Origin of the sequence: Hanstruepera flava, assembly GCF_023634025.1 — a bacterium.
Taxonomy (GTDB): domain Bacteria; phylum Bacteroidota; class Bacteroidia; order Flavobacteriales; family Flavobacteriaceae; genus Hanstruepera; species Hanstruepera flava.
Window position 1 is genome coordinate 1 of sequence record NZ_JALJCW010000007.1, and the last position, 57,671, is coordinate 57,671.

At 35.6% G+C, this 57,671-nt stretch carries 40 protein-coding genes and 1 other RNA gene (1 of these 41 running past the window's edge); 28 read left to right on the plus strand and 13 right to left on the minus strand.

The genetic code is table 11. The features are described from left to right. Both MTX13_RS14015 and hutH read right to left on the minus strand, forming a co-directional pair. A partial coding sequence (locus MTX13_RS14015; RefSeq protein ID WP_250437116.1) for a hypothetical protein occupies window positions 1–1,183 on the minus strand: 1,183 nt, incomplete at its 3' end. A 264-nt stretch (window positions 1,184–1,447) separates the two neighbouring features. Then, entirely contained in the window at window positions 1,448–2,956 is a 1,509-nt protein-coding gene (hutH, locus tag MTX13_RS14020) for a histidine ammonia-lyase (protein WP_250437118.1), read from the minus strand. A 120-nt stretch (window positions 2,957–3,076) separates the two neighbouring features. Between hutH and MTX13_RS14025 the strand changes: the two genes are divergently transcribed. Further along, the gene (locus MTX13_RS14025; RefSeq protein WP_250437120.1) at window positions 3,077–4,129 is read left to right on the plus strand and encodes a redoxin family protein; all 1,053 of its coding nucleotides are present in this window, start codon (window positions 3,077–3,079) and stop codon (window positions 4,127–4,129) included. 48 nt (window positions 4,130–4,177) lie between these two features. Here MTX13_RS14025 and MTX13_RS14030 read toward each other — a convergent pair whose 3' ends face one another. Further along, window positions 4,178–5,746, minus strand: coding sequence for an NAD(P)H-hydrate dehydratase (locus MTX13_RS14030; protein WP_250437130.1), 1,569 nt, complete (start codon window positions 5,744–5,746; stop codon window positions 4,178–4,180). A 288-nt stretch (window positions 5,747–6,034) separates the two neighbouring features. Here MTX13_RS14030 and thrA point away from each other — a divergent pair, with 288 nt between their 5' ends. The 7 genes from thrA (at window position 6,035) to MTX13_RS14065 (ending at window position 13,142) form a co-directional block, all read left to right on the plus strand. Continuing rightward, entirely contained in the window at window positions 6,035–8,482 is a 2,448-nt protein-coding gene (gene thrA, locus MTX13_RS14035) for a bifunctional aspartate kinase/homoserine dehydrogenase I (protein ID WP_250437148.1), read from the plus strand. 2 nt (window positions 8,483–8,484) lie between these two features. After that, window positions 8,485–9,408: a homoserine kinase gene (locus MTX13_RS14040; RefSeq protein WP_250437161.1), complete on the plus strand. Its 924-nt coding sequence runs from the start codon at window positions 8,485–8,487 to the stop codon at window positions 9,406–9,408. Next, a complete protein-coding gene (thrC, locus tag MTX13_RS14045) occupies window positions 9,409–10,704 on the plus strand; it encodes a threonine synthase (RefSeq protein ID WP_250437181.1) in 1,296 nt (431 codons plus the stop codon). It abuts the gene before it with no gap. Between the two features lie 34 nt (window positions 10,705–10,738). Then, window positions 10,739–11,254, plus strand: a complete 516-nt coding sequence (locus MTX13_RS14050; RefSeq protein WP_250437183.1) for a GNAT family N-acetyltransferase — start codon at window positions 10,739–10,741, stop codon at window positions 11,252–11,254. 39 nt (window positions 11,255–11,293) lie between these two features. Beyond that, entirely contained in the window at window positions 11,294–11,497 is a 204-nt protein-coding gene (locus MTX13_RS14055; RefSeq protein ID WP_103052852.1) for a YgaP family membrane protein, read from the plus strand. A 145-nt stretch (window positions 11,498–11,642) separates the two neighbouring features. Next, entirely contained in the window at window positions 11,643–12,335 is a 693-nt protein-coding gene (locus MTX13_RS14060) for a hypothetical protein (RefSeq protein ID WP_250437185.1), read from the plus strand. A 189-nt stretch (window positions 12,336–12,524) separates the two neighbouring features. Further along, complete coding sequence (locus MTX13_RS14065; protein ID WP_250437187.1) at window positions 12,525–13,142, plus strand: hypothetical protein; 618 nt, start codon at window positions 12,525–12,527, stop codon at window positions 13,140–13,142. Between the two features lie 66 nt (window positions 13,143–13,208). Here MTX13_RS14065 and MTX13_RS14070 read toward each other — a convergent pair whose 3' ends face one another. After that, complete coding sequence (locus MTX13_RS14070) at window positions 13,209–14,846, minus strand: aminopeptidase P N-terminal domain-containing protein (RefSeq protein ID WP_250437189.1); 1,638 nt, start codon at window positions 14,844–14,846, stop codon at window positions 13,209–13,211. Window positions 14,847–15,033: 187 nt separating this feature from the next. Here MTX13_RS14070 and gcvT point away from each other — a divergent pair, with 187 nt between their 5' ends. From gcvT to MTX13_RS14095, 5 genes are all read left to right on the plus strand, one after another. Then, window positions 15,034–16,116 (plus strand): glycine cleavage system aminomethyltransferase GcvT, encoded by a 1,083-nt coding sequence (gene gcvT, locus MTX13_RS14075; protein WP_250437198.1) that lies wholly within the window; start codon window positions 15,034–15,036, stop codon window positions 16,114–16,116. A gap of 23 nt (window positions 16,117–16,139) precedes the next feature. After that, the gene (locus tag MTX13_RS14080; protein WP_250437208.1) at window positions 16,140–16,970 is read left to right on the plus strand and encodes a sugar nucleotide-binding protein; all 831 of its coding nucleotides are present in this window, start codon (window positions 16,140–16,142) and stop codon (window positions 16,968–16,970) included. Between the two features lie 53 nt (window positions 16,971–17,023). After that, complete coding sequence (locus tag MTX13_RS14085) at window positions 17,024–17,314, plus strand: 4a-hydroxytetrahydrobiopterin dehydratase (RefSeq protein ID WP_250437210.1); 291 nt, start codon at window positions 17,024–17,026, stop codon at window positions 17,312–17,314. 70 nt (window positions 17,315–17,384) lie between these two features. Next, window positions 17,385–18,131, plus strand: coding sequence for a YebC/PmpR family DNA-binding transcriptional regulator (locus tag MTX13_RS14090; RefSeq protein WP_250437212.1), 747 nt, complete (start codon window positions 17,385–17,387; stop codon window positions 18,129–18,131). A 105-nt stretch (window positions 18,132–18,236) separates the two neighbouring features. Continuing rightward, complete coding sequence (locus MTX13_RS14095) at window positions 18,237–19,721, plus strand: carboxypeptidase-like regulatory domain-containing protein (RefSeq protein WP_250437214.1); 1,485 nt, start codon at window positions 18,237–18,239, stop codon at window positions 19,719–19,721. A gap of 123 nt (window positions 19,722–19,844) precedes the next feature. On the opposite strand, the gene MTX13_RS14100 is transcribed toward MTX13_RS14095, so the two are convergent. The 5 genes from MTX13_RS14100 to MTX13_RS14120 form a co-directional block, all read right to left on the minus strand. Further along, on the minus strand, window positions 19,845–20,393 hold the full coding sequence (locus MTX13_RS14100; protein ID WP_250437222.1) for a 1-acyl-sn-glycerol-3-phosphate acyltransferase: 549 nt from the start codon (window positions 20,391–20,393) through the stop codon (window positions 19,845–19,847). Between the two features lies 1 nt (window position 20,394). Further along, on the minus strand, window positions 20,395–21,477 hold the full coding sequence (locus MTX13_RS14105) for an iron-containing alcohol dehydrogenase family protein (RefSeq protein ID WP_250437224.1): 1,083 nt from the start codon (window positions 21,475–21,477) through the stop codon (window positions 20,395–20,397). 94 nt (window positions 21,478–21,571) lie between these two features. Then, window positions 21,572–22,273 (minus strand): HAD family hydrolase, encoded by a 702-nt coding sequence (locus MTX13_RS14110; RefSeq protein WP_250437226.1) that lies wholly within the window; start codon window positions 22,271–22,273, stop codon window positions 21,572–21,574. Then, complete coding sequence (gene kdsB, locus MTX13_RS14115) at window positions 22,264–22,995, minus strand: 3-deoxy-manno-octulosonate cytidylyltransferase (protein ID WP_250437228.1); 732 nt, start codon at window positions 22,993–22,995, stop codon at window positions 22,264–22,266. The genes MTX13_RS14110 and kdsB overlap by 10 nt, the downstream gene beginning before the upstream one ends. 68 nt (window positions 22,996–23,063) lie before the next feature. Next, entirely contained in the window at window positions 23,064–24,488 is a 1,425-nt protein-coding gene (locus MTX13_RS14120) for an ATP-dependent DNA helicase (RefSeq protein WP_250437230.1), read from the minus strand. 121 nt (window positions 24,489–24,609) lie between these two features. On the opposite strand from MTX13_RS14120, the gene MTX13_RS14125 reads away from it, so the two are divergent. The 5 genes from MTX13_RS14125 (at window position 24,610) to MTX13_RS14145 (ending at window position 28,531) form a co-directional block, all read left to right on the plus strand. Beyond that, on the plus strand, window positions 24,610–25,350 hold the full coding sequence (locus MTX13_RS14125; RefSeq protein ID WP_250437232.1) for a hypothetical protein: 741 nt from the start codon (window positions 24,610–24,612) through the stop codon (window positions 25,348–25,350). Then, window positions 25,334–26,155, plus strand: coding sequence for a DUF3822 family protein (locus MTX13_RS14130; protein WP_250437252.1), 822 nt, complete (start codon window positions 25,334–25,336; stop codon window positions 26,153–26,155). Before MTX13_RS14125 ends, MTX13_RS14130 begins: the two co-directional genes overlap by 17 nt. Continuing rightward, a complete protein-coding gene (locus tag MTX13_RS14135) occupies window positions 26,155–26,688 on the plus strand; it encodes an RsmD family RNA methyltransferase (protein ID WP_250437254.1) in 534 nt (177 codons plus the stop codon). Before MTX13_RS14130 ends, MTX13_RS14135 begins: the two co-directional genes overlap by 1 nt. A 178-nt stretch (window positions 26,689–26,866) precedes the next feature. Further along, a complete protein-coding gene (locus MTX13_RS14140; protein WP_250437256.1) occupies window positions 26,867–27,631 on the plus strand; it encodes a hypothetical protein in 765 nt (254 codons plus the stop codon). A 6-nt stretch (window positions 27,632–27,637) separates the two neighbouring features. Further along, window positions 27,638–28,531 (plus strand): ester cyclase, encoded by an 894-nt coding sequence (locus tag MTX13_RS14145; protein WP_250437257.1) that lies wholly within the window; start codon window positions 27,638–27,640, stop codon window positions 28,529–28,531. Between the two features lie 59 nt (window positions 28,532–28,590). Here the strand turns inward: MTX13_RS14145 and rnpB are convergent. Continuing rightward, window positions 28,591–28,918, minus strand: an RNA gene (gene rnpB / locus MTX13_RS14150) — RNase P RNA component class A. A 109-nt stretch (window positions 28,919–29,027) separates the two neighbouring features. Between rnpB and MTX13_RS14155 the strand changes: the two genes are divergently transcribed. The 3 genes from MTX13_RS14155 to miaE are packed head-to-tail and all read left to right on the plus strand — an operon-like array spanning window position 29,028 to window position 31,931. Continuing rightward, window positions 29,028–30,776 (plus strand): DNA polymerase III subunit gamma/tau, encoded by a 1,749-nt coding sequence (locus tag MTX13_RS14155; protein WP_250437265.1) that lies wholly within the window; start codon window positions 29,028–29,030, stop codon window positions 30,774–30,776. Window positions 30,777–30,785: 9 nt separating this feature from the next. Next, the gene (locus MTX13_RS14160; protein ID WP_250437267.1) at window positions 30,786–31,343 is read left to right on the plus strand and encodes a hypothetical protein; all 558 of its coding nucleotides are present in this window, start codon (window positions 30,786–30,788) and stop codon (window positions 31,341–31,343) included. Window positions 31,344–31,349: 6 nt separating this feature from the next. Then, the gene (miaE, locus tag MTX13_RS14165; RefSeq protein ID WP_250437276.1) at window positions 31,350–31,931 is read left to right on the plus strand and encodes a tRNA-(ms[2]io[6]A)-hydroxylase; all 582 of its coding nucleotides are present in this window, start codon (window positions 31,350–31,352) and stop codon (window positions 31,929–31,931) included. Between the two features lie 57 nt (window positions 31,932–31,988). Here miaE and MTX13_RS14170 read toward each other — a convergent pair whose 3' ends face one another. The 3 genes from MTX13_RS14170 to ppk1 all read right to left on the minus strand — a co-directional run bounded on the left by MTX13_RS14170 (window position 31,989) and on the right by ppk1 (window position 35,583). Next, window positions 31,989–32,522 (minus strand): porin family protein, encoded by a 534-nt coding sequence (locus tag MTX13_RS14170; RefSeq protein ID WP_250437278.1) that lies wholly within the window; start codon window positions 32,520–32,522, stop codon window positions 31,989–31,991. 95 nt (window positions 32,523–32,617) lie between these two features. Next, a complete protein-coding gene (locus MTX13_RS14175; RefSeq protein ID WP_250437289.1) occupies window positions 32,618–33,523 on the minus strand; it encodes a Ppx/GppA phosphatase family protein in 906 nt (301 codons plus the stop codon). Further along, window positions 33,523–35,583, minus strand: a complete 2,061-nt coding sequence (ppk1, locus tag MTX13_RS14180; RefSeq protein ID WP_250437303.1) for a polyphosphate kinase 1 — start codon at window positions 35,581–35,583, stop codon at window positions 33,523–33,525. Before ppk1 ends, MTX13_RS14175 begins: the two co-directional genes overlap by 1 nt. A 221-nt stretch (window positions 35,584–35,804) precedes the next feature. Here ppk1 and MTX13_RS14185 point away from each other — a divergent pair, with 221 nt between their 5' ends. From MTX13_RS14185 to MTX13_RS14215, 7 genes are all read left to right on the plus strand, one after another. Continuing rightward, the gene (locus MTX13_RS14185) at window positions 35,805–36,257 is read left to right on the plus strand and encodes a hypothetical protein (protein WP_250437305.1); all 453 of its coding nucleotides are present in this window, start codon (window positions 35,805–35,807) and stop codon (window positions 36,255–36,257) included. Window positions 36,258–36,532: 275 nt separating this feature from the next. Then, window positions 36,533–37,828 carry a hypothetical protein gene (locus MTX13_RS14190; protein WP_250437307.1) on the plus strand — a complete coding sequence of 432 codons (1,296 nt, stop codon included), beginning with the start codon at window positions 36,533–36,535 and terminating at the stop codon, window positions 37,826–37,828. 145 nt (window positions 37,829–37,973) lie between these two features. Then, window positions 37,974–39,434, plus strand: a complete 1,461-nt coding sequence (locus MTX13_RS14195) for a T9SS type B sorting domain-containing protein (RefSeq protein WP_250437309.1) — start codon at window positions 37,974–37,976, stop codon at window positions 39,432–39,434. A 1-nt stretch (window position 39,435) separates the two neighbouring features. Continuing rightward, window positions 39,436–41,988 (plus strand): PorP/SprF family type IX secretion system membrane protein, encoded by a 2,553-nt coding sequence (locus MTX13_RS14200; protein WP_250437311.1) that lies wholly within the window; start codon window positions 39,436–39,438, stop codon window positions 41,986–41,988. A 51-nt stretch (window positions 41,989–42,039) separates the two neighbouring features. Further along, a complete protein-coding gene (locus MTX13_RS14205; protein ID WP_250437313.1) occupies window positions 42,040–50,265 on the plus strand; it encodes a T9SS type B sorting domain-containing protein in 8,226 nt (2,741 codons plus the stop codon). Window positions 50,266–50,299: 34 nt separating this feature from the next. Next, entirely contained in the window at window positions 50,300–51,271 is a 972-nt protein-coding gene (locus tag MTX13_RS14210) for a PorP/SprF family type IX secretion system membrane protein (RefSeq protein ID WP_250437315.1), read from the plus strand. Window positions 51,272–51,397: 126 nt separating this feature from the next. After that, a protein-coding gene (locus MTX13_RS14215) for a T9SS type B sorting domain-containing protein (RefSeq protein ID WP_250437317.1) crosses the window boundary here: on the plus strand, window positions 51,398–57,671 show its 5' portion. Its footprint extends 1,925 nt past the window's final position; the window shows 6,274 of its 8,199 coding nt (coding positions 1–6,274); its start codon is at window positions 51,398–51,400; the stop codon falls past the right edge of the window.

Genomic DNA, 57,671 nt, shown 5'->3' on the forward strand with positions numbered 1-57,671 from the left:
TTGCACTCCCAGTAATTGGCTCTGCACAATCGCTTGTGGCTGTCCAGGTTACTGTTGTCTCACCTCCACAGGCATTCGGTGCGCCTGGATTATCAATCTGAACATCCAAGTTACAGCCTCCCGTTATGGTTCCTGTGGCTACCCATGCATCAAACGCTGCATCTACTTCATCCTGTGATAAGCATGAACCTACTCCTGAATCCTGTGGTACATTGGCTATAATATCTTCAGACTCTATCCAAGTATATGTTACACTCAAGGCTTCAGCAACATTACCACAGGCATCTGTGTAGTTTGCTGTCCATGTTTGGGTATAATTACAGCCATCTGCTACTGGACCTTCAGTCTCGCTTTCTAAATCCATGTCTCCGTCCATGCAATTATCGTCCACCTTGAACATTGGTGGTACAATCTCTGGATTACAGCCTAAATCACCGCTCTGTGAGTCTGATGTGATTACTGGCGCTTCGGTATCTACTGTCCAAGTGTATGTTACACTACATCTTTCAAAATCATATGTTTCATTACCGCATGAATCAATTGCAGCAAAAGTATATGTTACACTTCTATCACAACCTTCATCATCTAAAACAGTATCATAAACAAACACCTCTGATGAGCCGAAACAGTTATCATCGGTATCAACAAAATCAATTAAACTTTCTCCTGTTGGTATTTCTTTTGGATTACAACCCAAATCGCCTCCCTGTAAAGCTGTACATATAACTTTAGGCGGCAATGTGTCTTGTGTCCAAGTATATGTTATACTAACTGGCTCATACTTAAGTCCACATTTATCAGAAAAGGTGGCTGTCCATGTTTGACTATAACTACAGTCAAAACCTCCTGCATTTTGGGGTCCTTCAGTAGAAACAATAATTAAACAATCTGCCTTTGAATAAAATTCTGGTGGAACGACATCAGGGTTGCACCCTAGATCTCCACTCTCGGCATCTGTTTCAATAATTGCAATTTGAGTATCTCCAATATTGTTTTGGCTGATTGTTAGTCTTTGACCAAAACTTTGGAAAGAACCAAATGCAAAAAATAAAATAACCATAAATGAAAGAAAGGATTTAAAAACACCTTTACCATTTATGGTTGCACAAAATCCATTACGGATTGAATTTTTAACTGAATTCCTACAACAAGAACTCAATTGATTGCTGGTAACTTTGTACATTAACATAACATTTTAGTTTGATTAATAATGTGTTACACAACACAGGAAGGCTCTAAATGAAATCAGTCCTTGACTGTGCAAACAATCAAAAACTTGAAGTTTTATGAAGTAAATTGAGGCATTTAATTGCTATTAATCAAATGCTAAAAATCGAAAGTTGAACAAATATTTCATTCATTCAAAAACGAATATAAATAATTAAGGGTCTGCTTTCAAAGGAAATTAGATAATCTACAATTAAATTAGATAAGCTGTAAATTACAATTAAAACATTTCATTTGGCTCAATATTTAAATTCTTAAGAAATAATATTGAGGCTTCAATATCTTTATAGAGCTCTCTATCATTATGAACCAAATTAACTTCGCCTCTAAAAACATTGACTAAAGATTGAAGAAATTCTGATGACTTTAGCGGCTTTCTAAACTCCAATGCTTGAGAGGCATTAAACAATTCGATTGCTAAAATTCTTTCAATGTTAATTAACAAGGAATAGGCTTGAGTAGCGGCATTTGCTCCCATACTAACATGATCTTCCTGTCCGTTACTAGACACAATGCTATCCACACTTGCTGGACTTGCAAGTTGTTTATTGGCACTTACAATACTTGCTGCTGTATATTGAGGGATCATAAACCCTGAATTTAAACCTGGATTCTCTACTAAAAATGTTGGTAACCCACGTAATCCAGAAACCAATTGAAATGTCCGTCTTTCTGAAATGTTTCCTAATTCTGCCATAGCTATTTTTAAATAGTCTAATGCCAATGCCAAAGGCTGTCCATGAAAATTTCCTCCAGAAATAATTTCATCTTCTTTACTGAATATATTGGGATTATCAGTTACAGAATTAATTTCAGTAATAAACGTCTTTCTTACAAAGTCTAAAGTGTCTTTTGTTGCTCCATGAACTTGTGGAATACATCGAAACGAATATGGGTCTTGTACATGCTTCTTCTCTTGCGATATTAATTCGCTTCCTTCCAAAAATTCTCTTATTCGTTCAGCTGTTTTTAACTGGCCATTATGCGGACGTACTAAATGGACCAATTCATTAAAAGGTTCTATTCTACCATCAAAAGCTTCAAGCGAAACACTTCCTATTAAATCAGATAAATAAGATAATTTATAAGACTTTAACAAAAGGTGAATACCATACGCACTCATAAATTGCGTTCCATTTAATAACGCTAAACCTTCTTTAGATTGCAACTGAATAGGTTTCCATGAAAACTTATTTAAGGCTTCTTCTGCATTACAAATTTCACTTTTCGAATACACTTCCCCTTTACCAATTAAAGGTAAAGCCATGTGAGCCAGAGGTGCCAAATCGCCTGAAGCACCTAATGAACCCTGGGTGTAAACAACAGGCAAAACATCTTGATTATAGAAATCCAATAAGCGTTGAGCTGTTTCTAATTGCACCGCACTATGACCATAACTTAACGATTGAACTTTTAAAAGCAGCATTAATCGCACTATACTTTTCGGAACCTTTTCACCAGTGCCACAAGCATGAGACATTACTAAATTTTCTTGTAATTTAGTTAAGTTGACTTTTGAAATTTCTACATTATATAATGAACCAAAACCTGTATTAATACCATAAATCGGTCTATGCTCTGTCTCTAATTTGTTATCTAAATACGCTCTACTAGCCTTAATTTTCAGAATAGATTCTTCTGAAAGCGCCAATTGTTTATTATTTACAACAATATCAAAAATTGTATTTAAGTCTAAAGGCTTACTAGATATATAATGTATGTTCTCCATGATTCGTGAAAATTGTTTCAAAAGTCTATATTCAATGGTAATTATGCAAACAATTGTTAATAATTAATGAGTTTATATTTATAAATTATATTTTTGAAAAAAACCAATACATTAAAACGCATGAAAAAAAGCCTATTAGCATTATCTGCATTAGCAATATTAGCATGTCAAGAAGATGCTCCTAAAGATTACGTAACCCTTACAGGAACCATAACAAATCAAAATAGTGATTCGTTGGTAGTAAGAAACAGATCTTACAGTAAAACAATTACTGTTAACCAAGATGGAACATTTAGTGATACTTTAAAAGTAGAAACTGGTATTTACTCTATTTTCGATGGTGCCGAAAGCACCAATGTCTTTCTTAAAAATGGTTATGAGCTTAATATGAGCCTAGACACTAAAATGTTTGATGAAACAGTTAAATATGAAGGTCTTGGTTCGGAACAAAGTAATTTCTTGGCACAAAAATCTTTAAAGGAAGAACAGCTTTTAGATTTTGATGCATTAAGTGCTATTGAGGATATGGAAACCTTAAACAAAACTTTAGATGGTATAAAATCTGAATTAAATGCGTTTTACACATCTAACACGGAAATAGATTCAACCATAACCAATAGTTCTATTGAAACTTTAGAACCCATGTTAAACTCGTACAAAAGGTATCTTGGCCAATCTATAGCTTTAAAGCAAGAATTACCTAAAGGGTCTGAATCTCCTGCATTTACAGATTATGAAAATGTTGATGGTTCAAAAACCTCTTTAGCAGATTTAAAAGGCAAGTATGTTTATGTTGATGTTTGGGCAACCTGGTGTGGCCCTTGTAAGGCAGAAATACCACATTTAAAAGCTATTGAAAAAGAATATCATGACAAAAATATTGAATTTGTTAGTCTTTCTGTAGATGACGGTCGTGGTTATAAAGCTGATTCAAAAGAGGAAGCTGCAGCTCTTGCCAAAGAAGGTTGGAAAAAAATGATTGCTGAAAAAGAATTGGGTGGTATTCAAATTATTGCTCCTGAAGGATGGCAATCTTCTTTTGTTAAAGATTATAAAATTAGTGGTATTCCTCGTTTTATCTTAATAGATCCAGATGGTAATGTAGTTAACCCAGACGCACCAAGGCCATCTAGTGACAAGCTTAAAGAATTATTTACCGAATTAAATATTTAATTCATTTAAAGAAATCCAATAAAAAAAGCCACTAGTTAGTGGCTTTTTTTATTGTTGATTATTAGATTTTTCTTCGGGTTGTTCTTCAACTTCCGGTTGTTCAGGCTGTTCAAACAAACTGATATAGGCTTCTCCCAATGCTTCAATAATATGTGACGCAATTAAACTTTGATAACCTAAATCATCAACAGCAATATCGGCAGATTTTCCATGTAAATACACTCCAAATACAGAAGCTGCCAGTGGGTCATATCCTTGGGCAATTAATCCAGTTATCATTCCTGTAAGCACATCTCCTGTTCCAGCTGTTGCCAATCCTGGATTTCCGCTTGAATTTATATATAATTTATCTCCCGATACTATAATTGTATTGGCTCCTTTTATAACGATAATAACCTTATAGTCGTTAGAGAGCTTTTTAACTTTTTCTAATTTATCAAAATCATCATCCCACTTTCCTATCAACCTTTCCAACTCTTTTGGATGGGGTGTCAAAACTGTATTTTCGGGTAAATGTTTCAATAGCTTCTTATCTCCAGACAATAGGTTAATACCATCTGCATCTATAACTAAAGAAACTGTATTGGTTTTAATAAAATTCTGAAATGCTATTTTAGTTTTGTCATGTACACCAAGACCTACACCAATTCCAATAGCATTTGTATTAATATTATTAAAATCTATATCAGAAATATATTCATCAGCTACATCAGTTATAACCATGGCTTCAGGAAAGGACGCTTGCAAGGGAACATAACCACACTTTGGCACATAAGCAGTTACTAAACCTGCTCCTGAAGTTAGTGCTGCTCGACTGGCCAAATTTACAGCTCCAATTTTCCCATAACTACCTCCAACTATTAATGCATGCCCAAACATACCTTTGTGAGAAAACTTATCACGTGGCTGGTAAATGGGCAATACTTCGTGCTTTCCTATTAAATCGACCTCTGTTGCTGTTGACATTAAGTACTCTCTATCTATACCTATATCCAAAACTTCCCATTGAACTGTATATTTAGCAGTATCTGGTAAAAAGAACACCAATTTAGGAGATTGAAAACTTAAGGTATAACCAGCCCAAACTACGTTATTCTCATCATCAGGAATCTTATCTGTCTTTAACCCAGAAGGAATATCTATAGATAATGTAAATGCCTTCGATTGCCTAAAATATTGAAATAACTTTATCACCCAATCTGCTGGTGGACGATTGAGTCCAATGCCAAATACCGCATCAATAATAATATCAGGTGTTTCAATAGGTGGTAAATCATCATTAGGACCTAATAGGGTTGGCCAATCTTTTGTGGTTTCCTTTATACGTTCGTAGTTGATTAAGAAATCTTTTGAACGTTTATCACTATAATTTACTATATACGTTTTAACATTATACCCATGGGTTATTAAATGCCTCGCAACAACCAAACCATCACCACCATTATTTCCAATACCACAAAATACGTGAATGGGTACTTGAGCACCTTGCATGCGCATATGCAACCAATTGAATATTTGGGTTCCAGCACGCTCCATGAGTTCAGTAGATGTAATGTTTTGTCGTTCAGCTGTTAGCCTATCTCCTTCATATATTTGTTCTTTAGAAAAAATCTTCATTTATAAATCTTGTTTTTAATCGATTTTAATGGTATTCAATCCAAAAAAAATCAATTTATTTTTTTATTACTGTAAAAATAATACTTTTGATAGTACAGACAGTTATATGACTACTTCTAATAACATAGAAAATAAAATTAACGCAAATAGCTTTGCTGTTTGTATTTCTACTGTTACCACTACTACCCCTTGGGGTTAGTTTCTATTTCACTTCCGTACTTATTTTGTAAACTTTTTACAATCTCTATTCAACAAAAATAAAATTTATTAGTCCTTAAACGATTAATTATGAATGTATTAAAATTTGGCGGCACATCTGTAGGCTCCTCAAAAAATATCAACCAAGTCATCTGTATTTTAGAAAATTATGCCAAAAACGAACCCGTAATCTGTGTGGTTTCAGCCATTGGTGGCATAACCAATAAGTTGCTTCAGGCTGGCGAATTAGCACAAAGTAAAAACGAAAGTTATTTATCTGTTTTTAAGGATATTAAATCAATTAATTTAAATATATTGTTTGAGTTACTCACAAATCAAGACACAACTTCAAAAGAGTATTTGGAAAGCAAGCTGCAAGCCTTAAAAAGCCTTTTGGATGGCATTTATTTAATCAATGAATTGTCACCTAAAACTACTGACAAATTAGTGAGCTTTGGTGAACTGTTATCTTCGTATATCATTACTGAAGCATTAAAAGAACGTGGCAATAATGCTGTTAGAAAAAATAGTCAAGAACTGATTATTACCGATTCCAATTTTACCAAAGCTGAAGTTAATTTTGATATTACAAATACGAATATCCAATCTTACTTTACAAACTCCAAGCAATCCATTACGATTATTCCCGGATTTATTTCCCAATCTGAAGATGGTGAACAAACGACTTTAGGTCGTGGAGGATCTGATTTTACAGCGGCTATTATTGCAGCTGCATTAAAAGTAAATAGATTGGAAATCTGGACCGATGTTAGTGGTATGTATACGGCTAATCCTAAATTAGTTAAGCAGGCCTACCCTATTAAAAACCTGTCATATCAGGAAGCTATGGAACTATCCCATTTTGGAGCCAAAGTACTATATCCACCAACTGTACAACCAGTATTAAATTACAACATACCAATTCATATAAAAAATACTATGGAACCAGATGCTCCTGGAACTGTAATCTCAAATGAATATACCAACGGCAAAACAACCGTAGCTAGAGGCATCAGCCATATAGATAAAATTTCGCTGTTAACCCTTCAAGGCAATGGTATGGTAGGTATACCAGGATTTTCAAAGCGATTATTTGAGACTTTAGCACTAGAAAAAATTAATGTGATTTTAATTACTCAAGCATCTTCCGAACACTCTATTTGTTTTGGAATTTCTGAAGATGATATCCTGAAAGCCGAAAAAGCTATCAACTTGGCATTTGCCAATGAAATAGCCTTGCATAAAATTGATCCTATTCTAGTTGAGAACAATCTTGCCATAATCGCACTCGTAGGTGATAATATGAAAAACCATCAAGGTGTTAGCGGCAAACTGTTTAGTGCATTAGGAAAAAACAACATCAATATTCGTGCTATTGCCCAAGGTGCATCTGAAAAGAATATCTCAACAGTAATCTCCCAAAAAGATGTAAAAAAAGCTCTAAATACCATTCATGAACGCTTTTTTGAAGACCAAAACAAACAACTCAACGTCTTTATTACAGGTGTTGGTAATGTTGGAGAGCGTTTGGTAAAGCAAATAAAACAACAAAGAAAATTCTTAAAAGAACAGCTTAAAATAAACCTTCGCGTGATTGGTCTATCAAACTCCCGTAAAATGGTTTTCGATGATTCTGGTCTATCACTTAAAAACTGGAAAGAAAGCCTTGAAAATGGTGAAGATGCTACTTTACAGGACTTTTTAGAACGTGTAAAAACCTTTAACCTGCGTAATAGTATTTTTGTTGATGTGACGGCCAATGAAACCGTTGCCAACATGTATGACGCCTATTTAAAGGAAAGTATTGCTGTAGTTGCCTGTAATAAAATTGCTTGTTCCAGTGAATTAGCTAATTACCAAAACCTAAAATATCTATCTCGGAAATACAACGCACCCTTTCTCTTTGAAACCAATGTTGGTGCAGGATTACCCATAATTGACACCCTAAACAATTTAGTTGCTTCAGGAGATCGAGTAACCTCAATTCAGGCGGTACTTTCTGGAAGTTTGAACTTTGTGTTTAATAACTTTAACGATGAAACCAAATTTCACGATGTTGTGAAACAAGCTCAAGCGGAAGGCTACACAGAACCTGATCCTAGAATTGATTTAAGTGGTGTTGATGTCGCACGAAAAATTCTTATTTTGGCTAGGGAAAGTGGCACAGATATGAATTTGGAAGATATCAAGAACAACTCATTCCTGACTAAAGCTAATTTAGAAAGCAATTCTGTTGATGATTTTTATCAGACCTTGATTGGTGATGAAGCGCATTTTCAACAACTTTACGCTTCAGCTAAATCCAAAAATTGTCAGTTAAAATATGTTGCCCAATTCAATGATGGCAAAGCCGAAGTTGGATTGCGAGAAATCCCTGAAGGGCATCCTTTTTACAATTTAGAAGGAAAAGATAACATCGTCATGTTTTACACGAAACGTTACCCAGAACAACCGATGATTATTAAGGGTGCTGGTGCTGGAGCCGATGTGACAGCTTCTGGTTTGTTTTCAGATATTATTAGAATTGGTAATAACTAACTATGGATAAAATTACAATTTTTTCACCTGCAACTGTTGCCAATGTCTCCTGTGGTTTTGATGCTTTGGGACTCGCTTTAAATGGAAAAGGTGACAAAATGATTTTCACCAAACGTCAAGACAATCAATTAATCATTACCAAAATTGAAGGTGCCAATCTCCCCTACGACATTGACGATAATTTAGTTGGAACCGTTATAAAAGCCATGCTTCAAAAACTTGATTTGCAGTTAGGTTTAGACATAGAAATCTATAAAGGATTTAAGCCAGGAAGTGGATTGGGTTCCAGTGCGGCCAGTGCTGCTGGTACGGCTTACGCCATCAACGAATTATTGGGAAAACCTTTTTCAAAAATTGAATTGATTCAGTTCGCCATGTTTGGTGAAGAAGCTGCGTGTGGCTCACAAATTGCCGATAATGTTTCAGCAGCCTTGTTTGGTGGTTTTGTGTTGATAAGAAGTTATAATCCTCTGGAAATTGTGAGTTTACCCGTTCCTGATGATTTATATATTACCGCCTTACATCCACAAATAGAAATTAAAACGGAAGATGCACGCGATGTTTTGCCAAAGGATATTCCATTAAAAAGTGCTATTACACAATGGTCCAATGTAGGTGGTTTGATAAGCGGTCTCTACACAAATGATTACGACCTCATCAGTAGGTCTTTACAAGATGTTATTGTAGAGCCTGTTAGAAAAAAACTGATTCCTCATTTTGATTTAGTAAAAAATGCTGCTTTGCAATCTGGCGCTTTAGGCGCTGGCATTTCGGGAGCTGGACCAACTATATTTGCCTTATCAAAAGGCATGGAAACAGCCAAAACCGTTGAAGAATCCATGAGCAAAATATATTCGAATACAGACATTGAATTTTATACTTTTACATCTGAAATTAGTGTTGATGGCGTTAAAACAATTACTTAAATGAACTTTTACTCATTAAACAATAAAGCCAACAAAGCTTCCTTCAAAGAAGCTGTTATCAAAGGCATTGCACCTGATAAAGGCTTATATTTCCCAAAAAGTATCACACCTTTACCAAAATCATTTTTTGAAAATATTGATACGCTTTCCCATACTGAAATTGCTTTTGAAGCCATCAAGCAGTTTGTTGAGCCAGATATTCCAGAAACGGTATTAAAGGAAATCATAGAAGAAACAATATCGTTTGATTTCCCAATAGTCAATATCAACAATCAAATTTCTACACTAGAATTGTTTCATGGTCCTACCATGGCATTCAAAGATGTTGGCGCTCGATTCATGGCGCGTTGTTTGGGCTATTTCAACAAAGACAATACCAACGAAGTTACCGTTCTGGTTGCCACTTCTGGTGATACTGGTGGTGCTGTCGCCAATGGTTTTTTAGGTGTTAAAGGTGTTAATGTCGTTATTCTATATCCTAGCAGAAAAGTCAGCGATATTCAAGAAAAGCAATTAACTACTTTAGGTCAAAACATTACCGCTTTAGAAGTAGATGGTGTTTTTGACGATTGTCAGGATATGGTCAAGCAAGCCTTTTTAGATACTGACATTACCAACCATAAACAATTGACGTCTGCCAACTCCATTAACGTGGCCAGATGGTTACCGCAGCTATTCTATTTTATGTTTGCGTATAAGGCATTGCATAATAAACACCAAGAAATCGTTTTTTCAGTGCCAAGTGGTAATTTTGGTAATATTTGCGCTGGCATGATGGCGCAACAATTGGGTTTACCTATCAAACATTTTATTGCCTCAAACAATGAAAACAACGTCGTGACCAACTATTTAAATTCCCAAAGCTATAACCCCAAACCTTCCGTGCAAACCATTAGTAACGCAATGGATGTTGGCAATCCCAGCAATTTTGTACGTATTCTGGAGATTTACAACAACAATTTTCAAACATTAAAAAAGAATCTTTCCGGATTTAGTTTTTCGGATGCTCAAACACGAGCAGCCATGAAAGAACTGTATACCAATTACAATTACATAGCCGACCCACACGGAGCCGTAGGCTATTTGGGCTGCAAAGCCTTTTTAGAAAACAACCCCCAAAGTCATGGTGTGTTTTTGGAAACCGCACATTCAACCAAGTTTTTGGATGTGGTTGAAGAAACCGTAAACACCCAAGTTCCTTTACCAAAACAGATTCAAGATGTTATGGGCAAAGACAAACACAGTATTAAAATATCCTCTTATAACGACTTAAAGAAATTCCTGCTTATGAATTAAAAACAAATAAAACTTAAGTAAACGCTATTATCTTATGACAACCATACTAACCGCTACTGGCATTGATGCCAAAATGCTCTCTGAATTAGGCAAGCAGACTTTTTTGGAATCCCACGGACACAGTGCTTCCAAAAAGGACATTACCAATTATGTGAAAACCAAATTCGCTATTGCTGAATTTGAACGCGAGCTCAAGCAAACCAAAAACCATTACCATATTCTATATCACAACGAAACACCCATTGGCTATTCCAAATTGGTATTAAATGTTACGGGTAAAAACATTCCCAATAAGACCACTACCAAACTAGAACGCCTGTATGTCCTGCAAGAATATCACCATCTTAAATTAGGATTGGAACTGTTTAATTATTGTGTGACTTTTTCTAAAAACCATCAGCAGTCTGGCATGTGGCTGTACACCTGGGTAGAAAACCAAAAAGCTATTTCGTTTTATAACAAGGCAGGCTTTAAAATTGTAGGCAGTTACGATTTTAAAATTTCAGACACCCATTATAATCCCAATCATCAAATGCTGTTGACATATTAATAGCTTTTTTTTGTATCTTGACTAATAAAAACCTCTATTATGAAAAAAAACATGGGAACAGCAGACAAAACCATTAGATTATTGGTTGCTGCGGTCATTGCCGTACTGTATTTTACAGGAAACATTTCAGGAACATTAGGAATCGTGTTACTAGTTGTGGCCATAGTTTTTGCCCTAACAAGCTTTATGAGCTTTTGCCCGTTGTATAAACCATTAGGTATTAACACGTGTTCGAAGAAGTAGAAATTTTATAGTCTTTAAATTCTAAAAAATAAAGCACAACACCGGCTATAGTTCCTTTAGACTTTTCTTTAGGACACGAGCATGAAGTGCAAACTGGAAAAGTCAAACCATAGCCAAACAAGTTGTAATACATTTTGGCAAACCAATGAAATTTATCAATCTAATCATAATTTTACTTCTAACTTTTAGTTGCTCTAACGACAAAGAAATAGAAGCGTTTGAAAATATTTTGGGTAAAGAAAATAGTGAAACACTAACATATCTTGTAAACGACTTTGAAACCGACTTTTTAAAAAGACAATATCCTAACTTGACCACCAAACAAGCCTACAAACAATTTTTGACCGAGCTATCAAACGGAAAAACTGAAAATTGGGAACAGATATCAAAAAAAAGCATAGCATATTTAGAAGAAAGTACTTTAAGGTTAGAAATTTTCAGTGTTCCCGATTCAATCTGGATTGAACGTGACCCCAATAAACTGACTATTAGCAATAGCCGTATTCCATTGTTAAAAATTAAAAGTAAATATTTAACGCCCGATGGCACATTGGGTTATACTACTTCTGAATCTACTTTTGAATTTGTGAAGCCAATAAATGAGGATTCAATCATTGAATCTCGAAAATATTATTACAACATTAATGTTATTGGAAGCTATTCAAGGGCATTAAACGCAATCTCTAAAAAATCGTATTTTCTAATAAATTATCTTGACAAACGAGAAGCGGCCGGTAGGTATGACCCTAGAATTGTTGCCAAGCAAATGTTGAAATCAAAAGTTGATTTAGACAACTATTTTATAAAAAGATTGATAATCACCGAAATAGTCTATTAAAAAAATACGTTTACCAACACCATGTATAGCTCATTACGGCTAAAATCCCTATCGGACACGAGCGCGAAATGCAAACTACCGTTAGCAAAGTCCTGTCGGATTTGCTATCTTTCGGCTATTGTGGGAAATCCGCGAGGATTTTCACGTAACTAGCTATACACAAAAACTACTTTAAAACAATTGAAAAAATTGAATTCTAAAACTGCTGGAAAATGGATTAATGTTAGCGAAATGAGACAATTTCGTGATTTAGATATAATTACTTTCGAGAATGGTAAGATTAATTATTCAGTCCTGGAAAGCACTGAAAATGAAATAAACCTTAAAGTGAAAAAAGTCGAAAATCGATCTGAAAACTTATCTGATTCAAACTTTAAATTCATTAATCCCAACCGAATTCGATTTTATCGAAAAGGAAAAAAACATACAGTAATTAACGAAATCGAATCTAAAACTGAAGATGAAATTTTTGAATATGATTATGTCAGATTATTACCTACCGAATCAAAACTATCGGAAAGTAGAATTCAACTCTTAAAATACAATTTTGAATGGAATAACGAAAAAGGCATAATTGAATTCAATAAAATTTTAGATAAGCCAGAAACCTTTGAAATACTAAAGAAAACTGGATACAAAGGTCGAAAAATACTATTAGAAAAAATAGATAGTACATTATTGATATCTTTTTTTCGTAATAATCACAAAGGATTGGTCCTTCCAATAAAAGAAATTGATGAAAATAAAGCTGTTTTATGTGGACTTCCTTTGGAACCTTATGAAATGATAGCGACTCGAATTAATTAAAAAACATAAAACCCAAACAACTCTCACAAGCTATTTGGGTTTTTATAAATAGTATATAGTTTGTATCTAATCCAAGGTTGGCAATACAAAATCATCCAAAGCACTTTTTTCTTTCATTAAGGCTTCAATCTCATCTGACTTACGAGGTGCTTCTCCAGATAAATTCACAGGACCATTATCGGTAATTAAAATATCGTCTTCAATACGTACGGCGATTCCCCACCATTTTTTATCACAAGGGCTACCATCTGGAATATAAATACCAGGTTCAACCGTAATCACCATATTAGCTTGTAAAGCACCATAATCTCCTGGATCATGAACATCCAATCCTAAATAATGTGACGTTCCATGAGGAAAGTATTGACGCGCTTGGTCCTCGCTTTCAACAATACCCAATTTTACCAATCCAGCATTAATTACTTCACGCGAGGCAGCATCAACCGAACCAAATTTAGCCCCAACAACTGTAGCTGCAATACCTGCTTCCTGCGCTTCGTAAACCAAATCGTAAATGGCTTTTTGCTCTTTGGTAAACTTACCATTAGCAGGAATAGTTCTGGTAACATCAGCTGTATAACCATGATATTCAGCGCCTAAATCCATAAGCACTAAATCGTTTTCCACTTTCATTTTTGAATTTTCTATGTAGTGCAAGACACAACCATTATGTCCAGCACCAACTATACTTGGATACCCCTCATACTCGCTACCATATTTCTTGTATACGTACTCGTGTATACCTTGAATTTCCAATTCAGACATGCCAGAATGCATGGCTTTCATTATTTCTCGCTGGCCCATAGCAGAAATTCGAATAGCTTTGGTAAGCAATACCATTTCCTCTTCTGTTTTAATTTGGCGCAAGCTTGCCATAATGGTTGATAACGATTTGGAATCCAAATTACTTTTAGGAGCTTCCGATTCTATTTTAATGACCTGTTGCTTTAACTCAATACGGGTTTTATCATCAGTGGCATTAACATAACCGGCAATAACCTCATCATCTTTCAATTCTGGAAAACGTTCAAAAGCATTACCTATGGTTTGGGCCACGTTAGCACTGTTCTCAACATCTGTGGCTTTAATCATTTCATAAACACGGTTTTTTATTGGGTCTTCTTCAACAAACAGTTTGTCGTAATTGGATTGGGCTTTAAACGCTTCTATCAAACTATATAAATCGGCTTTATTTCGTTTAGAATCGCGATAGTCATTTTTAAAGTTATTAAACATAACTTTATCAAAAGCACTAAAATCAATTCCAGAATTGGCAAACTCTGCTCCATTGTAAGCGACATCAAAACCGAGTTCTTTTTTAGCACCTTCAGTCCCTAAACGTCTACCTGTCCACTGCTCTGCTTGTGGATTACGTTCTTGAACATAAAGAATTTCATTAAATGTGTTGCCATTATCATCTGTTTGGTTTTCCTTGAATACCACCAAAACAGCATGAGGTTCCTTATAACCCGTTAAATAATAAAAATTTGGATCTTGGTGGTAGACATAATCTACATCATTGGCACGATTTCTAACTGGATTTGCAAAAAACACTGCCACACTATTATCAGCCATTTTAGATCGTAATGATTCGCGTCTTTCTTTATGAAAATCTGAACTCAAATAGTCTTTTGGCAAACCATCTTGAGCGGTGATTACTATTGAAAAAAGAAATAAACAAAAGGTAAATAATTTTAATCTCATTATGAATTGGTTTTAAGAACCCTAAATTAATTTTTAATTGTGAAAAGCAGGATATTATTAAAAAAAATTAACAAAGTTTTAATTGTAGAATATCAACCAAATCCTAAAATAAAACAGATAATTTTCAATACTTTTGCGACACAACAAAAGTCTAACTAATCGATTTCTACATAACCCTTATAGAGATATGAAAAATACTGCTTTAACCGATACACACATTGCTCTAGGCGCCAAAATGGTTCCGTTTGCTGGATATAATATGCCTGTTCAATATGAAGGCGTTAATATAGAACATGAAACCGTGCGACATGCTGTTGGTGTTTTTGATGTGTCCCATATGGGTGAATTTTTAATTGAAGGACCTAGTGCTCTAGATTTAGTGCAAAAAGTAACCAGTAACGATGCCAGTAAACTTTCGCCAGGAAAAGCACAATACAGTTGCTTCCCTAACGATAATGGTGGTATAGTAGACGATTTAATAGTCTACATGATTAAAGAAAATCAGTATTTATTAGTTGTAAATGCCAGTAATATTGAAAAAGATTGGAACTGGATTAGCTCCAAAAACGATGTTGGTGCTACGATGCGTAATTTAAGTGACGACTACTCTTTATTAGCAATACAAGGCCCTAAAGCTATTGAGGCTATGCAAAGTTTAACCAGTCATGATTTATCTGAAATTAAATTCTATAATTTTGTTGTTGGTGATTTTGCAGGTATAGAACACGTTATTATTTCTGCTACTGGCTATACAGGAAGTGGTGGATTTGAAATTTACTGTAAAAACAGTGAGGTTAAACAAGTTTGGGACAAGGTTTTTGAAGCTGGAGTCGATTTTGGAATCAAGCCCATAGGTTTGGCTGCTCGTGATACACTACGTTTGGAAATGGGCTATTGCTTATACGGTAATGATATTGACGACACAACCTCTCCTTTAGAAGCAGGTTTGGGATGGATAACAAAATTCACAAAGGTATTTACAAGCTCTGATAAACTCTCTGAAGAAAAAAAGCGCGTTCTAAAACGCAAACTTGTAGCTTTTGAATTAGATGAAAAAGGTATTCCTAGAAGCGGTTATGATATTGTTGACAGTAATGGTAAGCTTATTGGCAAGGTAACTTCAGGGACCATGTCTCCTTCACTAAAAAAAGGTATTGGTTTAGGTTATGTTGCTCCAATTTTTAGCGATTTTGGAAGCAAAATACATATACAAATACGTAAAAATGCTGTTCCTGCAACGGTAGTTAAATTACCGTTTTATAAAGGGTAATTTATTTTTTTTGAAAGGATTTAATGAAGGAGATCAGTAACAAGCATCGTATTTTAATATTTGGAGCCAGTGGCTTTATAGGCTATGCCATTTACAAAGAACTTTGCGGTTACTTTAAAACGTTTGGTACTTACAGAACACCAAAACATGAGTTTGTAAAAAACAAGCAATTCATTCAATATAATGTTGAGGAAGACGATGCTTTTGAAATTTTGGAAATTGTAAGGCCAACTATAATCATTTCAGCTTTACGTGGTGATTTTAATGCTCAAATTATTGCCCACACCCATATGGTTGAATTTATGAAATTGCACAAAACCAAGATGCTCTTTCTATCATCTGCAAACGTTTTTGATGCCTACAGCAAATACCCAAGTTATGAAAACGATAAAACGTACAGCAACAGTGTTTATGGATATTTTAAAATTAAGTTAGAGAACATGTTCATGCGACTGCCAAAACGGCAAGTCGCAATTTTAAGACTTCCAATGGTACTGGGTAAACATTCACCGAGAGTCGAAGAGATTAAAACATTACTCAAATCAAAAGAACCTATTGAAGTATTTCCTAATTTAATCATGAACGTTACTTCAGACTACAAAGTCACTCAACAAATACATTATATCATTAACCGAAATAAATACGGAATTTATCATTTGGGTAGTCAAGATTTGGTTCACCATGAAGAGTTTATTGAAGAAATCACCCATTTATTGCACTTGGGTAAAGCAAAATTTAAGCGTGTTTACACAACCAACGACGATAGGTATCTAGCAGTTTTACCAAAAGACCATTTACTTCCCAAGCACTTGCAACTACAAAGTAAAGAGGTTCTAAAAGAAATAGAGCTATAGTTTTCATTTACATTGGTATTTCACTATTTTAGGGTAACTTAAAAAACTATATTATGAAAAGACTGTATCCTCAAGAAATAGAGAAAAAAATATTGCGCTTCCCAGATTGGGAATATTACGATAATGCCCTTCACACCGAATTTGAATTTGATAATTTTAAAGATTGTTTTAGTGCCATGAGTCGTATTGCTTTTGAATGCGAAGCCTTAAATCATCACCCTAATTGGACAAACATTTATAACACGCTATCTATTTCATTATCAACACATGATGCAGGAGGCGTAACCGATAAAGATTTTAAGCTGGCTGAAGCTATTGAAATGATTGTTGAAGTGCAGGATTAGAGCTTTTAATAGCTAATCTATTTTACTACATTTGCTTAACAATTAATACTAACACTTTTATTAAAGATTTATGGGAAGAGCTTTTGAGTTTCGTAAGGCACGAAAAATGAAACGTTGGTCTGCTATGAGTAAGGCCTTTACAAGAATTGGCAAGGACATTGTTATGGCTGTAAAAGAAGGCGGCCCTGATCCTGACAGCAATTCACGATTACGTGCTGTTATACAAAATGCAAAAGCTGTAAACATGCCAAAAGACAATATTGAGCGTGCCATAAAACGTGCGAGCGATAAAAGTCAGGGCGACTATAAAGAAGTTATTTTTGAAGGTTATGCGCCACATGGGATAGCTGTTTTAGTAGAAACCGCTACTGATAACAACACAAGAACAGTGGCCAATGTTAGAAGTTATTTTAATAAATGTGATGGCAGTTTGGGCACTTCAGGTTCTGTTGTTTTTATGTTTGACCATACCTGTAATTTTAAAATAAAAGGCGAGGAACTTGATTTAGAAGAATTGGAGTTAGAACTTATAGATTTTGGTGTTGAAGAGATTTTTGAAGATACCGATGAAGATGCTGATGGCAACCAAGTAAACAGTGTTATGATCTATGCTCCTTTTGAGAGTTTTGGAAAAATACAAGCATATTTAGAAGAAAACAGCATAGACATTTTATCTTCTGGATTTGAGCGTATTCCTCAAGTGACAAAACCTTTGAGCCCAGAACAAGCTACTGATGTTGAAAAATTACTTGAAAAACTGGAAGAGGATGATGATGTTCAAAACGTTTATCACACTATGGAAGAAACCACCGATTAAAAAAATTATACATAAATAATCTAAAAATCCTAAACATCTCGTTTAGGATTTTTATTTTTATGTAAAATAATTAACGATAATAACGTTAAATTAACAAAACTTGTTATGACATCTAGAAATGCTAATCTACTTTACAGTCTTTTGTTTACACTAACCACTACTCTTTCTGGTTTTACTCAAAATGTTTCAGGTAAAATACTTTCTGAAAAATCTAACCCTATTCCTTTTGCTACTATTCAAATTGGTGAGAATTATGGTGTAATTTCAAATGATGAAGGTAACTTTTCAATTTCCACTGCTGGTTTTAAATCTACAGATTCAGTTACGATTTCATGCCTAGGCTATGAAAAACTGGGTCTGCAATTGAAAGAATTCACATCCCAAAATTATGTACTTAAGGAACATTTAAACGAACTTTCTGAAGTGTATGTAACAGACCGAAAACTTGGCGTGGACTCTATAATGTATTACGTAAATAAAAACTTAAACAAAAACTATAAAGTAGATTTACTAGCGCTTAAATTCTTTGGAAGGCGTACAGACTATATAGAAGGAAAAAATGCGGATTTTGAAATAGAAAAATCATCAAGCTTTAAGAAAAAGCAACTTGATGCCTTCAATAAGGATTTTGATGCTTTAGAGCAATCTTTAATAAACAATAAATCCAAGCAATATACTGATGCTATAGCCACACTAAATATATTGAATTCTAACAAGGCTAAACTAGATGTTGAGAAATCGGTAAGGCTTTTAGATGAAAGAAACGATCAATCTCTAGAAAAGTTAGCTGAAAAGGGTAATGATATTGTACTAAACCATTTAGATAGAGATAAAGTATACACAGTAAAATCTGGCTGGTTTAAAGTGTCTGATTCTGTATCACTAGACAACAGAAGCGACAAAATGGGTGACAGCATAAACTCGGCCAATAATGTAAAAAATGCCACATTCGGAATGATTAAAAATAGTCTATTTATTACTGATGAACCTGAATTGGATTTTGTAACTGAAACAAGAAAATACAAATATGAACTGAAAGACCTAACCTTTTTGAACAACGAAATAGTTTACATCATAAATTTTAAACCCAAACGTGGTTCTGCTAAATATGTGGGCACTTTATATGTTTCTAATGAAACATTTGCCGTAATACGAACTGATTATAAATTTTATGAAGGTCGTGTTGGTGAGAAACTTAATTTACGCCTTATTTTAGGCATTAAATATGTTGAACAAAACAAATCGGGTTCCATATCTTACAAAAAACGAGAGAATGGCTTATACTACCCGTATTATATTAGTGAACAGGTTGACCGGTATTTTTATGTTAACAGACCTATTAAGTTCATTGATAATGCCAACTCTAAGAATAAAGTAGCTTTTAATTTTAAAATAGAAGGTGTTTTTAAGGAACGATCAGAAATGCTTACCATGGAGGTTAATGATATTAGTGCTTCTGACTATAAAAATGCCATACAAACCAAAACCATTGAATTTCAAAATATCAAAAAATACGACCCAACAATTTGGTCCGAATACAATGTATTAGAGCCTTTAGAAGACATGAAGAACTTTAAAGTTGAAGAATAAAATAAAAAAGCTACTTTTCAAGTAGCTTTTCTTTTGGGTAAATGTTTCTTTTTAGGGACAAAAACGTTTACTTTATGTTTCACTTACCCTTATACTATATTTGTCAAATTTTATGCCAAATTGTTACGAGTATTCTGGGATTTTACCTTTAACACCTTCATAGAATTTTTTCATAAAAGCAAAATCGGCTTCCATGTTATTTGTAGGGTAAAATGGTTCTGAAATTTTATTTTGCTTTTTTCCAAAATCAAGTGTAAACATAATTATAGGTACTTTGGCTGTCTTGGCTATGTAATAAAATCCTGTACGCCATTTATCTACCTTTTTTCGTGTGCCTTCTGGAGCAAGTGCTAAACGAAATTCATCGCGTTCTTGAAATAACTTTGCTATAGCCTCAACTTTATTTTCATTTGAACTTCTATCGACAGGAGCTCCACCAATAGACTTTAAATACCAACCAAATGGTCCAACGAAAAGCTCTTTCTTTCCTATGAAATTTGCTTTAACCCCAATTACTTGGCGTAAAAGAAGTCCAATATAGAAGTCATGCCAACTGGTGTGTGGAACAGCTATTAAAACAGCCTTTTTTATTGTGTCTTGAGACATATTTGTATTACCAACTACTTTCCACCCTAATAGTTTAAAATAGATAAATTTGGCCAACCGTCTCATATTACATTTTTGAATAAAGTGCCTTTAACTTATCTCTGGTAACTTTCTTTTTCCAATTCTTACCAATGGCATTTTCCCACAAAGGCTCCAAGCTTAAAGCGACATCAATCATAATATCGAATTCTGCATCACTCAAATCGGCACAAAGTCCTTGCGGTAATTCAATATCATGTTTGGCTTTCATATCCTTAAAAATTTTGACACCTTCAGGGTAATATTCTTCTAGATGGTCAAAAACAATACAGTTTCCAATACCATGTTTAGTTCCCAACAAATACCCTAATCCATAACTCATAGCATGAGCTACTCCCACTTGAGAATACGCTATACTCATTCCGCCATGCCAAGAAGCCATCATTAATTTATCTTGGGCTTCTTCAACTGCTAAACTATTTTCAAGAAATATTTCTAAACAAAGTTCTAAAGCCTTTTCGCCGTAACTCTTACTAAACGCATTTAAAAACGTTCCGTTTAATGATTCAATACAATGAATATAACAATCCATACCTGTATAAAACCATTGATCTTTAGGCACATCCTTTGTTAACTCTGGATCCAGAATAACCTGATCAAACGGCGTGTAATCTGAATTAATCCCCAGCTTTCTTTCTGGTCCTGTTAATACAGTAGTTCTAGAAACCTCTGCTCCTGTACCAGAAATTGTAGGAATACCAACATGATAAATAGCTGGGTTTTTTACTAAATCCCAACCTTGGTAGTCTTTAGCTGAACCATCATTAGTTAACATAATGGATACAGCTTTTGCCAAATCCATTGTTGTACCACCACCAACACCAATAATCCCTGAAGGTCTTTCATTAAATGAAAGTATAATTTCTTCTGTTAGTTTATCTACTTGCGAAGTTTTTGGTTCCTCTTCAGCTGAAACATATATTAACTTATCTTGATAAGCCAATGGAATTCTTGAGGTTAACCAAGAATTACCTTTAAAAATATCATCTACAAGAAATATAAAAGGCGCTTTAATATTACGACGCTTTGGAGCAATAATATCTCCTAACTGATTAAAACTGCCTCTACCAAATATAACTCGAGAGACCATCGGGTAATTTTTGTAACTCATGTAATTGTATTCTTTAACAAAAATAAAAACATAGTTGGATATACCTTTATTAATTCAAACTTTGTTTTTTACATTATTTAATTCTTAATAAACACTACAAAAGCTCATTTAATTCCAACAAACTACTTATAGTTTTATAGGCTTTGCCATTTTTCTCGTCCTCACTCACTTGTTCATGTGCCCAAGTTGTATGAAACGGAATATGAATAGCATGTGCTTTAATATTAATGAGCGGTAAAATATCTGACTTTAATGAATTACCTACCATTAAAAATTCTGATGGTTTTATATCAAGGTGATTTAACAATTTTGAATAGTTCTCTTCCTTTTTGTCACTTAACACCTCTATATGATGAAAATAATCTAATAATCCAGACTTTTCCAATTTTCGTTCTTGATCTAACAAATCGCCTTTGGTAGCAACAATGAGTCTGTAGTTTTTTGATAAATTGCTTAATACCTCTTCTACACCTTCGAGCAACTCTACTGGTTTATTTATCATGTCTTTACCAATGTTTAAAATAGCATCAATAGTTTTGTTGGACACTGAATAATTGGACAATTCCAATGCCATTTCAACCATGGATAACACGAAGCCCTTAACACCATAGCCATAAAGCGACAGGTTTTTCATTTCCATTTTAAAAAGCTCTTGGTCAATTTTATTCATGGTTTCGTAAGGTGACAACAGCTTCGCAAACGCTATTTCAGCATCACGAAAATAGGTTTCGTTTACCCACAGGGTATCATCCGCATCAAAACCTATTACTTTTATATGTTTATAATCTATTTCCACAATTTTTTAGCACGTTCTAAATCTTCAGGCGTGTCTATTTCAACACCTTGCACATGGGTTTCTACCATTTTAATTTTCTTACTGTACTCCAAGTATCTAATACATTCAATTTTTTCTGAAGCTTCTAAAGACAACATTGGCAAACGATAAAAATCTAATAAAGCCTCTCTTCTAAATGCATAAACACCTTTATGTTTATGGTATTTTACAGTTACCGACTTATCTCTAGGGTAAGGAATTGGGCTTCTTGAAAAATATAATGCAAAATTGTTATTATCAACAATTACCTTAACAGTGTTTGGATTATTTATCTCATCTTGATCGGTAATATGCACCATTAATGACGCTAAATCTATTTCCCTATCATCATCATCCTTAAACACAGCTATTAATTTTTTGAGTGAATCAACTTCAGTAAAGGGCTCATCGCCTTGAACATTAACAACAATATCCACATCATCCATAGATTCCACAGCTTCAGCAATTCTATCACTACCACACTCATGTTCTTTCTTACTCATAATGGCCTGCCCTCCATTATTTACAATTTCATCATAAATAATAGCACTGTCTGTAACCACAAAAACATCATCGAACAGTCCCGTTTTTAATGTTGCCTCGTAAGTACGCAAAATAACCGGTTTTCCTTCTAAATCCTGCATAAGTTTCCCTGGGAAACGTGATGCTGCATATCGTGCAGGTATCATGGCTATTATCTTCATAATTTGCTATTATATTTATACTTCAAAAATAGAATATTTAAATCGAACCTCTTATAAACCTCAAAAAATTATTCCATAAAAAAACTATCCTTAAACCCAATTAAGTACAAGCGTTCTTGTGCTCTGGTAACCGCTGTATACAACCATCTTAAATAGTCTATTGTTACACCGTCAGGCAAGTAAGGCTGTTCTACAAAAACTGTGTTCCACTGGCCTCCTTGCGACTTATGACAAGTAATTGCATATGAGAATTTCACTTGTAAAGCATTAAAATACTTATTGTTTTTAACTCCTAAAAACTTTTTGTAGTTACTTTTTTCGTTTTGAAAATCTTTCATAACCTCTTGATATAACCTATTAGAATCTTCATAAGTTAACGAAGGGGTTTCTGCTTTTATGGTATCTAACAACAAAACTGTTTCAAAAGGTCTCATTCTGGGATAGTCTACCATTTTAACTTTTACCTCTGCAAAACGAAAACCATACAATTCTTTAATACTGAATATCTCAAGAATCTCAATAATATCGCCATTAGCTATAAAACCGGCCTCTGTTGTAGGTTTTAACCAGAAATAGTTGTTCTTAACCGCCATTAAATAATCACCTGCGGATATTTCATTTTCATTAAACAAAATACGTTCACGAATTTGTTGATTATATAGGTTAGCGCGTTTATTACTTCTAACTATAATTGTCGTTTCCTCATTTCCTAAAGTACTGTAAGCATCGTTAATGGCCTCCATTATTTCATGACCATCAATAAGTCTAATAATATCTTTGTAGCCGTTTAAATTAAATTGAAAACTATCTGTAAAGGAGTTTGATAGTGATTCTCTTAAATTAGTAGCATTTACAAGTATTCCTGATTCTAATTCTTGCCTAACAACTTCGTCCAACTCCATTTTAGTCACTTCTTTATTGTAATTTAAGCCTAAAGTGTTTTCATTTAAAGCAGGACTTAAATCTAACTTTACAGGAGGTAGTTGGGCTGTATCACCTATTAACAACAATTTGCAATTATGACCAGAATAAACATATTGCATTAAATCATCTAGCAACGAACCATTTTCGAATAATTTAGATTCACCTGGTGTATCAGGAATCATGGAGGCTTCATCAACAATAAAAATTGTGTTTTTGTGCTTGTTGGGTTGCAAAATAAATTTCACACCACCACTTTTTTCCTTCTTGGGGAAGTATATTTTCTTATGAATGGTAAACGCTTCTTTTCCCGAATAATTTGAAATAACTTTAGCTGCTCGACCAGTAGGTGCCATAAGCACAGCACTTTTTTTGGCCTTCCATAAGTTTGTTACAATACTGCCTATTATGGTAGTTTTACCCGTTCCTGCATAACCTTTTAATAGAAATAGACTGTTTTTGGTTTTTGAAAAAATAAAATCTGCTAATTGTTGTAAAACGATGTCTTGTTTTAGTGTTGGTTGAAAGGGAAATTGCTGTTTTACAAGTGAATAAAATTCGCTAGAATTCATTAAAGCTGTGTGATTTTTTTATTTTCATCAAAGATAACAATGATTTTTGGTCGCATAGGCTTTTACGATTAAAAAAAAATTGTAGATTTGCGTACAACCTTAATTAATTTAATTAAACACTATGTTAACAATAATTCTCCTAGTAGTAGCTGTAATTCTTATTACCATTGGTTTGGTTTGGCTAGTTGATAAATTTATACCTGCTAAATTTAAACCTGTTCTAGTAATCTTGCTTTGGGTAGTGATTGGGTTTTTAGGTTACCAAACTTTTATGTCTGTTTATGAGCCTATCCAATTCAACAAAGTTAAAAATAAACGTTATGCACAAGTTATTGAACGTTTAGTTGATATACGTGACTCGCAACTAGCACATAGACAAGTAACCGGTAAGTTTGCTAAAGACTTTGATGGATTAGTAAAATTTATTGATACGGCACAATATACAATTACACAACGTCGTGACTCATTGGTATTAGATGAAGAAATGACAAAACGATATGGTGGAGTTGAAACGATGAAAGAAATTACTATAATTGACACGCTAGACTTTGTTTCGGTTAAAGACTCATTGTTTAAATCTTCTGATAGATATAAATCCATGATGTTTGTTCCAACAGCTCCCGAAGGAACAAAATTTGAGATGGATGCTGGCTTTTTAGAAGAAGATGCCGTTAAAATACCTGTATTTGAAGCTTCAGTTAAAAAAGCCATAATCTTACATGATCAAGATAAAGATTTAATTGCTCAAGAAAATGAAGTGGTTTCTGTTGATGGTGTTAATGGAGATGCTCTTAAGGTTGGTTCTATGACAGAGGTAAAAACCAACGGAAACTGGCCAAAAACTTATGGCGATAGCGAATAACAAATTAAATAAAACAACAAATAAAAGCTTGTCCATTCAAATTAGTTTGAATGGACTTTCTTTTTGTGTTTTAAACTTAAGTAACCAAACTATTACGTATCTCAATCATATAAAATTTGATAAACGCGTTACGCCTTTTAGATTGCTAGATATACTTAAAGATCAGTTTTCGGTAGAAGAAGCATTACAACAAAATTTTCAGAGTATTCAAGTTGTTCATGTAAATGAACTTGCAACAATAGTTCCAAAAGCACTATTTAATGAAAGCCTAATTGCAGACTATTTAAAATTTAATTCAAAAATTTTAAAGTCAGATTTTATCACCTACGATACTATTGAGGCCAACAATTCTATTTGTGTTTATGTTCCTTATGTGAACATTAACAATTATATATATGAAAAGTTCGGTAGTTTCACTTACAATCATGTTTCAAGTATATTAATCAATAGTATTTTACAGGAAGAACAACAATCAAGCTCAACAAAAGTATTTTTAAATATCTACGAATGTTTTTTCCAAATCATTGTAGTAGATAAAGGTTCTCTTAAACTTTATAATTCTTTTGAGTTTTATACAAACGAGGATTTTATTTATTATGTTCTTTTTACTTTCGAACAACTACAATTAGACCCAGAAACCATTAATTTAATTTTGCTTGGTGATATAGAAAAAGATGACGCTTTATATACTATTTTATATAAATATATAAGGCATGTAGAATTTGGTAAACATCATATCCAGTATAATTTTTCAACTGAACCAAAAAATCAATATTCAGATTTTTCACTAATACACAGCTTTTAATGCGAATTATTTCTGGACAATATAAAGGCAGGCGAATAAGTGCGCCAAAAAAGCTACCAGTAAGGCCCACAACCGATATGGCTAAAGAAGCCTTGTTCAACATTATCAACAACCAATATTATTTTGATGACATATCAGTTTTAGATCTGTTTTCCGGTACTGGAAATATAAGTTACGAATTTGCTTCTAGAGGCACAGAAGATATTACATGTGTTGATGCTAATTTGGGTTGTGTTAAATTTATTAATGAAACCTCTAATGGCTTTAATATGGGCTTAAAAACTGTAAAAAGTGATGTCTATAAATATTTAGAGACTGTAACAAAACAATATACCGTTATTTTTGCCGATCCGCCTTACGATTTTTCTCTTGATAATTTTTCTAAAATACCTGAATTAGTTTTTAAAAACAGTTTGCTGGAAGAAAATGGAATGCTAATTATAGAACACTCTAAGCATACATCTCTAGAAAATATATCACGTTTCAGTTATTCCAAAAGCTATGGCGGCAATATGTTTAGCTTTTTCGAATAGCCAACTATGTTCGTATTTTTATAATTCGTTTTTTTTCAGTACTTTAGACAACTCCCATAAAGAAAAAACATAATTAATAGCAAATTTTGTAACCCCTTTTTGTTGGACTCACTTTACTTTTGGTATGGTAAATATTTGACTATTTATCAACATTTTTTACTAACCAAAACCAACAATTATGAAAATTTTAAAAAAAGGGATTTTTTTCTACACACTAGCTTTATGTGTTGTTTTTAGTGCTACTGCACAAGACAATCAACCTACTATGTTCACAGTTCACACAGATAATGTGAAGTTTGACAAAATCATGCAATATGAAGAGGCTGCAAAAGAACTAAAGAGCAGCTTTGAGAAGCACGACATTAAAGATGCTAATTGGACCGCTTTAAGCATTGAAGATGGACGATTTGTATATGTTACCCCTATTAAAAACATGGGAGAATTAGACAAAAATATGATGGGTGACCTTTATGAAAAAATGGGAGAAGAAAAAGCAGATGCATTGTTTAACAAAATGGATGAATGCTACGATTCGCATAGCAACTATATTGTTCATTATTTACCAAGTATGTCGTATCATCCAGGACCTGAAGGGGCTGATGAAGGTAAAAATCATCGGGAATATCACTTCTTGTATTACGCTCCAAAAAATGGTAAAGCCATGAAAGAAGGTATGCAGGAAGTTAAAGCCATGTTTGAAAAAAGAAATATCAAGAATGGTTACAGTGTATACCACAGCGGTTTTGGCTGCGAAGAAAGTTACTATATGGTATCCATAGCAGCAAAAGATAATTTGGAGATAGCACAAAACGGTAAGCAAAATGATGAAATTTTTACAGATGAAGATCAAGCTACTTTTTTTAAGGTTATACAACTAACAACAAGATATGACAAAATTGAGGGCAGAGTACGACCAGATTTAAGCTATCACCCAAAACAATAACACCAAATGAAAAAAGTAATCTTATACACACTACTCCTAGTATTTATTGTAGGATGTCAAAATTCTGAAACTAGATATACCCAACAGTCTCCTGAAATTGAAACTGTTAAGACTTTAATAAGCAATTATAATAATAAAGCTTATGATACTAGTATATATGCTGATACCTCTAAAACGTATTACAATACAAAGAAAGAAGCAATGTCTCCTTCTGAAACCATAGCCTATCACAAAGCTAACGATGCTAATTATTCGTCAAGAGGTTTTCTGGATGAAGATCAAGAATATGAAATGGTGAAAACCGATGATGGCCAAACATGGGTGAATTGTTGGTTGGATTGGCAAGGAACTTTAGCAGCTACTGGTAAAGAGTTTTTAGTACCAATTCATTTAACCTATCAATTTAAAGATGGAAAAATAGTAAGGGAAGTTGGAATGTGGGATCCATCTGAAATAGTTCTTGCGTTACAAGAAATTAATGGTGCTGGATCAACAATGCAAGCAGTTAATAAAGTAGTAGAAGGTTGGAATGCACATGACATTAGCAACCTTAAATCCTTATCTGTTGAAAATCTGGAAAGATCATCAAATGGCAATTTGGAAATTAACAACATTGGTGAATATGAAGGTTTTATGAATACATTTGTCACCGCTTTTCCAGACTTTAATGTAGCGGTTAATAGTACTGCTGCTAGAGGCAATAAAGTTTATATTAACTGGACTGTTACAGGAACACATAACGGTGACTTTATGGGAAATCCTCCAACTGGCAAAAAAATGAAATCACACGGCTTTAGTGTTTGGACCATGAATGAAGATGGACTGTTTATAAGAGAAGATGCCTACTATGATAATCTTACATTATATAATCAATTAGGTATTGCACCACCAAAACAATAAGACTGACACTAACCAACCAGTTATTATTGTAAAAACCCTCTTAAAAAAGAGGGTTTTATATTGTGAGTAAATCTATAAGCCGAATTCTGTTACAGAAACAACAATAGCACGTTGTCTGCACCTTATCATTTATCTGGATGCATTGTTGCCAATACACTCTAGCTGCCTACCCTCCAACAATTGCACGTGCCGCACTCAAGCGTTGGTATACATGACATTGCACCGCATAGAGTTTACCTGATTTCACTACAGCTTAACCTGTACTTGCTTTCTGTTGCACTTTTCCTAGTCTCACGACTGGTGGCTGTTAACCACTATGCTTGCACTATGGTGTTCGGACTTTCCTCCAAGACAAATAAATGCCTCAGCGATAAGGCGATTTACTATTGCAAAAGTAATTCAATAATTGTTAATAACTACTATTAAAATTTTGAACGAGTATTCTTAAATTGTAGCTGAATTTTTAACTTTGTTAAAATAACATTCAGACTATTTAATGGAGCATTTTGTAGTATCGGCTAGAAAGTATAGACCACAGACATTTAAAGATGTTGTTGGTCAACAAGCCATTACAAATACACTACTAAATGCCATTGAAAACAATCATTTGGCTCAGGCATTATTATTCACAGGTCCTCGTGGTGTTGGAAAAACAACTTGTGCGCGTATTTTGGCTAAAATGATTAATAGTGATGGTTCTGAAAAAGAAGACGAAGATTTTGCGTTTAACGTTTTTGAATTGGATGCCGCCTCTAATAATGGTGTTGATCAGATAAGGGAGTTAACCGATCAGGTTCGCATACCTCCTCAAGTAGGAAAATACAAGGTGTATATTATTGATGAAGTGCATATGCTCTCTCAAGCTGCTTTTAATGCTTTTTTAAAGACATTGGAAGAACCACCTAAGCACTGTATTTTTATTCTTGCCACCACTGAAAAACACAAGATAATCCCAACTATATTATCGCGTTGCCAAATATTCGATTTTAAGCGTATTACCGTAAATGACGCTAAAGAGTATTTAAAATATATTGCTGAAGAACAAGGTGTAGAAGCCGAAGACGATGCGCTCCACATTATTGCACAAAAAGCTGATGGCGCTATGCGTGATGCCCTTTCTATTTTTGATAGGGTTGTGAGTTTCTCCGGTAAAAATTTAACACGAAAGGCAGTTACCGAAAACCTTAATGTTTTAGATTACGAAACATATTTTAAAAGTACCGACTTAATACTCGACAATAAAATTCCTGAATTGTTAATTCAGTTTAATTCCATTTTAGCCAAAGGTTTTGACGGCCATCATTATATTGCTGGATTAGCATCTCACTTCAGAGATCTATTGGTTTGTAAAAACTCTGAAACTATTGAATTGTTGGAAGTTGGCAAAGAGACCAAAACTAAATATTTAGAACAATCTCAAAAAACATCACAAACATTTCTTTTTAAAGGCATTGAGCTGGCCAACGATTGCGATTTAAAGTATAAAATCAGTAAAAACCAACGTTTACTCGTTGAACTTTGCCTTATGCAACTTGCCTCTATCACTTTTGATGGAGAAAAAAAAAATAGCAAAAACTACATAATTCCAGCTAGTTATTTTAAAGCTAAAGGAATTGAGACTATAAAGGTTAATGTTCCTAATGAAAACGACAACAACAGTGGTCAATCTATTCAACAACAGCAGCAAACAACCATTGAAACTGAAAAAAGTGAAGAATTAGAACATTCTGCATCACCTATTAATGTTGCAGAGCCTCCACCAAAAATTAGTTTAAATGTTCGTAAGCAGTCTACTTCTGCACTATCCTTAAGTAGTATTCGTGCTAAAAAGGAACACCAAATTAAGCAAATGGAGGTTGTACTTGATGAAGAAGATTTACCAAAAGAACCGTTTACTGAAGAGGAACTTGTAAAAACTTGGAACAATTATGTGAAAATGCTTCAAGATTCTGGTAAATTCAATTTGGCCTCTATCCTATCTATCGATACGCCAAAATTACAAGATACCACTATACATTTAGAATTTCCAAATGCTACAAATAAAGTGGAAGTTGAACGCCATCAATATGAATTATTAGGCTTTATTCGTAAAGCACTTAATAATTACGATATAAACCTCTCTATTACAGTTAACGAGGAAATGGAAAAACAATATGCCTACTCACCTCAAGAGAAATACGAAAAGCTAAAAGAAAAAAACCCTGCAATAACTGTACTCAAAAAAACGTTTGGATTAGATATCTAACTCGTCATCATGAAAAAACTACTCTATCTAACTACTTTATTTATTATTACAATCTGTCTTACAGCCTGTGATGGTCGTGACCGATTAAGTATGACGCCTCAAGAAGTTCTAAAGGAGCATAAACTATTAGATTCATTTTCAGAAAAACAAATACGCTTTATTCCTGAAGACTATGCCGAAAAAACCACAGATACTATTTTTGATAATGGTTACGAAGTACATGTAAAAATGTATAGTGACATGAATAATCATATTACTGTAAACTCGAATGGTGAAACAGTAAATTATCGTGACTTTAATTTAGATATAAAAGTCATAAGAGATGATAAATCTATTCTTTCAATTAAAATAAATAAAGGAGTTAGTATTGTTTATGAACATTTAAGTAGGTTAAATTTAGATGAATATTATTTAAGAGATTTTTGGATTGCAAAAGACAACAAATATTATCCCAATATGCCAGCTGTTTATTTTGAATATTATTCTCCAGTTCTTAAAGATTCTTCAATTTTAGAGATTACTCCTAAAGAAAATAAGGGTTTTCTTGTAACAGAACTCATTAACTAAATAATTATGCTAGGCCTAAAACTTCCTACAGATCCTCGTTGGGTAAACATTGTAGAAAAGAACATTGAAGAGATACTTACAGATCATGCCTATTGTGAGCAAAAAGCAACCAGCACGGCTATTTCATTAATTGTTTCGTTTCCAGAATACACCGATTTAGTAAAAGAAATGACAGCTTTGGTAAAGGAGGAAATCAGCCATTTTAAAATGGTACACGACAAAATTATTGAGCGTGGGTGGGTATTGGGTCGTGACCGAAAAGATGATTACGTTATTGCTCTACACAAATTTTTTCCAAAAGGTGGTAGTAGAACCACACAATTGGTACACAGGCTATTATATGCAGCCTTAATTGAGGCAAGAAGCTGTGAACGTTTTAGATTACTGTCTGAAGAATTGGAAGATAAAGAATTGGCCGAGTTTTATAGAAAACTCATGGTAAGTGAAGCCAACCATTACACCATGTTTCTGGGCTTTGCCAGACAATATGGAGACCGAAAAGAAGTTGATAAAAAATGGCAGGATTTATTGACTTTTGAAGCCGAAATCATGAAAGATTTGAGCAAAAAAGAAACCATTCATGGATAAAAAAACTCCAACACTAAATGCTGGAGTTTCTTACAATTTATTTGGTTGGTTAGTTAATTAGATTTTTATTCCAATTCCTAATTGAATGTTTGTGTTTGTAGCTTCGTATCCAGATGGATTATCATCATCTAACACATTTGTAAATCCGTAGTGGTATCTAGCATCGATAAAAATCTCATCAGATATCATAAACTCTAAACCACCAACTCCAGAGAAGCCAAAGTTTTTAAATCCATCTTCATACTCATGCACCTTTAAACTAACTAAAGGACCTGCACCTACAGATAATCTGTCTCCAATTCTGTATTTAAACAAAATTGGCATTTGAATATAGTCTATTCTTAAATCTCTGTCTTTTGCTCCTTCAGCAGAAAATTGAATTTCTGGCGCCAATCCTATTGCCGCAGATAAATCATATTCTCCAAAAAATCCAATAGCAAAACCATTTCTGTGCATATTGTCAAAAGTTGGATGTGGCTCAAAATCCAGATTAGATATATTATAACCTACACGCACACCATAAGACGCATTTTGGGCAAATGACATAGATGCTACGATAATAAAGGCTAAAAAAAGTAATGTTTTTCTCATAATTCTTGTTTTTATAGGTATAGATTGAATTAGTGAAAGCTAATATAATTTAATTTGTTAAATATAGTACAATAAAAAGATAAAGTGCTAGATTTTTACTGTGTATTGCTCGAAACCGTATCATAGTATATACTTTTAATTATACCATCGGCTAAACCAATTTTTGGCACATAAATGTCTTTTGCTCCACTCCATTTCATTGCGGACAGGTAAATACGCGTAGCAGGTATAATTACATCGGCTCTATCTTGGTTTAAATCTAATTCTGTAATACGCTCTTCGTAAGAATACGATTGAAGCATATTATAGTAACTAGTTAAATAAAAATACGTCAAAGGCTTACCAAGCGCCTTTCCTGAAATTTTAAATATTTTATTGATGTTTCCACCAGAACCTAAAACATCTATCTTATCATATTTAGACGTATTTTCTTTAATCCATTCTTCTAATTCGTTCCAAGTTTCTTTCTTTACAATATCATTTAACAAACGTACCGTCCCTATTTTAAATGATCTTGAGGTAACGGTTTCTCCGTTATGAAATACAGTAAACTCCGTACTACCACCACCTACATCAACATATAAATAGGTTTTATTAACATCTATATAAGATTGTAAATCTGTAGCAGCTATAATTGCAGCCTCTTCTTCTCCATCAATAATATCAATCTTTATTTGTGTTTCGTTTTCAACTTGAGTAGAAATTTTAATGCCATTGCTTGCCTCACGCATTGCTGATGTGGCACAGGCTTTATATTTTTCAACATTATGCGATTTCATAAGTAATTTAAAAGCCTGCATAGTATCTAGCATACGCTCTGTATTGTGTTTTGAAATTTTTTGTTTTAAAAACACATCAGCGCCTAAACGAATTGGAACACGAACAAGTGAGCTTTTTTTAAATCGAGGTGGCTTTCCTTTTTCTTCAATAATATTGGCAATTAATAATCTTACGGCATTTGAACCTATATCTATTGCTGCATATTTTTTTATTGAAAGCATTAACTATTTAGTTTTTTTAAATAATAATCGTAAGTAGCAAACTGGGCTCTTACGATAGGTTGTTTTCGTTTCTTATATTCATTGTTTTGAGTCTCGTTCAAAATACGTGCCTTAACATTGGCACTCCAATAAATATTAAAATTATCTATTAATTCTTGCTTTATATCAGTGTCGTATATCGGACAACTGACCTCTACACGATTTTCAATATTTCTCGTCATCCAATCTGCAGATGAAATATAAATTTTGGCGTCGGAGTCTTCCCCAAAAATATACAACCTGGTATGTTCTAAAAATTTATCAACTATACTTATAACCTCAATGTTTTCACTCATTTCGGGAACACCAGGAATTAAACAACATATTCCGCGAACAACCATTTGTATTTTAACGCCTGCCCTACTTGCCTCATATAACTTATCGACCATTTTGTAGCTTGATAAGCTATTCATTTTTAATCGTATTCTACCTGGTTTGCCAATTTTCACTTTAATGATTTCTGTATCAATAAGTTTAAACAGCGCTTTTTCGGTATAATGAGGTGATGTAATAATATGCTTATATCTAAAAATACGATAATTGGTTTCAAAGAAACTAAAAACCTTATTAATGTCCTTTAATATTTTTTGATCGGCTGTAAATAAGGTATAATCCGTATATATTTTAGCTGTAGATTCATTAAAATTTCCAGTACTAATAAAACCATAGCGTCTGGACTTTTCATTTTCATCTCGTTCAATAACACACATTTTACTGTGTACTTTTAATCCTTGAACCCCAAAAATTAAATTAACACCTTCTTGCTGCATTTGCTCGGCATAATCAATATTTGCCTGCTCATCAAAACGCGCTTGAATTTCTATTGAAACGGTAACTTTTTTACCATTTTTTGCTGCATTAATGAGCGAGCTCGCTACGTGTGAAATTTGAGCTAATCGGTAAATGGTAATTTTTATAGTGGTTACCTTTGGATCTAAAGCAGCCTCCCTTAAAAATTTTACCACATAAGAAAATGTATGATAAGGCGTATGGATTAAAAAGTCTTTGTCTTTAATGGTAGAAAAAATACTCTTCTCTAAACTTAAGCCTTTAACCGGAAGTGGTTCAATTTTATCATAAAGCAAGTCCGTTCGCCCTAAACTAGGAAAACCCATGTAATCGCGCCTATTGTGATAACGACCACCAGGAATGATACTATCGGTAGATTCAATTCCCATTTTATCCATTAAAAAGGATAATGTTTCCTTGTCAATGGTTTTATCGTATACAAAACGTACTGGCTCACCTACTTGTCTATGCTTAACACTGTCTGAAATTTTCTCAATAAAGCTTTTACTAAAATCACTTTCTAAATCTAACTCGCCATCTCTAGTAATCTTGATCATATGAGCGCTAATACTCTGATAATCAAAAATATTAAAGATATCATTTAAGCAGTAACGTAGCAAGTCATCAAGCATAATGATGTAATCGTTACCATCAAGTTCTGGTAACACCACAAATCGATTCATGCTTTTTGAAATTTCAATTAATGCATATTGATTCGTGTCGTTTCTTAATTTTAAATTAACGGCAAGATAGGCTGCACTATCTTTTAAGTTTGGTAAATCAACCGAATCGCTTAAAATAATTGTAACTAATGCTGGGCTTACATTCTGAATAAAGTAGCTTTTAACAAAACTATGGTGTTCGGGCCTTATTTGGGTTTCATTAACCATAAATATGTGCTCCGTTTCCAATTCTTTTTGAATTCTACTTAAAATTTCAAGGCTATCACTTTGTTGTTTAATTACTATTTGCGTAATAATATCTAAAAGTTCATTGGCTTTAATACCACCAAGCTCACTTTTTCCGCCTTTACCCGCTTCTACTATTCGCTTAACGGTAGCATAACGTACTTTAAAAAATTCATCTAAATTATTAGAAAAAATACCAAGGAATCTTAATCTTTCAATTAAAGGAACTGTTTCATCGTCAGCTTCTTGAAGAACTCTAGCGTTAAATTGCAGCCAGCTTACTTCTCTATTTATATATGAATTTTGTAGTACTTCCTTATTCATCAAATTATTTTGTAACCATACAAATATATTTCATTTTTAATTGCTTTTAGGGGTTAAATAGAAATTTCTTAAAAATTTCATTTTTGTATTAATTTTCTTACCAATTAAGTATTTCATCGTATTAATTATACACTTAATTGACAAAAAAAGTAAAAATAAAGTTGGATATTTTAATAAAATGTATAGATTTGTTGCCAAGGAATAATTCTAAAATTATGAATATGAAAACTAAACTACTTGTTTTTTGTGCTATTTTTTTCATAACATCAAGCACTCTTTTTTCCCAAAAGAATAACGAGCCTCAAGGCATTATCAGTCAAAAAGTTGCCATAAAAAAATACCATGACCGTGACGAATTAGATCAAATGAACAAAGGTCAATTATTAGACTTATATATAGAACGCATTGAAGTAATAGTTAAAATACTACCTAACATCGCTTTTACCAACAAGCCTGGTGTAACCATTCAAGCTTTAGGTATACCAGATACTAAAGATCATCGCAAGGCTTTAGAAGAAAATATTGAAGCTGCTTCTGAATATTTTGATAATACTATAGAATTTCAAACTAAAATTCTGCCATATTCAGACAAAACAAATTTAATTGCTGCTATTTTATTTTACGAGCAAACTTTAAAATCATTACATACTTATAACGAATTTAATGAGTATTAAAACTTTTTAATTTCACACTATAATTAAAAGAATCCCTGATTATAAAAGTCAGGGATTTTTTCATACTACACATTAACCTTCAGTTTTTTATATCAAAAATAAACTAGTGACTTTCACTAATCTATGTAAAAAACAATATTATTTGTAATATATATACTACAAATAATTTATTTTTATGTATTTCATCGATATTTTTTTGTATTTCATAGGATTTATTTATATGTTTGATGTGATGATAAATAAAACCCCAAAATTGAACAATAAACTTACTTACTATGAAAAACTTTACTCTAACTATATGTTTGACCCTTTTTGCGCTAGGCAACTTGGTCGCACAGCAGGAAAAAGGAATTATAGGATATGACAATTGGTTAAACTCATGGACCGAGTTTACACCAAATACAGTTGAATATGGAGAACCTACTCAAATCTTAAGTGGTAACATCTCCGAAGACACAAAACTTTATAAGAAAGACATCTATTTATTACTAGGAAGTGTTTTTGTTACCGATGGTGCAACACTAACCATAGAGCCTGGCACAGTAATTATTGGTGATTTTAAAACAAATGGCTCTTTAATAATAAGTAGAGGATCTCGAATTTTTGCTAATGGTTTAGAAACAGACCCAATTGTTTTTACCTCAAATAGAGGAGTTAAAAAACAAGGAGATTGGGGTGGGATTTTCATTCTTGGAAATGCTCCTATCAATAAATTTGGTAACGAATCTGCGGTTAACTATGGTTTAAAACCTTCGTCTTACGACAATATTAGCTATGGAGGTGATAATGCCAATGACGATTCTGGAATATTCAAATTTGTAAGAATTGAATATGCCGGGAAAAGAACAAAAGAATTCGGTTATTTTAACGCTCTTACATTAGCAGGTGTTGGTAGTGAAACAACTATTTCGAATGTAATGGTTAGTTATTGCTACGGAAACTCTTTTAACGTAATTGGCGGCGAAATTAATTTAGACAAAATGATTTCGTACAGAACAAGCAGTAACGATTACGAATTTAATTTTGGTACACAATGTAAAATAACAAACTCTTTGGCCATTAGATCTCCTTATATATCTGGAGCTAATGGATCAAAATGTATGTATATCGCTTCTTACGATGAAATAGATGAAGTAGATTTAACTAAAAACAAAACTGATGTAATCGCTGAAAACTTAACATTGGTTAATGTTAGTGATGATTTATCTTCAGACATTCAAATCGGATTAGTAAAAGAAGCCCTTTATATTGCTCCCGATGTTTCTGCTTCACTAAATAAAACAGTAATTTCTGGTTTTAATCCAGCTGTAATTTTAGACAATAGAATCAAAGTTAATAGTGAAAATTTAGATCGTATAAAGTTTACTGAAATGTATTTCAATAACTGTAACGGAAATATTTTTACTAAAAATGATTCCAATAACGATGATTTAGAAAACTGGTACGGTAACAGTATCTTTAAAAATGTCTACTCTAAAGGTGCAGATTCAGAAACATTTATCGATTTAAAAAATCCAAAGCGTCCAGATTTTAGATTACGCATTAATAAGATTATCGCATCTAACGATTAATGATTAATAAGTGCCGTAAAAATGGTACTACCCTTAATTAATCCAATAAGATCTTTTATTCTGCTAATACTTACTATACAAAAAAGTAAGTATTAGTAGAAAGACCCTAAAAGTTAAATAATTGATTGTGATTAAATAAATTTGAATGCTTAAAACTACTCTACCAAGAAAAATTTTAACTAGTCTTTGTTTATTAGCTCTATTCTGTTTAGAAAAAGGTTATACTCAAATTGTTATTGGTACACCAAATTTAGGTTTCAGCCAGGCATGTGCTAGTGCTTCATTTAACACGTATAGCACAACATTTGTTTTTTCTCCTGAATCAAATTTAGATCCTTCCAATCAGTTTATTATTGAAATGTCTGATGCTAATGGTGACTTTACAAACCCTGTTGTGGTTTATACTTCAACTTCAGGAGCTGTAACGACATCTCCAGCGACTTTAAATTTTTCTATACCTACAGATACTGCTGGCGAAGGTTATAAAATACGTGTTAAAAGTACAGCGCCTGCCGCTACTAGTTCTCGTTCAATCGCCTTTGCAGCTTACTATAAAATTCAAGATAGCCCGTTTACAATCAATAATTTAGTATCTACTGGAGCGTTCTGCTCTGGCGGTAGTTACTTACTAACAATTGATAATCCTGGAAACGGTAATAATGATTCGCCATTAAACTATCCTTCTTTAACATTCAATTGGTTTAGAGAAACCGGACCTACAACTTCTGTTTTTGTTGCTGAAGGAAACACACTTGAAGTTAGTCAAGAGGGTACATATTTTGTAGAAACGAACTATGGAACCTGTACTTCCAATTCATTTTCAAATCGCGTAACTATTACTGAAGTTGTTTCAGGACAAGCTAGTGCAAACATTGCTTCCAGCCTTGGCAACCCATTTTGCCCAGATCAGGGGTCTACAATATTAAGCACAATAAGCGGAAATAGTTACCAATGGTACAAAGATGGAGAAATAATTCCTGATGCAACAGACCAAATGTATGAAACAAGTGAATCTGGTGTTTTTTCTGTACAGGTTGATTTAGGAAGCTGTTCTGCTTCTGGTTCAATAGATTTAATTAGTGAGTTATTTGATGCCAGTATAAACGTACCTGAAGAAAACACCATGGAAACTGGTGAGACATTAACTGTCACTGTTACATCAACAGCTGCAAACCCTAGTTATGAATGGTATTTTAACAATTCCATCATTTCAACAGCAACTACAGAAACATACATAGCTAGCGAATTTGGAAATTATAGTGTAATTGTAACAGACAACTCTGGATGTACCGGATCAAGAGAATTCAATTTCTCAATCAATGAACCTGTAGACCCTTTTCCCGATGTAGATAAAATACCAAACATCATTAGTCCTAATGGTGATGGTATAAATGATACTTGGATTTTGCCAACCAAATATGTTAGTGGTTCAAATGCTGAAGTTTTAATCATGACAAACCAAGGTAAAATCGTCTTAAAAACTAATGACTACTTAAACAATTGGCCAGAGGAACAATTGAATTTAAATAGTGTTAATAAATTATACTATTACATCATAAAAACAACCAATGAAACTAAAAAAGGTACCATAACAGTCCTTAAATAAAATGATACGAAAAGTATTGGCCATATCACTAATATGCTGTTTAATTCAGCTTTCCAACGCTCAAGAGAACGATGGTGTGGTAGCTTTTGATTTACCTGTTCGTAATTCATTAACCTATAATCAATATACAATTAACCCAACATTTAGCTTTGTTAGACAACAACACAAATATGTAAGCATAACTAATAAAAGGGAATGGGTGTCATTTGATGATGCGCCACTCACCTATTTAGCGAGCTATTCAGGACGTTTTAGGGAAAATATAGGAATTGGAGTTGGACTGTTTCAACAAAATTATGGTGTGCTTACAACATTTGGCGGAATTTTAAATTTTGCATACAACGCACAACTTAATAGAGACAGTAACTTGACATTTGGTTTAAATGTATCTGCTTATAGCAGTGGTGTTAACGATGGAAAAGTAGTTACTAATACTCCAGATCCTTCATTACAGAACATTCCATCAAATTTTCTATTAAGTGTAAGTCCAGGTATCAATTACGGAATGGCATTTATCGATGTTGGTATTGCAGTAAACAATGCTGCTCTGTACAATTTTAGTACATCTGAATTAATCAAAGACGATTCCCAACGTGGTATACAAGCGCATTTAATGTATACAGGTTATATGTACAACAATAGTTTTTTAGATGAAAGCAAGTTTACCGGATTGGTAAAAGCAGAATTTAAGGAAGATAATACCATTATTTCTGGTACTGCCATGTTAACTATTCCATTAGGAATTTGGGCGCAAGCCGGTTACAATACATTCAATGGCTTTCACGGTGGCGTGGGTCTTAACATTACAAAACAAATATCTGTTGAGTATAATTATGAAAAAGCAACTGGAGATATAAACAGTTTTGGCTCGTCTCACGAACTGACTTTAGCCTATAAATTTAACAACAAAGAACGCTATAGCTATAGTCGTGAAGATAAAGTGAGCTCTTTATTTCAATCAACAAAAAAGAAAAACACGGCGAAACCTGTTAACGAAAAAGCTGAAGCAAACAGAAGAGCAAATGCTCTTGCTAAAGCTGAAGCTGAAGAACAGGCTCGTTTAGCTGCGGAAGGACAAGCTAAGGCGGAAGTTGAAGAACAAGCACGGTTAGCTGCGGAATCACAGGCTAAAGCAGAAGCTGAAGAACAAGCACGCTTGGCTGCGGAAGCACTGGCTAAAGCGGAAGCCGAAGAACAATTACGTTTGGCTGCAGAAGCACAGGCAAAAGCGGAAGTCGAAGAACAAGCACGTTTGGCTGCGGAAGCTCAAGCTAAAGCGGAAGCTGAAGAACAAGCACGTTTGGCTGCAGAAGCTCAAGCTAAAGCTGAAGCTGAAGAACAGGCTCGTTTAGCTGCAGAAGCACAGGCTAAAGCGGAAGCCGAAGAACAAGCACGTTTGGCTGCGGAAGCTCAAGCTAAAGCAGAAGCTGAAGAACAGGCTCGTTTAGCTGCAGAAGCACAGGCTAAAGCGGAAGCCGAAGAACAAGCACGTTTGGCTGCGGAAGCTCAAGCTAAAGCAGAAGCTGAAGAACAGGCTCGTTTAGCTGCAGAAGCACAGGCTAAAGCGGAAGCCGAAGAACAAGCACGTTTGGCTGCCGAAGCACAGGCTAAAGCAGAAGCTGAAGAACAGGCTCGTTTGGCTGCGAAAGCTGAAGCCAGTGAGAATGCAATTCCTGAAGCTCAAGACGAGTTAGGTAAAACCATGAATACTCTTGTAGAATCTACTGAAGATTCTAAAGAGACTCAAGAAGCCTTATTAATTCGCTTACAAGAAGTGGTTATTAGCAAGGATAAAGATTTAAAAGACTTAAAAGAAGAAAACGACTTAAGTGAGCAAGGTATTTATATGGAGCCTAAACCTTTTAAGAGTATATCTGCTGAAAACAAAAAACTCGCAGCTATTCAAGCAGATTTAGATGCAGTAATTGAAGCTAGAAATAAGGAAATTAAAAGACTTGAAGAATTATATAATCAAAGAGAAGAATCTGACACCATCAATCTAGATGAAGTTAGCTTATTCCATAGAAAAAAATTAAAAGAATTAAAAGCAGAGCAAGAGGGAGCTATTAAAGCTAAAGCAAATCTTGAAATACAATTAGAAGAAATTAAAATTGCAACAGATTTTGAAAGAAAACGTAGAATCAAACGTGCCGCATATAAAAATCAAGAAGACAGATATGCCCAAGATGCTGCTACATTAAAACTAATTAAGGATAATACGCCAATTAGTGCAGAAACCAAAACTGAAGATGATTTTGATTTTGGAGAAGCAAGAAGCAAGAAAATACAGATTGTAAAAAATGTAGCGAATGAAGAAAATGGGTACTATGTTGTATTAGCGGTTCATAGTGATGTTAAAAAACGTGACGAATTTATTACAAATGTCGTGGCATCTGGAGATAAAAACATCAACTTCTTTTACGATGTAAATACAAGTAAATATTACATCTATCAGAATAAGTTTGATAATATTCAATCTGCTAATAATGCCGTAGATTCAAGTAATAACAAACCATATAAAAGTAAAATGTCTATTGTAAAAATTGAGAATTAATATATCCTTTTGCGTATTGCCCCATATAATGAAGGAAAAAATATAAGTGTCATGAAAAAACCTGCTTATTTCAAAAATAGTTTAGCTATTCTAATCTTCTTGATTGGCTTCACTGGTTTTGCTCAAACTTATCAACCTTGGTCGGTAAGAGAAAATGTAGAAGTTAAAGGAAGCATGCTTGTTATTGGTAATAATATTCTTGGTCAGGATAATTTACCATGTAATGACAATGGTATTGATAATGATGATGTTACGATGCAGTATATTGATATTGATAGTGATGCTTCAACATTTAGTTCAAGTAGTGCCGATCTTGTTTTTCAACCTCATGAGGATGGTACACCAACAACATGTTATTCCGTTGCTTATGCAGCATTGTATTGGGGAGCCGTTCTGCAAGATGGTGATCGTTCCAATATAACAAATGTTAAATTTAAGACTCCTGGAAGCAGTGTATATACAGATATCAATGGAACGTTGATATATGATGCCATTGTAAACCCTATTGTTTCAGAAGCTGGAGAACCGGGCAATACACCTTATGCATGTTATGCTGAAGTAACAGATATACTAAATGCATTAACAACTGTAGAAGGAACATATTCAGTAGCAAATGTTGTATCTAGTGAAGGAACTAATTTTTCTACAGGACTATCAGCAGGATGGACATTATTTGTTATATATGAAGATCCTGATTTACATACAAAATCATTTACAACATTTGATGGGTTCAGCCATATCTATGACGACCATTACGAAGAAGTCCCTGTAACAGGATTTACAACACCTCCTGCAGGCCATATCGATTTACAATTTGCTTATGCTACTTTAGATGGCGATAAAACCAAAAGAGCTACAAAATTAGAAATCAACAACAAAGAGGTAACAACACCTTTCAGATCTGCAAATAAATTCTTTGGATCAATAATTGAAAATTATAATGGCATTGCGCACCCTAGAAATCCGTTTGGAACTAATACTCTAGGTTATGATACAGGTATGTTGGAAATATTTAATTCAGAACCTGAATATATTGTAAACGGAGCAACAGACGCTTCTTTTACACTTCAGGTAGCACGTGGACAAGCCGATCCTATTTTCGCCTTCTTTAGCGCTTTTGCAGTTGATGTTATTTCTCCAGAAGTTACACTCGTTAAAACTGTTCAAGACGAATTCGGAAACGATATTAATGGAGACGACGTAATATTAGGCCAAAACATATTTTACGAAATAAGCTACCAAAACACCGGCAATGAGGATATTACTAATTTTACTATAACTGATATATTACCTGATAACATTGTATTTGATCCAGCTAGTATTGACTATACAAATTCAGGAGGAGCCACTCTACTTTCTTACGATCCAATTACAAGAACTGTTGTTTTTAGTATTCCAGATGATTCTGTAGAATTTGGAGACCCTGTTTTTGTTATACGTATCCCTGTACAGATAGTTCCTAACTGCTATGATTTAAGTCAAGCATGTTCAAATGAAATATTGAATCAAGCTTTTGGAACTTATACGGGAGCATTAAGTGGAATTACAGTTGAAGATCAAGCAAGTTATGTTGAACTTGAATGTTTTATAGATCCCCAACCTACTAATTTTTTGGTAGACATATCTAGCTGTAACTTCGAACGTGAAGAAATACTTTGTGGCGACAGTGTTACAATTACAGCTGCTGATGGTTACGATAGCTACTCTTGGTCTACAAGCCCAACGGGAACTCCGGTTATAGGTACTGGCCAATCATATACAGCTACTGAAGTAGGAACATATTATGTTACCAATACAGCGTCAGCTACCTGTATCTCTATTCAAGAAGTAATAACTGTTTCTTTGTATGGTACAACACAAACTAACCCTGTAATTCCATTTGCAGATGTTGTTTCTATTTGCCCTAATGACGGTAAAGAACTTCCAAAAATATTTCTATGTGGAGCCAACGATGTTAGAGACATAATTACTGGAATTAGTGATGCAACTTCAATCATTTGGGAACAACTGGACGAGTCTAGCTGTCCTCCTATCGGAATTGATGACTGTGCTAATGAAAATTCTGCCTGCACCTGGAACCAGGTTGGATCAGGACCAAATTACACTGCCAATACATCTGGACAATTTAGAATTGTAATTAATTATCCTGGAGGCTGTTTCAGTATATTTTATTTTAACGTCTACCAAAACCTTCTTAACCCAACTGCAGTAGCACAAGACATTATTTGTGATACAACAGGAAGCATAACAGTTAATGGAGTTCCCAGCGGTTATGAATACAGTATAGATGGCATTAATTACCAATCCAGTAATGTTTTCACTGTTACATCTCAAGGATATTATGTAATATATATTCAACAAGTAGGTGTTGATACAAATCCATGTGTTTTTGAAACACCTGCTGTATTCGTAAGGGAGCGTGACTTTACGGTTACAACTAATGTTACTCAACCAGATTGTTATGGTGGTTTCGGTAGTATTAGTATTGCAGTTAACGACGCCTTACCACAATACTACTTTAGTATCTACCAAGGTGGTGCTTTAGTGAATAGTGTTGGGCCAGTAATGAATAGTGATCATACATTTTCATCATTAAATGCTGGTAATTACACTATAAATGTAAGTACCGACGATGGCTGTTTTTACACCGAGGACATAGTAATAATAGAGCCACCGTTGCTGACAGTGACCGCAGCGGTCACCATACCGCTTACCTGCGACGATGGCCAGATTACCATATACCCAGAGGGAGGTACTCCGCCCTACTTCTATTTCATAAACAGTACAACAGATTTCCAGACCTACCCTGAAGTAGTAGTTACAAGTCCTGGTGTGTATGATATTACCGTTGTGGATAGCAACAACTGTAGTGCCAGCACCACCATAACCGTTGACCAGATTCCAGCCCCTGAATTCACCGTCGATGCCACCAATATCGATTGTGCCGGATCCAACGACGGGACCATTACCGTTAACGTTACCAATGCCAATGGCAATAATTTAGAGTTCAGCATTGATGGCGGTACGACATTCGTTAACTCCAATGTGTTTACCGGATTGGCCCCAGGCACGTATGATGTTGTGGTCCAGTATTCTGTTGGTGCTTCCGTTTGTCTGACAGACCCACAGCCCATTACCATTACAACGGCTACGGCCATTTCTGGTACGGCAACCTTAAGTGCCGACTATACCTGTAATTCAGGTGGCAGCATTACCGTTACCGGTGTGACCGGTGGAACTCCACCTTATGCTTACAGTATTGATGGTGTAACGTTTCAGGTCAGTGATACCTTTACGGGATTGACAGCAGGAACCTATACCATTACCATACTGGACGCCAATAGCTGTACGGCCATAACCAATACCATTACCATAGATCCTTTAAATCCCCCTACGGATTTAACGTTCAACAACACACCGTTAAGCTGTCCGGCAAATACCACCACAATTACCATAACAGGAACTACAGGTGGTGATGGTCTACTGGAATACCAGATCATCGCTCCTGCGTCGGCAGCCACACCGTACCAAACATCCAATACCTTTTCTGGTTTGGGCCCAGACACCTACACCTTCCAGGTTCGTGATGAAAACGATTGTGTGTATTCAGAATCCTATACCATAGATCCTTTACCTGTGCTTTCATTGAACACGGTCCTGACCGAAGACTTGGATTGTACTGCAACGCCTGATGCCGTAATTACGGGAACGTTCTCTGGTGGAGTGGCCCCCTTTACATTTGCCGTTTCCATTGATGGGGCTCCTTATGTCAATTTAGGACCTACAAGTTCACCTTTTACATATACAACATCCACCCCTGGAACCTACCAGTTCCAAGTTACCGATGCCAATAACTGTACCGCAGAGTCAGGAACACATACCATAAACCCAATCGTTCCCCCTGCTTTAAGCGCTGTAGTGCAGACACAGCCTATATTATGTAACGGTGATGCCAATGGTGCCATTGACATTACTATTGATAATACTGTTGGAACACCACCTTTTACAATTAATGTAAATAACGATACAACTGGCACGAACTACGGAACACAAACCTCTGGTCTTCCTGCTGGCACCTATACCATTACAATTACCGATGCTAAATCGTGTACTGCCACAGAAACCATAGTCATTGCTGAACCAGATCCTATTATTGTTAATTACCATACGGTAGATATTACCTGTACTGCTGGTGGTATCTCCCAAGGTTCCATTATTATTGATGGTGTAACCGGTGGTACTGCCCCTTACAACTATTTTGTTACGGGAACTAATGGTTACAACAACTCCGAACTAAATGCCACGGGATCAACATCGGTGAGCTTTGATGTCGTTGACTTTGGACTATATCAAATAAACGTTGTTGATGCCAATGGTTGTTCTGTACTCATTCAAGATGTATTGGTAGCCTCACCTCCTACTGATTTAGACATCAATATCTCAACATCTGTAGATTGTGCAACAGGTGGTACGGCTATTGTAAGTGTTGGTACAACATTAAGTAGTGCTGGACCATTTTTCTTTAGTATTTACCAAGGTCCAATTTCTGTTTATCCCAATCCTCCAGGATCTTGGATCCCAGAAGATTCTCCTGGTAGTGAAACAGCTACGTTTACCGGTTTAACACCTGGCGTATCTTACACTTTTATAGTTTATGATGCCTCTACTAACTGTAGTTACTATGAACCTGCCACCGCTCCTATTCCTACCAACTCAACACTGACTGTCGATGCGGTTGGTTCAAATAACATTACATGTACAGGAAGTGCCGACGGAAACGTTTCATTTACCGTAAACAGTATTTATGGTGTTGGCACAACCGTTAGTTACGAGATATTTGATTCGTTGACATTGGCTTCTACCGGTGTTACCGGATCTGGAAACGTACCTGCCGGTGGTTCGCTGTCCGTAACCAATTTGGGACCATTGCCATTTGGTAATTACTATGTGCTGATTACTGAAACTTCTGGACCAAATGCAGGGTGTGGTATTGTAACAGCTCCTTTTAATATAACAGAATCGGCCATTCCGTTAAGTCTAACAACCAGCATAGATCAGAATGCCAATTGTAATGCTAGTTCTGGTATTATTAGTGCTATCGGCCATGATGGTACGCCTCCATACCAGTACCAGGTAACCACAACTCCTGGATCGCCTGTAGCAACAGACCCTTCATGGGCTTCTGCTAGCTCTTTTAACCTCGATGCAGGAAACTATTATGTCCATGTAATTGATGCTTATGGTTGTGTGGTGTCCAGCCCTATAGTAATATTGCCCATGGACCCAGCTCCTGTTGTCGCTGCTACCGTTAACAACCAATGTCTGACCGTAGATGGTAATTTCGAGATTGATGTGACCTTAACAACTACAGGAATTGCTCCTTATAGTTATAGTATAAATGGCGGTGCATTCCAAACTATGACAGCGCCTTTTACCATTTCAAACTTATTTTCTGGAACACACACTATTGAAGTTAATGATGCCAATGGATGTGGTAATTTAGTGTCCGTTACCATTGAACCTATCCTGGACATAACACCAAACGTAACGGCCTTGCCAACTTGTAATGACAACGATGGTGAGATTACCGTTTCTGGAAATGGTGGCTCTGGAAACTATGCCTATACCATTAGCCCAAACCCAGCTTCCATAAGCTTGGCAGGCAATGTGTTCTCGGGAGTGCCTTCCGGATTGTATACAATAACTATTACCGATACGGTTACTGGATGCACCAAAGATGTAAGCGTATCCTTGGCTCCCGCTACGCCTCCTACGTTTACCCTAACGCCTACTGCCCTGACCTGTTTTGGGGACAATACAGGTTCATTTGAGTTATTTGTCAATGGATACTCTGGAACTTATAATTATGAAGTTTTTGATAGTTCTGGTACATCAGTTACCGGTTCTGTAGCAGCAAATACAACAACAAACCCAATAGTGGTAACTGGTTTAACTTCTGGAAGCTACTCGGTAACCCTAACGGAAACACAAACCCCTTTCTGTTCTGCCTATGGAACGCTTGTCATTGCATCGCCTTCTGAAGCTTTGGACGTTGTTGCCAACGAAACTTCAAATGTTAGTTGCGACAACAATATAGGGACCATCACGGCTATTGCTTCTGGTGGCTGGGGACAGTACGAATATGAATTGACCGGTGCCGCTACCGTGGCTTATTCGCCTAACGGAACATTTACCAACCTTTCAGCAGGTACTTATACCGTTAACGTTAGGGATGCCTCTGGTTGTATAGCTTCTGATACGGTAACATTAACGGAGCCTACTCCTATAACTGCGACTTTTACGCCCAATACAACACAGTTGTCATGTTTTGGAGATCAAAATGCCACTATAACCGTAACCAATGTTACCGGTGGACAAGGGGCTAACTATACATATACCTTAAATACCATATTGCCTACGCCAAGTTCGTCAGGTCCACAAACATCAAATGTGTTTAGCGATTTGGGGGCAGGAACCTATTCGGTTACAATTAACGATGGCTACAATTGTACGATGACCTCGGTCGATATCGTGATTGCACAGCCTACTGCCATACAAGCCAATTTGGTTGTACAGACTACGCAAACTTGTCTAAACCAAACAACATTAACATTAAGTGCCACAGGTGGAACAGGTCCATATACTTATAGTGATGACAGTTCGTTCGCTACAGTTTTGGGTTCATTTACATCATCAACAACTTTCCCTGTTCCTGTGGGCACTTATTCTTTTTACGTTAGGGATAACAATGGCTGTGTCGCTAATGTTTCCAATGAAATAACAATAGATCCATTACCTACTTTAGATATAATCTTGGATTCTGTTAACCCAACTATTAATTGTGCTGGTGATAACACAGGGTCGATTACGGCCACAGCCCAAGGTGGTCTGGGCAACTATATTTACACCTTACAGGATACTGCTGGAAATACAATTCCGGCAACTCAAAACAGTCCTGGTATATTTACCGAACTAGTTGCAGGTACTTATGTGGTTTATGTTGAAAGTGGCGATTGTAATGCTACTTCTGCTACAATTACTATAACAGAACCTTCATCTGTACTTGATGCCACGTTCAACGTTACCAACGTAACCTGTAGTGGCTCTAACAATGGTGTTCTTGAAATTACTGCTTCAGGTGGTACAGGTATAATAAAATACGCCATATCACCGCAATTGGACCAATTCTTTGACACCAATATTTTTGAAAATCTGGCACCAGGTAATTACGATGTCATTGTTCAAGATGAATTGGGATGTTATATCATCCATAATTTTGATATTGTTGAGCCAGCACCTGTTATTTTGAGCATTGTGGCAAACTCTATCATACCGGAAGTCTGCGATGGTGACCTCAATGCCGAGTTCAGTATTGATATCTCTGGAGGAACACTACCTTATAGTGTGAGTCTAGACAGCTATGATGGCCCGTATTCTACCGGTGCTTCAAATCAAACACAATTTGACTTTACGGGTTTAAATGGTGGTGACCATACGGTATTTGTAAGGGATAGCCAAGGCTGTGAATCAGAATGGAATATCACATTACCGGAATCTGTTGCCATTAACCCAACGGTGGTTGTTGAATACAACTGTTTAAACAACATGCCTGGTAATACCGTGACTGTATTGGTTGATGATAGCCTAAATCCAGATGATTTGGACTACTCCCTAAATGGAGGACCTTACCAAACAAGTAATGTCTTTACCAATGTTCCGGCTGGAACCGACCACTTTATTGATGTTAGGCATACCAATGGTTGTGTACAGTCTACCGAATTTTTCTCAATAGATACTGTTGAACCTTTAACCTTGGTCTTAAATGAAGGGGAAATAAATGAGTTCATTGCCGTGGCCTCTGGCGGTACTGGCGATTATGAGTTTACACTCAATGGTGAAAACCAGGGCAGCAACAATACCTTTGTCATCTCTGAAACAGGAACCTATGTCGTGGTCGTGACCGATAGCAGTGGATGTACGGCTACAGCATCCATTTTCTTGGAGTACGTGGATATTTGCATCCCTAACTACTTCACCCCGAATGGTGATGGTGTAACAGATACCTGGGCTCCTGGATGTGTGACGGGATACCCTAACCTACAGTTCTCCATCTTTGACCGTTATGGACGTAAGATCGTAACGCTGAATGTCGGGGAAAAATGGGACGGTAAATATGGTGGCAAGGATTTGCCCACCGGTGATTATTGGTACGTCGTGAACCTGAACAGCTCGAACGACAACCGCGATTTTGTCGGAAACTTTACCCTATATAGATAATGCCAGAGCCCTTAACTTAACTAAAACTGATGTCATGAAAAAATTAATCATATATATCCTGCTCATTACCTCTGGTTATGGCTTTGCACAAGAGCTGAACCTACCGGTATGGACACAATACCTGGCCGACAATAACTTTGTACTCTCTCCTACTTTTGCAGGTATTGGCGATAATGTTAGAATTAGAATAAATGGACTTACGCAATGGGTAGGTATCAAGGATGCACCGGACAACCAATCATTATATGTAGATGGAAGGATATCAAACCGCTCTGGGGTTGGATTATCACTCTATAACGATAGAAACGGGAATACTCGCCAACAGGGTATCAAGGCATCATTCTCACATCACCTAATTTTAGATTATACCTCCAGACAATACCTTTCATTTGGTATCTCTTACAACTTGAACAGTTTTAGGGTAGATGTGGAAAATTTTGAACCAACATATGATATCCCAATCATTGACCCCAATATCAACGGAGACCGAGCCATTTCTAACAACAATTTTGATTTAGGGGTACTCTATAGGAACAAGGGCTTCTACTTCAGCTTTAACGTTAACAATATTTTGGATAAAGAGATTGACAACTTTACCGGTATTGAGCCAAGCTTGCTACGCAACTACCAAATTTATTCCGGTTACATTATGCAGAGTAAGTCCAACAAGCGCGTGGAGTTCGAACCTTCGATATTCTATCAGCTCTTCAGCAGCGACAACAGATCGAGTACAGACTTGAACTTTAAGTACAGAAAATACAACAGGAACGAGGACTATTACTGGATAGGCGTGTCATACAGGTTCCTGAACGACCAGTTCTTCAACCCACTGAACATCGGGCCTATGGCCGGTATCATGAAATCAAAGTTCTACTTTGCCTACTCATACCAGATCACAATAAACGAACTTGCAGGATATAACTCCGGCACACACATGATCACAATTGGGTTCGACTTCCTTCAGGGTATTAGTGATTGCCCATGTACGGAAGGTAGATATCATTAATAATATAACAATAAAAACATTAAATAATTTAAAAATCGTGTAATGTAGTATAAATGTCTTGAAAATATAAATTTGCTATTTTTCTATTTTATGGCTCCTACAGAAACAAAATAACTCTTTAGAACCATGAAAAAACCTACTTTTTCAAAAATTGCTGTAATAGCTTTGTTTTTTATCGTTTGCTTACAATCGTTTGCACAAAACTACGTCCCTTTTACGCCAAGGTTTAATGACGATTTGAGAGGTGATATAGTTTTAATTGGTAACAATATTTTAGGGCCAGATAATAATGCCTTCAACGATAACAACACCTACAATCATAATGTTGATATGCAGTATATTGATATTGATGGAGACGCAAGTACATTTAGTTCTTCAAGTGCAGATTTAGAAATTCCAAATCCAAATTGTTACAAAATTAGGTACGCAGGATTATATTGGGGCGCTGTAACAAATGGCAATGAACCTATTACCGAAGTTAAATTCAAAGGGCCAACGGGAGGATATAATGACATTACAGGAACAGTTATTTATGAAGCAAATGGAACTGCAACAGGAAGTAGTTATCCATATTCCTGTTATGCTGATGTTACTTCAATTGTAACAAATTTAGGGACAGATTTAGGGACCTATACAGTTGCCAACGTATCCAGTGCATTAGGAGAAACTGCAACATTTGACCCTTATAATGGAACTGGATTTTCTGCTGGATGGTCATTATTTATTGTTTATGAAGATCCTACACTACCAGGAAAATCTATAACAAGTTTTGATGGTTTTAGTGCCATAAGTAGTTCTGTAAATGTTGAAATTCCTGTTTCTGGTTTTAGAACTGTACCAGCACCAGCACCAGTTAGAGCAAATTTTGCGTTCGCGACTTTAGAAGGAGATAAACCTATACAAAACGACAGGTTGGTACTTAACAACGTTCCTTTATCTGCAGCAGATAGACCTGCAAACAACTTTTTCAATAGTTCGGTTACCAGACTAGATGCTACACCTGTTACAAATAGAAATCCAAACAGTACCAACACCCTTGGTTTTGATACTGGTGTAATGGTAGTACCCAATCCAGGTAATACAGTAATAGTTAACGATGCCACATCAGCTATTGTTAGATTGGAAAGTGATCAGGATGTTTACTTTCAATATTTTTTCGCATTTGCTGTAGACATTATTGAACCAAACATTGTACTTACAAAAATAGTTGAAGACGATGCTGGAAATGACATTGGTGGTCAAGGAATTGGTCTTGGACAACCGTTAAATTATGTCATTGGTTTTCAAAATACAGGAAACGATAATGCTACGAATTTTCAAATTAGAGACATATTACCAATTAACATAATCTTTAATTACCCAACAGATTTAGTTTTACCTCCAGGAGTAACCGTAGCAAGTTACGATCCTGTTACACGAGAAATTATATTCAATATCGAAGATTATTTGGTTGAAGAAAACGACCCTGTTTATGAAATTAGAATTGAAGCTATGACAGTAGAAAACTGTAATCAATTAGCCGATTCATGTTCAAATATCATTCTTAATCAAGCTTTTGCAACGTATAATGGATATTATAACCCTAATTATCAAATTACCGACGATCCTAGTTACGACAGTAACACTGGCTGTTTAATTACACCTCAGGCAACCAATTTTTTAATAAATATTGATTGTGATTTTTCTGAAGATATCACGCTTTGTGGCGATAGTGTTACATTAACAGCAGCAAATGGCTACGATAGCTACTCTTGGTCTACAAGCCCAACGGGAACACCTGTTATTGGTACAGGGCAATCGTATACGGCAACTGCAACAGGCACGTATTATTCCTTTAATAATGCTTTAGCTCCCTGTCAATCCATAGTTCAACAATACAATGTTTCCCTTTTTGGAGGAAACAACCTGACAAATCCCGTGATACCTTTTGCTGATCAGGTGGTTACCTGCCCAAATGATGGAAAATTATTGCCAAATATATTTTTATGTGGTGCAAACGATTTTAGAGACATTACCACCAATATAGCTGGGGCCTTATCAATTATTTGGGAACAACTGGATGAGTCAAGCTGTGCTCCTGTTACGGATCCAGATTGTGCCAATGAAAACACAGCCTGCACCTGGAACCAAATTGCAACAGGACCAAACTATACCGCCAATACATCTGGACAGTTCAGAATAACCATAAATTTTGAAGGTGGATGTTTTGCGCAATTTTATTTCAACGTCTATCAAAATGTCTTAAATCCAACTGTTACTGCAACAGATATTATATGTACAACCCCAGGATCTATAACTGTTAACAATGTGCCTAATGGTTATGAATATAGTTTAGATGGAATAACTTACCAAGCCAGTAATGTATTTTCAGTTACAACTCCTGGTACTTACACGGTATATATTAGACAAGTTGGCGTTTCTACAAACCCATGCGTGTTTACGGTTCCTGATGTGCAAATTAGAGAACGTGACTTTACCGTTTCAACCATAATAACGCAACCTTTATGCCATGGCGATTTAGGATCCATACACGTGGCAGCAAATGATGTGGACCCACAATATTTCTTTGCGCTTTATATTGGGGCTACTTTAGTAAATAGCGTTGGACCAATTATGGAAAATAATTACACCTTCGCAAACCTTAATCCTGGAACATATACAGCAATAATCGAAACTGAAGATGGTTGCTACCATTCTGAAGATATTACTATAATAGAGCCGCCATTATTAACAGTAACCGCAGCGGTTACCATACCGCTTACCTGCGACGATGGCCAGATTACCATATACCCAGAGGGAGGTACTCCGCCCTACTTCTATTTCATAAACAGTACAACAGATTTCCAGACCTACCCTGAAGTAGTAGTTACAAGTCCTGGTGTGTATGATATTACCGTTGTGGATAGCAACAACTGTAGTGCCAGCACCACCATAACCGTTGACCAGATTCCAGCCCCTGAATTCACCGTCGATGCCACCAATATCGATTGTGCCGGATCCAACGACGGGACCATTACCGTTAACGTTACCAATGCCAATGGCAATAATTTAGAGTTCAGCATTGATGGCGGTACGACATTCGTTAACTCCAATGTGTTTACCGGATTGGCCCCAGGCACGTATGATGTTGTGGTCCAGTATTCTGTTGGTGCTTCCGTTTGTCTGACAGACCCACAGCCCATTACCATTACAACGGCTACGGCCATTTCTGGTACGGCAACCTTAAGTGCCGACTATACCTGTAATTCAGGTGGCAGCATTACCGTTACCGGTGTGACCGGTGGAACTCCACCTTATGCTTACAGTATTGATGGTGTAACGTTTCAGGTCAGTGATACCTTTACGGGATTGACAGCAGGAACCTATACCATTACCATACTGGACGCCAATAGCTGTACGGCCATAACCAATACCATTACCATAGATCCTTTAAATCCCCCTACGGATTTAACGTTCAACAACACACCGTTAAGCTGTCCGGCAAATACCACCACAATTACCATAACAGGAACTACAGGTGGTGATGGTCTACTGGAATACCAGATCATCGCTCCTGCGTCGGCAGCCACACCGTACCAAACATCCAATACCTTTTCTGGTTTGGGCCCAGACACCTACACCTTCCAGGTTCGTGATGAAAACGATTGTGTGTATTCAGAATCCTATACCATAGATCCTTTACCTGTGCTTTCATTGAACACGGTCCTGACCGAAGACTTGGATTGTACTGCAACGCCTGATGCCGTAATTACGGGAACGTTCTCTGGTGGAGTGGCCCCCTTTACATTTGCCGTTTCCATTGATGGGGCTCCTTATGTCAATTTAGGACCTACAAGTTCACCTTTTACATATACAACATCCACCCCTGGAACCTACCAGTTCCAAGTTACCGATGCCAATAACTGTACCGCAGAGTCAGGAACACATACCATAAACCCAATCGTTCCCCCTGCTTTAAGCGCTGTAGTGCAGACACAGCCTATATTATGTAACGGTGATGCCAATGGTGCCATTGACATTACTATTGATAATACTGTTGGAACACCACCTTTTACAATTAATGTAAATAACGATACAACTGGCACGAACTACGGAACACAAACCTCTGGTCTTCCTGCTGGCACCTATACCATTACAATTACCGATGCTAAATCGTGTACTGCCACAGAAACCATAGTCATTGCTGAACCAGATCCTATTATTGTTAATTACCATACGGTAGATATTACCTGTACTGCTGGTGGTATCTCCCAAGGTTCCATTATTATTGATGGTGTAACCGGTGGTACTGCCCCTTACAACTATTTTGTTACGGGAACTAATGGTTACAACAACTCCGAACTAAATGCCACGGGATCAACATCGGTGAGCTTTGATGTCGTTGACTTTGGACTATATCAAATAAACGTTGTTGATGCCAATGGTTGTTCTGTACTCATTCAAGATGTATTGGTAGCCTCACCTCCTACTGATTTAGACATCAATATCTCAACATCTGTAGATTGTGCAACAGGTGGTACGGCTATTGTAAGTGTTGGTACAACATTAAGTAGTGCTGGACCATTTTTCTTTAGTATTTACCAAGGTCCAATTTCTGTTTATCCCAATCCTCCAGGATCTTGGATCCCAGAAGATTCTCCTGGTAGTGAAACAGCTACGTTTACCGGTTTAACACCTGGCGTATCTTACACTTTTATAGTTTATGATGCCTCTACTAACTGTAGTTACTATGAACCTGCCACCGCTCCTATTCCTACCAACTCAACACTGACTGTCGATGCGGTTGGTTCAAATAACATTACATGTACAGGAAGTGCCGACGGAAACGTTTCATTTACCGTAAACAGTATTTATGGTGTTGGCACAACCGTTAGTTACGAGATATTTGATTCGTTGACATTGGCTTCTACCGGTGTTACCGGATCTGGAAACGTACCTGCCGGTGGTTCGCTGTCCGTAACCAATTTGGGACCATTGCCATTTGGTAATTACTATGTGCTGATTACTGAAACTTCTGGACCAAATGCAGGGTGTGGTATTGTAACAGCTCCTTTTAATATAACAGAATCGGCCATTCCGTTAAGTCTAACAACCAGCATAGATCAGAATGCCAATTGTAATGCTAGTTCTGGTATTATTAGTGCTATCGGCCATGATGGTACGCCTCCATACCAGTACCAGGTAACCACAACTCCTGGATCGCCTGTAGCAACAGACCCTTCATGGGCTTCTGCTAGCTCTTTTAACCTCGATGCAGGAAACTATTATGTCCATGTAATTGATGCTTATGGTTGTGTGGTGTCCAGCCCTATAGTAATATTGCCCATGGACCCAGCTCCTGTTGTCGCTGCTACCGTTAACAACCAATGTCTGACCGTAGATGGTAATTTCGAGATTGATGTGACCTTAACAACTACAGGAATTGCTCCTTATAGTTATAGTATAAATGGCGGTGCATTCCAAACTATGACAGCGCCTTTTACCATTTCAAACTTATTTTCTGGAACACACACTATTGAAGTTAATGATGCCAATGGATGTGGTAATTTAGTGTCCGTTACCATTGAACCTATCCTGGACATAACACCAAACGTAACGGCCTTGCCAACTTGTAATGACAACGATGGTGAGATTACCGTTTCTGGAAATGGTGGCTCTGGAAACTATGCCTATACCATTAGCCCAAACCCAGCTTCCATAAGCTTGGCAGGCAATGTGTTCTCGGGAGTGCCTTCCGGATTGTATACAATAACTATTACCGATACGGTTACTGGATGCACCAAAGATGTAAGCGTATCCTTGGCTCCCGCTACGCCTCCTACGTTTACCCTAACGCCTACTGCCCTGACCTGTTTTGGGGACAATACAGGTTCATTTGAGTTATTTGTCAATGGATACTCTGGAACTTATAATTATGAAGTTTTTGATAGTTCTGGTACATCAGTTACCGGTTCTGTAGCAGCAAATACAACAACAAACCCAATAGTGGTAACTGGTTTAACTTCTGGAAGCTACTCGGTAACCCTAACGGAAACACAAACCCCTTTCTGTTCTGCCTATGGAACGCTTGTCATTGCATCGCCTTCTGAAGCTTTGGACGTTGTTGCCAACGAAACTTCAAATGTTAGTTGCGACAACAATATAGGGACCATCACGGCTATTGCTTCTGGTGGCTGGGGACAGTACGAATATGAATTGACCGGTGCCGCTACCGTGGCTTATTCGCCTAACGGAACATTTACCAACCTTTCAGCAGGTACTTATACCGTTAACGTTAGGGATGCCTCTGGTTGTATAGCTTCTGATACGGTAACATTAACGGAGCCTACTCCTATAACTGCGACTTTTACGCCCAATACAACACAGTTGTCATGTTTTGGAGATCAAAATGCCACTATAA

Bases quoted from the DNA above. Each gene is read 5' to 3' on its own strand.
- MTX13_RS14130 (WP_250437252.1), top strand. From the start codon at position 25,334: ATGGCGATAGCGAATAACAAATTAAATAAAACAACAAATAAAAGCTTG.
- MTX13_RS14040 (WP_250437161.1), top strand. From the start codon at position 8,485: ATGGATAAAATTACAATTTTTTCACCTGCAACTGTTGCCAATGTCTCC.
- MTX13_RS14085 (WP_250437210.1), top strand. From the start codon at position 17,024: ATGAAAAGACTGTATCCTCAAGAAATAGAGAAAAAAATATTGCGCTTC.
- MTX13_RS14195 (WP_250437309.1), top strand. From the start codon at position 37,974: ATGCTTAAAACTACTCTACCAAGAAAAATTTTAACTAGTCTTTGTTTA.
- MTX13_RS14135 (WP_250437254.1), top strand. From the start codon at position 26,155: ATGCGAATTATTTCTGGACAATATAAAGGCAGGCGAATAAGTGCGCCA.
- MTX13_RS14170 (WP_250437278.1), bottom strand. From the start codon at position 32,522: ATGAGAAAAACATTACTTTTTTTAGCCTTTATTATCGTAGCATCTATG.
- MTX13_RS14030 (WP_250437130.1), bottom strand. From the start codon at position 5,746: ATGAAGATTTTTTCTAAAGAACAAATATATGAAGGAGATAGGCTAACA.
- MTX13_RS14070 (WP_250437189.1), bottom strand. From the start codon at position 14,846: ATGAGATTAAAATTATTTACCTTTTGTTTATTTCTTTTTTCAATAGTA.
- MTX13_RS14160 (WP_250437267.1), top strand. From the start codon at position 30,786: ATGAAAAAACTACTCTATCTAACTACTTTATTTATTATTACAATCTGT.
- MTX13_RS14145 (WP_250437257.1), top strand. From the start codon at position 27,638: ATGAAAAAAGTAATCTTATACACACTACTCCTAGTATTTATTGTAGGA.
- MTX13_RS14155 (WP_250437265.1), top strand. From the start codon at position 29,028: ATGGAGCATTTTGTAGTATCGGCTAGAAAGTATAGACCACAGACATTT.
- MTX13_RS14140 (WP_250437256.1), top strand. From the start codon at position 26,867: ATGAAAATTTTAAAAAAAGGGATTTTTTTCTACACACTAGCTTTATGT.
- MTX13_RS14080 (WP_250437208.1), top strand. From the start codon at position 16,140: ATGAAGGAGATCAGTAACAAGCATCGTATTTTAATATTTGGAGCCAGT.
- ppk1 (WP_250437303.1), bottom strand. From the start codon at position 35,583: ATGAATAAGGAAGTACTACAAAATTCATATATAAATAGAGAAGTAAGC.
- MTX13_RS14190 (WP_250437307.1), top strand. From the start codon at position 36,533: ATGAAAAACTTTACTCTAACTATATGTTTGACCCTTTTTGCGCTAGGC.
- MTX13_RS14200 (WP_250437311.1), top strand. From the start codon at position 39,436: ATGATACGAAAAGTATTGGCCATATCACTAATATGCTGTTTAATTCAG.
- MTX13_RS14205 (WP_250437313.1), top strand. From the start codon at position 42,040: ATGAAAAAACCTGCTTATTTCAAAAATAGTTTAGCTATTCTAATCTTC.
- MTX13_RS14175 (WP_250437289.1), bottom strand. From the start codon at position 33,523: ATGCTTTCAATAAAAAAATATGCAGCAATAGATATAGGTTCAAATGCC.
- MTX13_RS14125 (WP_250437232.1), top strand. From the start codon at position 24,610: ATGTTAACAATAATTCTCCTAGTAGTAGCTGTAATTCTTATTACCATT.
- MTX13_RS14210 (WP_250437315.1), top strand. From the start codon at position 50,300: ATGAAAAAATTAATCATATATATCCTGCTCATTACCTCTGGTTATGGC.
- thrC (WP_250437181.1), top strand. From the start codon at position 9,409: ATGAACTTTTACTCATTAAACAATAAAGCCAACAAAGCTTCCTTCAAA.
- thrA (WP_250437148.1), top strand. From the start codon at position 6,035: ATGAATGTATTAAAATTTGGCGGCACATCTGTAGGCTCCTCAAAAAAT.
- kdsB (WP_250437228.1), bottom strand. From the start codon at position 22,995: ATGAAGATAATAGCCATGATACCTGCACGATATGCAGCATCACGTTTC.
- MTX13_RS14050 (WP_250437183.1), top strand. From the start codon at position 10,739: ATGACAACCATACTAACCGCTACTGGCATTGATGCCAAAATGCTCTCT.
- MTX13_RS14090 (WP_250437212.1), top strand. From the start codon at position 17,385: ATGGGAAGAGCTTTTGAGTTTCGTAAGGCACGAAAAATGAAACGTTGG.
- MTX13_RS14055 (WP_103052852.1), top strand. From the start codon at position 11,294: ATGAAAAAAAACATGGGAACAGCAGACAAAACCATTAGATTATTGGTT.
- gcvT (WP_250437198.1), top strand. From the start codon at position 15,034: ATGAAAAATACTGCTTTAACCGATACACACATTGCTCTAGGCGCCAAA.
- miaE (WP_250437276.1), top strand. From the start codon at position 31,350: ATGCTAGGCCTAAAACTTCCTACAGATCCTCGTTGGGTAAACATTGTA.
- hutH (WP_250437118.1), bottom strand. From the start codon at position 2,956: ATGGAGAACATACATTATATATCTAGTAAGCCTTTAGACTTAAATACA.
- MTX13_RS14060 (WP_250437185.1), top strand. From the start codon at position 11,643: ATGAAATTTATCAATCTAATCATAATTTTACTTCTAACTTTTAGTTGC.
- MTX13_RS14095 (WP_250437214.1), top strand. From the start codon at position 18,237: ATGACATCTAGAAATGCTAATCTACTTTACAGTCTTTTGTTTACACTA.
- MTX13_RS14025 (WP_250437120.1), top strand. From the start codon at position 3,077: ATGAAAAAAAGCCTATTAGCATTATCTGCATTAGCAATATTAGCATGT.
- MTX13_RS14120 (WP_250437230.1), bottom strand. From the start codon at position 24,488: ATGAATTCTAGCGAATTTTATTCACTTGTAAAACAGCAATTTCCCTTT.
- MTX13_RS14105 (WP_250437224.1), bottom strand. From the start codon at position 21,477: ATGAGTTACAAAAATTACCCGATGGTCTCTCGAGTTATATTTGGTAGA.
- MTX13_RS14185 (WP_250437305.1), top strand. From the start codon at position 35,805: ATGAAAACTAAACTACTTGTTTTTTGTGCTATTTTTTTCATAACATCA.
- MTX13_RS14100 (WP_250437222.1), bottom strand. From the start codon at position 20,393: ATGAGACGGTTGGCCAAATTTATCTATTTTAAACTATTAGGGTGGAAA.